The following is a 57671-nucleotide window of genomic DNA, read 5'->3' on the forward strand; positions in this document are numbered from 1 at the left end:
TCCGCGAAGTCGACGACCGCACCGTGGTCGCGATGGCGCTGATCGAGAACATCCAGCGCGAAGACCTCAACCCGCTGGAAGAAGCGCAGGCGCTCAGCCGCCTGATCGACGAATTCGACCTGACCCACGCCCAGGCCGCCGAAGCGGTCGGCCGGTCGCGCGCGGCGGTGTCCAACCTGCTGCGCCTGCTGGAACTGCCGGCCGAGATCCGGGTGCTGGTGGAAACCCGCGCGCTGGAAATGGGCCATGCGCGCGCCTTGCTGACCCTGGCGCCGCAGGCCGCGATCGCGGTCGCGCGCCAGGCCGCCGAAGCGGGCTGGTCGGTGCGCGAAGTCGAGCACCGGGTGCAGCAGCTGGCCGCCGGCAAGATCCCGGTCGCCGGCAAGCCCAAGCCGGTCAAGGCCAAGCCGCAGGCCGATATCGCCACGCTCGAGCGCGAACTGTCCGAATCGCTGAACACCAAGGTCAACGTGCTGCACGGCCGCGCCGGCAAGGGCCGGCTGGTGATTCATTACAGCGACCTGGATTCGCTGGAAGGCGTGCTGGAAAAGCTGCGCGGCAAAGCGGTCGATTGAGCTCGGCTTGAGGCTTCGGCGCGACGCAGACAAGAGCGTCGGGGCTGAAGCCCCTCCCACAAAAAACCTCGCGGCCACGTCATGGGTCCAGTGGGCCCATCGGCCGATCGCCGCGCGACGCCAGGATTATTGTGGGAGGGGCTTGAGCCCCGACGCTCTGCGATCCGACGCCCCGAGCCCCCAGTCCAGAGCACCGGCTCGACTGATCCGCACTAGCCTGTCCTCGCCCGCCCTGCGCGGGTCGCCCGGAGCCGTCCTGTGACGTCCCGCCCGGGTGCTTGGGGATAATCCACTAAACTGACGCATTCGATCTCGTTAATGACGCCTGCCGGGCTTGCTCCGGCCGGGCGCGAAACGTCGTCGCCGCAAACGATCCACACACCACCGATAAGGAGATTGCACATGAAATGGTTGGCCGCCGCCGCATTGATGCTGGCACCGGTTATGGCTTTGGCGCAGACCGGGTCCTGCCCGGAACTGAAGAATCCGGAGCTGAAGTGGAGCCAGCGCCAGGGCGCGAACTACACCATCTGCTACCTGGAGCTGCCGTCCAGCCTGGGCTCGGGCAGCGGGTTCGGGGTCTACCTGGGCAATCGCACCTTCAAGCCGAACAAGAAGGCGCGCGCCGAGAAGGGCACCGTCGGCAGCCAGCAGGTGCAGTGGTTCAAGAAGCAGACCGTCAACAACGCGCGTCCCTACTCGCGCGAAGCGCTGGTCAACCTGCCGGGCGACAAGCCCAAGAGCAAGGTCCGGATCTACACCTGGATCGACGCGGCCACCGCCGAGCAGTTGGACGAAGCCTTCGGCCTGGCGCGCCAGGTCGCGGTGCAGTAAGTCGGCATGCAATAAATCGGTCGAGCGGCGACGGGCGCACCATGCGGACCGTCGCCGCGGCCCGCCGAGTCGCACCGGCCCGACCGGCGGATAGGAAATCCCCGAATAATCAAAGCCATGCTGCTGAACGTCGTGCTGGACGCGGCGCCTTCGCCGCCGCTTGCGCCGATGTGGCCCGGCGAGTTGAGCTATCGCCCGCCATTGCTGGAACCGCCGTACCCGTCGGTTCCGGACACCCTGATCGGTGTCCCGCGGCAGCCCGGGCCGGAAGATCCGCTGTCGCGCCAGCCCGTCGCCGAGGGCGCCATTGACGGCCGACCGGTGCGATGGTTCCAGGCCCGCGACGGCGAAACCCTGTTCTCGCCGCGATCCGCGCGCTACGCGTGGATCGATGCAGCCAATGCAGACGAACTGAGCGACACTTTGCGCATCGTCAGCCAACTCCCCCTCGAATGACCCTGCTAGTCACCGGCGCGGCCGGCTTCATCGGCGCCAACGTCTGCCGCGCCCTGCGCGCGCAGGGTCGCGACGTCGTCGGTCTCGACAACTACAACGATTACTACGATCCGCAACTCAAGCGCGATCGCGTGCAGGCGCTGTGCGCGGACGTGGACATCCGCCCGCTCGACCTGGGCGACCGCGACGGCCTGGCCGCCTTGTTCGACGAATTCGCCTTCGAGCGGGTGGTCCACCTGGCCGCGCAGGCCGGCGTGCGCTATTCGCTGAGCAACCCGCACGCCTACGTCGACAGCAATCTGGTCGGCTTCGTGAACCTGCTCGAGCTATGCCGCCACCGCGGCGTGCAACATCTGGCCTACGCCAGCTCCTCGTCGGTGTACGGCGACTCGGCCACGCCGCCGTTCTCGGAAGACCAGCGCATCGACCAGCCGCGCTCGCTGTACGCGGCGACCAAGGCCGCCAACGAGCTGATGGCGCACACCTACGCTCACCTGTACGGCCTGCGTTCGACCGGCCTGCGCTTCTTCACCGTCTACGGCCCGTGGGGCCGGCCGGACATGGCGCCGCTGCTGTTCTCGCGCGCGGTGCTCGCCGGCCGCCCGATCGAGGTGTTCAACCACGGCAGGATGCGCCGCGACTTCACCTATATCGACGACATCGTCGCCGGGGTGATCGGCGCGTTGGACCATCCGCCCGAGCAGGACCCGCCGCACCGGGTGTTCAACCTGGGCAACCACACCCCGGTCGAGCTGGAACGCTTCATCCAGGTCATCGCCGACGCCGCCGGCCGCCCGGCCGAAAAGATCTACAAGCCGATGCAGCCCGGCGACATGATCGAAACCATGGCCGACACCTCGCGCGCCCAAGCCGCGTTCGGATTCGAGCCGGCGACCGCGATCGAACTGGGCCTGCCGCGGGTGGTCGCGTGGTGCCGCGACTATTTCGGCGACGATGCCTGACGTTTGGCGCCATTACGGCGAAGTATCCCGATCCCAATCCCGCCCGAACCCGCCCGTCGACGCCATTGCGTGCCGCCAGGCACCGCCAATCCACGATGTCGGCGAACATGCAGCGATCGCCGCCGGCGCCCGCGCCTTCATGATCGCCGGCCGAACGCCGGAGCCCCTGCCGTTCACGTCGGCGCGGCCGAGGCTTAAGCTGCCGGTGTTTTTCGCCGACGACGGCCCATCCTCGCCGGCGAACCTGACGTCCACTGCCCCGGGTCCGCCACGCCGGCGTCCATCACTCCACGCTGACCACGCCCCGGGCTGAAATACCCGCACTCTCGCGAATCCCATCGATGACCCAATCCCCACACCTCTCCGTCGTCGTGCCTGTGTTCAACGAACAGGACAACGTCGCGCCGCTGATCCAGGAAATCGTCACCGCGCTGCGCGGCGTGACCGATTTCGAGATCGTCTATGTGGACGACCATTCGCGCGACGGCACCCTGGCGGCACTCGAAGCGCTCAAGGCCGGCGTGCCCGAACTGCGCGTACTGCACCACGTGACCCAGAGCGGCCAGAGCACCGCGGTGCGCAACGGGGTCAAGGCCGCGCGTGGCGCCTGGATCGCGACCCTCGACGGCGACGGCCAGAACGACCCGGCCGACATCCCCAAGCTGCTGGCCAAACGCGCCGAATCCGCCAGCGACGTGCGCCTGTTCGCCGGCTGGCGGGTCAACCGCCAGGACTCGGGCAGCAAGCGCTGGGCGTCGAAGTGGGCCAACGCGATCCGCCGCCGCATGCTGCGCGACGACACCCCCGACACCGGCTGCGGCATCAAGCTGTTCGAACGCGCCGCGTTCCTGGAACTGCCCTACTTCAACCACATGCACCGCTACCTGCCGGCGCTGATGCAGCGCGCCGGCTGGAAGACCCTGAGCGTGCCGGTCAATCACCGCCAGCGCAGCACCGGCGTGTCCAAGTACAACAACCTCAACCGGGCCCTGGTCGGCATCAGCGATCTGCGCGGGGTGGCCTGGCTGATCCGCCGCGGCAAGCTGACCCAGATCGTCGAACGCTGAGGTCGCCGCCATGGACTTCATGAATTCGCCGATCGAGTGGCTGACCTGGACCGGTCTGCACATGTCGCCGTGGAAGCTGATCGGGCTGGTCGGCGCGCTGATGTTCGGCGGCCGCTGGCTGGTCCAGTTCATCGCCAGCAAGCGCCACGGCAAGCCGGTGATCCCGCGCGCGTTCTGGTACATGAGCCTGGTCGGCAGCGTCATGACCCTGAGCTACTTCGTGTTCTCGCAGAAGCAGGACTCGGTCGGGGTGATCCAGAACCTGTTCCCGGCCTTCACCGCCGCCTACAGCCTGTACCTGGACATCAAGCACCGCGGCTGGCACCGCGACCGCGCCAGCCACTGAGGCGCGGGCCGGCCGGGTCAGTCGATGATCTCGCAGCCCCGCGGCATCTGGATCCAGCCCGAGCGCCTGCCGTCGTAGATCGACACCCCCGGCGGTGGAAAATCCGGATCGGCGAAGGCGCCGGCCGCGACGGTGACGAACGCTTCCAGCCCCTCGGCCCGCCAGTAGACGGTCGACGCGCAGGACGGGCAGAAGCCGAACCGGGCCGAACCGCCGCTGTCGCCTCGTCGCACGTATTCGCGCGACTCGCCCGCGATCGTCACCGCTTCGCGTGGAAACCGCGCCTGCCAGCCGAACGCGCTGCCGGTGCGGCGTCGGCAGGCCAGGCAATGACAGACCGAGACGCGCACCGGCTCGCCTTCGCAGGTCAGGCTTAACTGGCCACAGTCGCAGGATGCGGCGCGACGGCTCATGCGGATCTCCTTACTGGTGCGGGGTGGACACCGGGACATGGGGCTTGCGGCCCGTCCGGGAGAATATCGTGCCTTGGCCGCCGACCGCTCCGGATCGCGATCGCCAAGTGCTTGTTCCGGCTTGGATTTACCGGCATAATTCGCGGCTCGCTGCGTCCGGCTGCCCTTAGGGGCATCACCGGGCGGCCCCGGAAGCGCGATTCCGGACCGCCACGTGCGGCGTGAATTCCTTACCTGTATCGCGCGGTGCCTGCCTTCGAAAGAGCGCGGTGCCGGGGCCGCCGCCTCCCTGGCCAAGGGAAGCAAGACTCCTTTCGAGGTGCGTAATGTCCCGCGTATGCCAAGTAACGGGCAAGCGAACGACGACCGGCAACAACGTCTCGCATGCCATGAACAAGACCCGCCGCCGTTTCATGCCCAACCTGCACGAGCGCCGCTTCTGGGTCGCCAGTGAGAACCGTTGGGTGAAGCTGCGTGTTTCCGCCAATGCCCTGCGCACCATCGACAAGAACGGTATCGATTCCGTCCTCGCCGAACTCCGCGCACGCGGCGAAAAGATCTGAGGAGGATCGAACCATGGCTTCCAAGCGCGACAAGATCCGCCTGATCTCGACGGCGAACACCGGTCACTTCTACACGACCGACAAGAACAAGAAGAACACCCCGGCGAAGATGGAGGTCAAGAAGTACGACCCCGTCGTCCGCAAGCACGTGATCTACAAGGAAGGCAAGATCAAGTGATGCAATGGCGCGTTTGCGCATAGCGCAAACGCCTTTGCCATTGCTTCATCCCCGCGAAAGCGGGGATCCAGAGCCTTCAGAAGCGAACCCGCCTACATGGCGGGTTTTCTTTTGCGCGAGGTTTTTTGACGAGGATCGATGCGCCGGAGTCGATGCGCCGAGGACCGATGCGCCGAGGGCTCGATGCGAAGACACCCGCATGGCGCAGCGCACATGCGCGTCAACCCTGCCCACTTTGAAAAAGGGGGCGAGCGCCCGCCGTAAGTTCGAGGTCGAATCGAAGCGACCGCGCGGGGGATTTGCTTTTCGGCGGATGCGTGAAGAACAAAGCAAACGCCCCACTCTTCCGTGGGGCGGCGATGAAAGTCACTGGATTCCCGCGTTCGCGGGAATGACGAGCATGGCGAGGCCAAGATGCTCGCGCCTCGCGTCGCACCTCGTGCCGCTCCTCGTGCCACTCCTCACTCCTCACTCCTCACTCCTCACTCCTCACTTCTCACTTCTCACTTCTCACTTCTCACTTCTCACTTCTCGTTCTTCACGCTTCGTGCTTCGTGCTTCGTGCTTCGTGCTTCGTGCTTCGTGCTTCGTCATTTTCCTAAGCAACACCACCACAAATCCAAGCACTCCCTCAAGACCGTCATCCCCGCGCACGCGGGGATCCAGCGACTTTGCCTTTGGGCCCCCAAACAACAAGCCCGCCGACCGGCGGGCCTGTCGTCGCAACAAAACTGCCCTCAACGTCTCAGGGAATCACACCCCCGAAATACGTCGACACCTGCGGCCAGATCAGCGAAATCTTCGCGCCCGAATTGAAACAGCCGCCGAAGTGATGCAGCGCCAGCACCTTGCCGCTGGAACGCGCGAGCACCGGCGAACCCGAGCTGCCGCCCTCGGTGTCGCAGTAATAGCCGACGTCGCTGTTGGCCGCGTTGCCGGTCACGCTCGGCGCGTCGACGCGGCACTTGCCGCCGCTGTTCTGGGTGTCGGCGACGCTGAGTTCCTTCATCCGCCCGCCGGGATGGCCGGCGATGAAGATGCCTTCGTTGGCCACCGCCGCGCGCGGATCCAGGCCGAGAAAACCGAAGCTGGAAATGTTGGCGAAGTTCTTCACCGTGAACAGGGTGTAGTCCAGCGTGGTGTTGGTCTTGAGCATCTGATCGCCCGCGACCTTGGTCACCGTCGCCTGCGCGCCGGTGCAGGTGCTGCGCTGGTAGTTGAACCAGAACTCCGCGCCGGCCACGCCCGCGGCGGTGCTGATGCAGTGGTTGTTGGTGAACATGCGGTTGCTCGAACTCACCCGCCACGCGGTGCACAGGCTGCCGCCGCTCATGACCGCGCGCGCGACCGGCTTGGAGCCGTTGAACGCCTGGGTGTCGCTGGTCGCATAACAGGCCGCGGCCCGCTTGTTGTCGGTGCCGCAGATTGACTTGCCGCCGACCTGGGTGCCGAGCAGCCCTTCGTTCTGCAACTGCGGCAGCATGTCCTCCGGATAGCCTTCCAGATAACGCGACACCTTCACGCCATGGCCCGCGCGCCACGGCTCGCGCGCGGTGCCGACCAGGCGCAGCACCGCGACCGGGCCGGAGATCGACATCGCCGAGAAACTGGTCTTGCCGTCCTGGCCGAGATCGGCGGCGACAGTGTGCGGATCGAGCTGCTGCGCGCTGTAGCGATACACCTCGCGGCCATCGGGACTGGCGACTTCCAAGGTCACCCCCGCGGGCAGCGAGAAATGATCGAAATGCACCTTGATGAAAGACGCATCCGGGGTGCGGATCTCGACCTGCTTGCGGCCGGCGTCGACGCCGGCGCGACCGACCCGGCCGGGCTGCTCGCCCAGTTGCAGATCGATGCTGCGCTGATCGGCGATCTTCAACGGCACGGGCGCGCCCGGTTCGGTCTGGGCGACGGCGGTGGCCGGCAGCGCCAGACACAACGCGCTGGCCAGCAGCGCGGGCAGCAACAACTTCGACGGTCCATGGTTCATTCGCTGTTCCCTCCTGGGATCGAGACGGCGACCGGCCATCGAACAAACGCGCGCGCGTCCGCGCGCCGCATCTGCGGCGACGACGGGCGTGGCGATGGCTGCGCCGAGGTTTGGGTTTGAGTTGATGCGCGAGAACCGAGGGGCTCCACGCGCGGCCGACACTGGCAAATGCCCGCCGGGCAAACCGTGACCGCAGTGGGTTCCGCGCCGCGGCCGTGCGGAAGCTTGATCGCCCGCTCAGCGCGATTGTGCGGGGCGTGGGCGATGTTCAGGCGTGACGGTTGCGGATGGCGCGGGGCAGCAAGCGGCTGCGCGACGCGGGCTCGTCTGCCCTCATCCGCCCTGCGGGCACCTTCTCCCGCCAGCGGGAGAAGGGACAAGCGAAGCGCCTCTCCCGTGCACGGGAGAGGGATTGGGGTGAGGGCCGCCCTCCATCCAAAGTCGAACCCCCACCCAAACCCGAGCCAATCGCCGAGGCCGTACACTTCACGCCACTCGTCCTCGCGAATCCGCGCCCTTGATCCCAGGCTGGATCCTGCTGCTGGTATCGGCCGGTTACGTCGGCCTGCTGTTCGCGGTCGCCTACTACGGCGACCAGCGCGAACGCACGCCGCGCGCGCGCTGGCTGCGCACCGCGGTCTATTCGTTGGCGCTGGCGGTGTATTGCTCCTCGTGGACCTTCTACGGCGCGGTCGGCACCGCCGCGCGCACCGGGCTGGGGTTCCTGCCGATCTACCTCGGCCCGCTGCTGATGCTGGCGTTCGGCTGGCGCATTCTCGAACGCCTGGTGCTGATCTCCGGCGAACAGCGCATCGTCTCGATCGCCGACTTCCTGTCCTCGCGCTACGGCCGCGCGCCGGGCCTGGCCGCCTTGGTCGCCACCGTCGCGCTGACCGCCGCGGTGCCCTACGTCGCGCTGCAGTTCAAGGCCGTGGCGATGAGCGTGGAAGTGCTGGCCGGGGTGCCGTCCGACAGCGGCCTGCTCGCCGATCCGGCGTTCTACGTGGCGATGATGCTGGCGGTGTTCGCGATCCTGTTCGGCACCCGCCAGGTCGATGCAACCGAACACCACCACGGCATGGTCCTCGCGGTCGCGCTGGAGTCGCTGGTCAAACTGGTCGCGTTCGTCGCCATCGGCGTGTTCGCGCTGATCCACCTGCCCGGCCTGGGCAGCTACCCCGAACGCGTCGAACAAGCTGCGCGCGTGGTGATGCAACCGGGCCTGCCGGCCGGCTTCATTACCCAGACCCTGCTCGCGTTCACCGCGATCGTGTGCCTGCCGCGTCAGTTCCACGTCGCCGTGGTCGAATGCCAGGACCCCAACGACCTGCGGTCGGCGCGCTGGTTGTTCGGCGGCTATCTGATTCTGATCAGCCTGCTGGTGGTGCCGATCACGTTGACCGGCCAGGCCGTGCTCGGCGGCAGCGGCGTATCGCCCGACACCTACGTGCTGGCGCTGCCGTTGCAGTTCGATCAGCGCGCGCTGGCGCTGATGGTCTATATCGGCGGATTCTCGGCCGCGACCGGCATGGTCATCGTGTCGTCGGTGGCGTTGTCGACCATGGTCAGCAACGATCTGGTCATGCCGCTGCTGCTGCGCACCGGCGCGCTGCACGAAGGCGCGCCGCATCAAAGCCCCGGCATCGATCGGCAAGTGCTGTGGGTGCGCCGCGTCACCATCGTGCTGCTCGCGTTGATGGCCTACACCTATCACCGCGGTTCGCTCGGCGCGAACGGGCTGGCCCAGCACGGCCTGCTCGCCTTCGCCGCGGTCGCGCAGTTCGCGCCGGCGCTGATCGGCGGCCTGTACTGGCGTGGCGCGAGCCGCGCGGGCGCGTTCACCGGCCTGTTCGCCGGCACCGTGGTGTGGGCCTACACCCTGCTGCTGCCGGCGCTCGCGCGCGGCGGCTGGATCGGCGACGACTGGGTCGCGACCGGTCCGCTCGCGATCGCGTGGCTACGGCCCGAGCAGTTGTTCGGGCTGGTCGGCTGGGATGCGCTGACCCACGGCACGTTCTGGTCGCTGTTGGTGAACATCGGCGCGTTCCTGTTCGTCTCGGTGCGGCAACGCCCGCGCCTGCAGGACCAGTTGCTGGCCGCGCCGTTCCTCGATCCCTACGTGCGCCGTCCCGCGCTCGGCCCGGGCGGCTGGGCCGGCAGCGTGCGCGGCGGCGAACTGCTGGCGCTGGCCGAACGCATCGTCGGCGAGCGTCACGCGCGCCGCGCGTTCGAGGATTACGCGCACCAGCAAGGCCGCGAATGGCAGCCCGAACAGCCGGCCGACCGCGCCCTGGCGCAATTCACCGAACGCCTGCTCGCCGCGGCGATCGGCGCGGCGTCCGCGCGCCTGACCCTGACCAGCGCGCTGCGCGGTTCGGGCATGGAACTGGGCGAAGTGGTCGCGCTGCTCGACGAAGCCAACCAGGAGCTGCGCTTCAATCGCCAGGTGTTGTCGACCACGCTGGAAAACATCAGCCAGGGCGTCAGCGTGGTCGATCCGGCGATGCGGCTGGTCGCGTGGAATCGCCGTTATCAGGAATTGTTCGATTATCCCGACGGCATGCTCTACGTCGGCCGCCCAGTCAGCGATCTGATCCGCTGGAACGCCGAGCGCGGCGAGATGGGCCCCGGCCCGCACGACGATTACAGCCTCGACGAAACCCGCATCGACGAAATCGTGCGCCGCCGCCTCGCCCATCTGCGCGCGGGCGCGCCGCACGTGTTCGAGCGCGTGCGCGCCAACGGCCAGGTGATCGAGATGGTCGGCCGGCCGCTGATCGGCGGCGGCTACGTGACCAGTTACAGCGACGTCACCGATTACAAACGCGCCGAACAGGCGCTGCGCGAAGCCAACGAAAACCTGGAACAACGGGTCGAACAGCGCACCCAGGAAGCCGAATCGGCGCAGCAGTCCAAGACCCGCTTTCTCGCCGCGGTCAGCCACGACGTGCTGCAACCGCTCAACGCCGCGCGCCTGTTCACCACCGCGCTGCGCGAAAGCGACGATGTGCACGAACAACGTCGTCTGGCCGAACGCGTCGACGCCTCGTTGCGCGCGGCCGAGGACTTGCTCGACGGCCTGCTCGACATCTCGCGCCTGGACGCCGGCGCGCTGCGGCCGGAACTCGACGACCTCGACGCGGGCGAATTGCTGCGCGAACTCGCCGCGCAGTACGCGCCCAGCGCCGCCGGCCGCGGCCTGTACCTGCGCGTGCGGGTGCCGTCGATGCCGCTGTCGATCCGCAGCGACCGTCGTCTGCTGCGCCGCGCCTTGCAGAACTTCCTCGCCAACGCGCTGCGCTACACCCGCGAGGGCGGCGTGCTGATGGCGGCGCGCGCGCGTCCGCATTCGCGCCAGATCGAATTGCAGGTGTGGGACACCGGCCCGGGCATTCCCGAGCATCATCTGGAGCAGATCTTCGACGAGTTCCGCCGCTTCGATCAACCCGGCAGCGGCGGCGAACGCGGCCTCGGCCTGGGCCTGTCGATCTGCCAGCGCATCTCGCGCACGCTCGATCATCCGCTGCGGGTGCGTTCGCAGATCGGCCGCGGCAGCGTGTTCTCGATCGCGGTGCCGCTCGGCGAAGCGCTGCGCGAGCTGCCGCCGCCGGACACCGCATCGCCGACGCTCGGCGATTCGTTGGCCGGGCTGCGCGTGCTGTGCATCGACAACGATCGCGAAATCCTCGACGGCATGCGCGCCCTGCTCGACCGCTGGGGCGCGACCGCGCTGCTGGCGGCGACCGTCGACGATGCGCTGGCGTTGCTCGATCAACGCCCCGACGTCGCCCTGGTCGACTACCACCTGCACGACCGTCTCGACGGCCTGGCGACCATCGACGTGCTGCGCGAACGCATCGGCAGCGCATTGCCGGCCGCGCTGTTGACCGGCGACGGCAGCGACGCGCTCAAGCATGCCGCGCGCGAACACGGTTGCCGGGTGCTGACCAAGCCGATCAAACCGGCCTCGCTGCGGGCGTTTCTGGCGGCGCAGCGATCGAGCCCGCGCGCCTGAAACCGGCGCTCATGCGAGTGCATCGTCGGCCGACGGCGATCGGCCATGGCGCGAAGTGCTCGGCATGCCCGCGAATGCGAGCCGCGAAATTATGGATGCCGCGCGCCAGGGCGGGCGCGTCGAACACTTGCCCGAACGCATCGCCCACTTGAGCGCGCAAGCGCGCAGGCGCGGTAACCGCATGCAGATTGACCGCGCGCAGGCGCAGGCGATGCGGCCGTTCGACTAGCAGGATTGCGTGGCGCTCTTGCGCGGCATCGCGTGCGGTCCGCGGCGCGAGGCGGCGACGGTCCGACCGAACGGCTTCGCAGGTCGCGTTCTTCGATCGCTTGGGTCAGTCGCCTTGACCGATTGGCTTGGTCAGTCGGCTTCTTCCGGCGGCGGCACGATCGCGCCCGGATCGAGCGCGAGCCGGCCGGCGATCAACACCGCCTGGGTGCGGTTATTGGCGCCGAGCTTGCGCAGGATCGCGGTGACGTGAGCCTTGACCGTCGCCTCAGACACACCCAGTTCGTAGCCGATCTGCTTGTTCAACAGGCCCGAGCCGAGCATCTGCAGCACCCGGAACTGCTGCGGGGTGAGGTCGCGCAAGCGCTGCGCGGCGTCGTGTTCCTCGGCATTGGCGGCTGGCGCGGCGAACGCGGCGGCGGGCGCCCAGCGATCGCCGTCGAGCACCGTGGTCAGGGCCTCGCCCAGGGTCACCGCATCGGCGGATTTGGGGATGAAACCGACCGCGCCGTGATCGAGAGCGCGGCGCATCGTCGCCGGCTCCTCGCGCGCCGACACCACCACGATCGGCAGCTGCGGATGCAGCGCGCGCAGGTGCACCAGCGCGCTGAAGCCTTGCGCGCCGGGCATGTTGAGATCGAGCAGCAGCAGGTCGGCGTCGGATTCGGCCTCGACCAGGGCGTACAGCGCATCGACGCTGTCGGCTTCGCGCAGGGCCGCGTCCGGCAGCACCCGCGCGACCGCGCCGCGCAGGGCTTCGCGGAACAGCGGGTGGTCGTCGGCGATCAGCAGGGTCGGCATGGGGGACCTCGGGTACTGCGTTGCGGCGGGTGTTGCGGCGGCGGACGCCATGCGTGGGCCGGACTTGCTGTCAGGGGAATCTTACGACCAGCAGGGGTGTGGCCCGCTATTGGACGATGGGTGAAGGTGGGTGAAATGTGCGCATGCTGCCGTATGAACGCCGTCTCAGAAATCCTTCGCGCAGGTTGCGCTGTGGAACCAGTCAGGCCGAACAGCGGCTTTGGTATCGGTTGCGTGGCCGCCAGGTGTACGGGTTGCGGTTCTATCGGCAGAAGCCCTTGCTGGGGTATATCGCCGATTTTTATGCGCCGGCCGCGCGGCTGGTGGTCGAGGTGGACGGTTCGCAGCATCTCAGCGAAGAAGGGCTTGCTGCGGATGTGGCGCGGACCTTTGCGTTGAATTCGCTCGGGTTGTTGGTGCTGCGCTTTGACAATCTGCAGGTGCTGAATGAGACGGCCGCGGTGATGGAGGAAATTTTTCGGGTGGTTTCGCTGCGAGTGCGAAGCTGAAAGCGAATCCCCCCTCCCCCCCTTTTCCAAAGGGGGGAAAAGCAACGGCAACAGCAACAGCAATGGCAGCAGGGATGCAGTCGATGGCCTGTGTTGCGGATCAGGCTGCTGCGGGCCTTAGGCTAAGTGTCAGCTCACACGGCACCACCTACCGGGTTCCCCCCTTTGGAAAAGGGGGGCCAGGGGGGATTCGCTTTTCCTACCCGCTCCGATGCAGCATCACTTGCTGATTCGCTTTTCCTACCAGCCTCGACGCGGCCTCACTTCCCAAGCCGCTCATTAACCAGACTATCCACCACCGACGGATCCGCCAACGTACTCGTATCGCCCAGCTGATCCGGCGCGTTCTCGGCGATCTTGCGCAGGATGCGGCGCATGATCTTGCCCGAGCGGGTCTTCGGCAGGCCCGGCGCCCATTGCAGGTGGTCGGGCGTGGCGATCGGGCCGATTTCCTTGCGCACCCAGGCCACCAGTTCCTTGCGCAGCTCCTCGCCCGGCGCTTCGCCGGCGATCAGGGTCACGTAGGCGTAGATGCCCTGGCCCTTGAGGTCGTGCGGGAACCCGACCACCGCCGCTTCGGCCACCTTCGGATGCGAGACCAGCGCGCTCTCGACCTCGGCGGTGCCGATGCGATGGCCGCTGACGTTGATCACGTCGTCGACGCGGCCGGTGATCCAGTAATACCCATCCGCGTCGCGGCGGCAGCCGTCGCCGGTGAAGTAGGTGCCCGGGTAGGTGCGGAAATACGTTTCGATGAAACGCGGATGATCGCCATAGACCGTGCGCATCTGCCCCGGCCAGGAATCCTTGAGCACCAGATTGCCTTCGGCCTCACCTTCCAGTTCCCCGCCGTTGGCGTCGACCAAGGCCGGCTGCACGCCGAAGAACGGCTGGGTCGCCGAACCGGGCTTGAGGTCGATCGCGCCCGCGAGCGGGCTGATCAGGATGCCGCCGGTCTCGGTCTGCCACCAGGTGTCGACGATCGGGCAACGCGAATCGCCGACCACCTCGTAATACCAGCGCCAGGCTTCGGGATTGATCGGCTCGCCGACCGTGCCGAGCAGGCGCAGCGAGGAACGCGAGGTCTTCTTGACCGGTTCGTCGCCGTCGCGCATCAGCGCGCGGATCGCGGTCGGCGCGGTGTAGAAGATCGTGACCTGATGCTTGTCGATCACGTTCCAGAACCGCGATACGTCCGGATAGTTCGGCACGCCTTCGAACACCAGCGCGGTCGCGCCGTTGGCCAGCGGGCCGTAGACGATGTAGCTGTGGCCGGTGACCCAGCCGACGTCGGCGGTGCACCAGTAAACATCGTCCTCGCGCAGGTCGAACACCGCTTCGTGGGTGAACGCGGCATAGGTCAGATAACCGCCGGTGGTGTGCAGCACGCCCTTGGGCTTGCCGGTGCTGCCGGAGGTGTAGAGGATGAACAACGGGTCTTCCGCGTTCATGCGCTCGGGTTCGCAGGTGTCGGGCTGGCCTTCGATCACCGCGTCGTACCAGCGGTCGCGCGGCATCTGCATGTCGACCGCGGCGCCGGTGTGGCGCACCACCAACACGGTTTCGACCGAGTTGGTGCCCGGCAGTTTCAACGCCGCATCGACGTTGGCCTTGAGCGGAATCTTCTTGCCGCCGCGCAGACCTTCATCGGCGGTGATGACGAGTTTGCTGGTGCAGTCGGCGATGCGGTCGGCGATCGAATTCGGCGCGAACCCGCCGAACACCACCGAGTGGATCGCGCCGACCCGCGCGCAGGCCAGCATCGCCACCACCGCTTCGGGAATCATCGGCAGGTAGATGGTGATGCGATCGCCCTTCTTGACCCCGAGGTTGCGCAGCGCATTCGCCAGACGGCACACGCGCGCATGCAGCTCGCGGTAGGTGATGGGCTCGGCCGGCAGGTTCGGATCGTCGTGCTCGAACAACAGCGCGGTCTTGTCGCCGCGCGTGGCCAGGTGCCGGTCCAGGCAATTGACGCTGGCGTTGAGCTCGCCGTCCTCGTACCACTTGATGCGGAAATCACGCAGATCGTAGCTGACGTTCTTGATCTTGGTCGGCGCCTTGAACCACTCCAGCCGCTGCGCGACGCGGCCCCAGAACGCTTCGGGATCGCTGATCGACTCGGCGTACAGGCGTTGGTAATCCTCGCGCCGATAACGCGACTGGGCGGCGAAGTCCTCGTCGACGGGATAGACGCTGGCGGGGTGACTCATTGCGGGCTCCTGCGGAAGGCCGGGAATCGGGAATCGGGAATCGGGAATCGGGAATCGGGAATCGGGAATCGAAAAAGCTTAGACCACGATGATGCCGTGCCGATGCTCGATCTGCGAACTGTAGGTGTTGGCCATCCAGTGTGCCGCAATGCACAACGCATCGCAGAAGCATCGCTTTAGACCTTGGTCTAAAAGGCCGGGAATGGGGAATCGGGAATCGGAGCAGGCAGAACCGCTTTACCGATTCCCGACTCCCGATTCCCCATTCCCGCCCCCTAGACCTTGGTCGTAAACCACGCATACAGGTGCGCTTTTTACGACCAATGGCGAATGGTGACCCACTCGGGGCGCGCGCAGGCTGGCCGCGGCCGCACCGTTCGGGCGGCATTCTTCGGGAGGGGAATCATGACTGTCACTCGCGTGATGACACGCAACGCCGCGCCGCGCGCAACGATCCGACGGCGGCCGCTGGCCGCGGCCTTGCTGGTCGCACTGGCCCTGCCCGGGCTGGCCTTCGCCCAGACCGCGAAGGAAAAAGAACTCGAAGCGCGCGTCGCCGATCTGGAACGCATGGTCCAGCAACTGGTGTCGCAACAGCAGCAGGTCCAGACCCAGGTCACCGAGGTCAAGGCCGCGCAGGCCAGCGCGCCGGTCGCCGCGGTCGCCACGCCGGGCAAGCCGGGCCTGCAGACCGCGCCGATCAACCCGGGCGCGAATCCCGGCACGCGTTTCAGCTACGGCGGCTTCATCAAGCTCGACGCCTCGGTCACCTCGACCAACGACGGCGACATCGCCGACGGTTCGGTCGGTCGCTTGTTCTACGTGCCCAAGGCGATTCCGGTCGGCGGCGGCGGCAATCGCGAGGGCAGCGCCGACACCGACATGGGCGCGAACTTCTCGCGCTTCTGGTTCGCCACCGACACCGATCTGGACAGCGGCGACAAGCTCAAGGGCTATCTCGAATTCGATCTGTTCGGCGGCGGCACCACCGCGTTCACCGGCAACGAGATCGCCACCAACACCTATGCACTGACCTTGCGCCAAGCGTACGTGAGCTGGAACAAGTGGCTGGCCGGCCAGACCTGGTCGAACTTCCAGGACACCGCGGCGCTGCCGGACACGGTCGACTTCCTCGGCCCCACCGAGGGCACGGTGTTCGTGCGTCAGGCGCAGTTGCGCTACACCAGCGGCCCGTGGTCGTTCTCGATCGAAAACCCGGAGACGGTGTACACGCCGTTCCGCGGCAACATGGCCCAGGTCGCCGGCGACGATGGCGCGGTCCCCGACGTCACCGCGCGCTACACAGCCAAGGGCGACTGGGGTCATTTCAGCGTCGGCGCCCTGGCGCGTCAGCTCAAGTACCAGACCGGCCGGATCAACGACAGCAACACCGGTTACGGCGTCAGCGTTTCGGGCAAGTGGAATCTCGGCGCCAAGGACGACCTGCGGTACATGGTCACCGCCGGCAGCGGCATCGGCCGTTACATCGGCCTGGCGCTCAACAACGACGCGGTGCTCGACGCGAACGGCGATCTGGAAAACATCGACGTGATCTCCGGCTTCGTCGGCTGGCGCCACGTGTTCACCCCGAAGCTGCGCGGCAACCTGTTCTATTCGCGCGCGCAGTACGATCAGGACACGGCGTTGACCGGAACCGGCATCACCCACTCGGCGCAGTCGGCGCACATCAACCTGATTTACACCCCGATTCCGAAGCTCGACGTGGGCGCGGAGTACATCTGGGGCCAACGCGAGATCGAAACCGGCGACAAGGGCGAGATCAATCGTTTGCAGACGCATGTGAAGTACAGCTTCTGATGATGCGTTCCGATCGCGGCGCTCTCTCCTGCCGTCATTCCCGCGAACGCGGGAATCCAGCGACTTTCGTGCCGCTGCGATTAAAGACACTGGATTCCCGCGTTCGCGGGAATGACGTTGGGAGAGATTCGCGCGCTGCGATCAAACACCGTTTCTGACACAGAAAACCCCGGCGGGCCCCCAAGCCCGCTCCTTCCCACTGTTCGGGGGAACAGACATGTCCAGCACCGCCGCAAACGCGCCGCCGTCCACCGCGCCGCTGACCAAAGGTCATAAGAAAGTCATTTTCGCTTCAAGCCTCGGCACCGTATTCGAGTGGTACGACTTCTATCTGTACGGTTCGCTCGCGGTCATCATCGGCAAGCAGTTCTTCGGCGGCCTCAACGAGACCAGCCAGTTCATCTTCGCCCTGCTCGCGTTCGCCGCCGGCTTCGCGGTGCGTCCGTTCGGCGCGCTGGTGTTCGGCCGGCTCGGCGACATGATCGGACGCAAATACACCTTCCTGGTCACCATCGTCTTGATGGGCATTTCGACCTTCCTGGTCGGCATCCTGCCCAGTTACGCCACCATGGGCATCGCCGCGCCGGTGATCCTGATCGTGTTGCGATTGCTGCAGGGCCTCGCGCTCGGCGGCGAGTACGGCGGCGCGGCGACCTACGTCGCCGAGCACGCGCCCAACGGCAAGCGCGGTCTGTATACGAGCTTCATCCAGACCACCGCGACCATCGGCCTGTTCCTGTCGCTGCTGGTGATCTGGGCCTGCCGCAACTGGCTGGGCAAGGACGACTTCGAAGCCTGGGGCTGGCGCATCCCGTTCTGGTTCTCGGTGATCCTGCTCGGCGTGTCGGTGTGGATCCGCATGCAGTTGGCCGAATCGCCGCTGTTCCAGCAGATGAAGGCCGAGGGCAAGACCTCCAAGGCGCCGATCACCGAGAGCTTCTTCTCCAGGAACGGCAAGATCGCGTTGCTCGCCCTGCTCGGCGCGACCGCGGGCCAGGCGGTGGTGTGGTACGGCGGCCAGTTCTACTCGCTGTTCTTCCTGACCAAGACCCTCGGCATGGACCCGAACCAGGCCGACATCCTGATCGCCATCGCGCTCGCGCTGGCCACCGGCGGCTTCATCCTGTTCGGCTGGCTGTCGGACAAGATCGGGCGCAAGAAGATCGTGCTGGCCGGCTGCCTGATCGCGGTGTTCACCTACTTCCCGGTGTTCAAGGCGCTCACCCACAACGTCAATCCGGCGCTGGAAGCCGCGGTCGCCGCTTCGCCGGTCACCGTCACCGCCGATCCGGAACGTTGCGCGTTCCAGTTCGATCCGGTCGGCAAGGCCGCGTTCAAGCAGTCGTGCGACGTGATCAAGTCGGCGTTGGCCAAGAAGGGCATTCCCTACATCAACGCGGCCGGCCCGGCCGGCAGTCTGGCGACGGTGAGCATCGGCGGCGCGAGCTTGAACAGCTTCGAGGGCGAAGCGCTCGACAGCGCGGCGTTCAAGGCGCAGTCCGAGGCGTTCGGCAAGGAACTCAGCGCGGCATTGACCACCGCCGGCTATCCGGCCAAGGCCGACCCGGCGCAGATCAACAAGCCGATGGTGATCGCGCTGCTGACCTTCCTGGTGCTGTTGGTGACCATGGTCTACGGCCCGATCGCGGCATGGCTGGTCGAACTGTTCCCGACCCGCATCCGCTACACCTCGATGTCGCTGCCGTACCACATCGGCAACGGCTGGTTCGGCGGCTTCCTGCCGTTCACCGCCTTCGCCATCGTCGCCGCCACCGGCGATATCTACAGCGGTCTGTGGTATCCGATCATCGTCGCGTCGATGACCGTGGTGATCGGCGCGCTGTTCCTGCCGGAAACCAAGGATCGCGATATCACTTTGTGATCGCCTGAAACTTGCGGTACACACGAAGCGACAACGCCGGCGAAAGCCGGCGTTGTTGTTTGCGTATCGCAACGATGACGGGCGTCGTGCCAGATGCCATCGCAACTGCGACGCCGGTCGCACACGAATTGCCTGCCGGCCGGCCAGGCGCGGGACCTGAACGCCGCGCATCGACGCCGGCCCTGGCAAGCCCTAGCATCGGGCCATGTCCTCCCTGCCGACCCTGCTGGACGAGGTGCGCGCCTGCACCCGTTGCGAAGCGCACCTGCCGCACGGGCCGCGGCCGGTGGTGCAGGTGGGCGCGAGTGCGCGGATCCTGATCGCCGGGCAGGCGCCGGGACGCAAGGTCCACGAGAGCGGCATCCCGTTCGACGATGCCAGCGGCGAGCGGCTGCGCGCGTGGCTGGGGCTGTCGCGCGAGCTGTTCTACGACGCCGAGCGGGTCGCGATCCTGCCGATGGGGTTCTGCTTTCCCGGCACCGGCCGCGCCGGCGATCTGCCGCCGCGACCGGAATGCGCGCCGACCTGGCGCGCGCGGCTGATGTCGCGCTTGAATCATCTGCAACTGACCCTGGTCGTGGGCCAGTACGCGCAGGCCTATCACCTGCCCGACGCCGGCGCGTCATTGACCCAGGCCGTGCTGGCATGGCGCGACACTTGGCCCACCGTGGTCGCGCTGCCGCATCCGAGCCCGCGTAACAATCTGTGGCTCAAGCGCAATGCCTGGTTCGAACGCGAACTGGTGCCGCTGCTGCGCGAGCGGGTCGCGCAGGTGCTTGCCGATTGATCAAGCCAATGACGCCGAATCGATTGGCGCGCAACTGAGTCAGACGAAGCCGGGGCTCGCGTGAGCGCCTGGATCGCTCCGATCGCCGTCGCATCATTCAAGCTCGTCGTTCGCGCTCGGGTCATGCCGTCGCGATCACTGATAAACGAACTTCGGCATTTCCCACTCGTAACGGATCGCCAGCAGGTGCAGCGCGAAACCGCCGCCGAGGCATAGCAACACACTTACGTTTTCGGCCACGCCGAGGCGCAACAGCAGCAGATAGACCACGCCGGTCAACAGCGAGATCACCGCGTACAACTCGCGCTGGAACACCAGTGGAATCTCGTTGCACAGCACGTCGCGCAACACGCCGCCGAACGCACCGGTCAGCATGCCGGCGATCACCACGATCGCGGGCTGATGGCCGGCTTCGCGCGCCACCGCGCAGCCGATCAGGGTGAATGCGATCAGGCCCAGCGCGTCCAGCCACAGGAAAGTGCGGCGCAGGTAATGCAGTTTCTTGGCCAGGAACGTAGCCGCGATCGCCGCGCCGATGGTGTAGCCCAGGTACTCGGGATGGCGCACCCAGCCCAGCGGGTAGTGGCCGAGCACGATGTCGCGCAGCGAGCCGCCGCCGAGCGCGGTGACGCAGGCGATGATGACCACGCCGAACAGGTCCATGCGCCGCCGCCCGGCGGACAGCGCGCCGGTCATGGCTTCGGCGCTGATGGCGATGAGGTAGATGATCTGCAGCAACATGGCGGTGCTCCGTAGGACGATGCGGGAGAACCGTAGCCATGCGACGCAAACACCACGCGTGATGCGATGCCCCGCATGCGACCACCGACCGTGGCGGCGCGCGCGAAGCGACGCTGCGCGGCGGCGGGCCGCGCAGCGCGCATGCACTCATGAGTTTGCGCGGCATCGTCGAACGACGAAGGCCACGGCGCCGCTCCCGCTGTCCTTTTACCTGAGAGTTTGGGCGGCCCGGCGCGTTCGCGTCGGCCCGCTTGCCCCTTCGGTGGGCCGCGTGGCGGCCTCTCTCCAGATCGGCGATGGTGTCCGCAGTGTTTCGGCCGAACGGCCGAGCCTGAGCGATTATGGGAGCCTGCGCCTTCGGCGGGCATCGGCCGCGGGGCCGGCGCCACTCTTCTGCGAACGGGGCGGATGGTAGCAGGTGCCGGTGCGAACGATGGTTGCGCGGACTGTGGCCTGATCGCCGCGGTGAACCTCCGGCCATGCCCCTATTGTAGTTGCGCTGCACAGTGGCTGAGTAACCGCAACTGCCCCAGTTCATGCTGTTGCTGTTCCCCCCTTTGCAAAAGGGGGGAGAGGGGATTCGCTTTGGCTTTGGCTTTGGCTTTGGACGTTGCCGCTGCCGTTGCTTTGATTGATAAAGCCAAAAAGCAAAAGCGAATCCCCCTGCCCCCTTTTGCAAAGGGGGGAACAGCAAAAGCGGAATCGCAATCCCGCCCCCCCTTGCAGGAGCGGCTTCGATCAACGCGGCGACGCGGGATCGGTCAGGGCCTCGACCATCGACTGCTCCAACGACCGCACCGGATCTGCGCGGATCGCGTCGAGCTCATCGCTCGGCCATTCGCGCTGCAATCGGCCGTCCACCAACAGCACCGCGCGATTGATGAAACGCTCGGCCACATCCAGCGAATGAGTCGCCAGCAACACCGCGGTGCCGCGTTCGGCCGCGAGCCGTTGCAGGTGATGCTTGAGCGCATACGCGCTCAGCGGATCGAGCCCATTGAGCGGTTCATCGCGGCACGTCGTGTTCGTCGTAGCGATGCTGCAAGTTGTCGAGTTCGAGAACGAAGCTCATCGCGGCGACGCCGGGCGATGGACGCGACGCAGGCCGGACAGCGCCGGCAGCGACAACACCAGCACGATCGCCAGCAACACCGGCGCGGCGCGCCAGCTCAGCGACAGCAGCGCGGCGCCGAGCAGCATCAGCGCGGCCGCGCAGACGAAGGCGAACGCGGGATAGCGCCAGACCGCGCGAGCGAAGGCACGCGGCGCACGCAGCGTGCTGGCGAGCAAGCGGTCGGCGGCGACCGCGGTCGAACTCGGCAACGCCGCCAGAACCGCGCCGACCATCCACGCGTGCCCGCCGCGGCGCCAGCGCAGCAGCGCGTCGCGTCGTTGCCAGTCGCTCAGATGCGGCAGGCGCGCGTCGTCGAGCCAGCGCAAGCCGAACAACGGCTGGCGCGCGCCTTCGCGCAGGCGATGACGCGGATGACGGCGATGGCGCAAGGCCGAGATCAAGCCGAACGACGCGCCGATGCCGATCCCGTCGGCGGCGACCCAGCATGCGCTGCGCACCTGCGCGGCCTCGCCGCCGAACGCGATCAGCACCGCGGCGGCGATCAGCATCGCCAGCAAGGTCGAGGCGAACGCGAGCGCGATCAGGGTGCGGGTCGTGGCGGCCGGAGCGATCGGCGCGGCCGCCCACCAACCGTGGCGCAGCCGCGCGTCCAGCGCGATCGAGCGGCCGCGCGCGATCGCATAGGCCACGGCGAGCGCGAGCAGCGCGAACGGCAACGGCAGCTGCGCGACCAGGCGCGGCACCGCGGCCGGCAGCATCGCCACTTCGCTGGAGGACAAACGCAAGCTGCGCGGCAGCAGGATCGACAACGCCCACAACGCGATCGCGCCGCGGTTGCGCCGCCAGCCGCCACCCGCGCGCGCCAGCGATGCGGGCCTCGCTGAGCCATGGGTGCAGCAGAGCTGGCATGCGCGCTCCGTGAGGCGACGGAATCGGTTATCTGCCGAGGGCGCCAGTATCGTCGTTTTGCCGGGCTCGCCGCGCGGCCGGCGATGGGCGTGCGCGCGGATGCGGGAAGTTGGCCGAGCGGGCGGATGTTCGCCCTCACCCCAACCCCTCTCCCGTAAACGGGAGAGGGGCTTGTTCGCCGAAGGTGCCGCAAGGCCGTGTCGCGCACGCCGGATCAATCAAGAGCGCGGCGACATACCCTTCTCCCGCAAGCGGGAGAAGGTGGCCCGAAGGGTCGGATGAGGGCTGCCGGAAGAAGGCATTCGCGCGAGTGTTCGAGGGCCCTCACCCCAACCCCTCTCCCGTAAACGGGAGAGGGGCTTTTTCGCCGAAGGTGCCGCCAGGCCGTGTCGCGCGCGCAGGATCAATCAAGAGCGCGGCGACATGCCCTTCTCCCGCAAGCGGGAGAAGGTGGCCCGAAGGGCCGGATGAGGGCAGAGGCGAACGATCGCTCCGCGCGGCCGATCGCTCAGCGCGTCCCCGCCATGCAGCGTTGCAGCAGACTGTCGTTCAACGACACCTCGCCGGCCCAGGCTTCGATCCCGGCCCAGGCCCGTTCGATCGCCGCGCTCACCGCGATGTCGTCGCTCAGGTCGCCCCGATCGATCCGCTTGAACAAGGCCGCCGCGCCGTCCGGGCCGGGCAGGTCGGCGGCTTCGTCGAACATCGTCCCGGCCGACACGAACACATGCCGCTCGGCCAGGCCGATCAGGCACGCCAAGTGCTGGGCGAATTCGGCGGCCAGCAGGGTCAGCGGCTTGCGCGCGAAACGATTGCGCAGCTTGCCGATCAATTCGTACAGCTCGCCGACCACGAGTTCGGACAGCGCGCGATTGACCGCCTCGTCCTCGGGATGCGCGGCGAGCGCGCGCAGGGTTTCGACCAGGGTGCCGTGATCGGGCGCGATCCACAGCGCGCGCGCATGCACGAACTGGCCGTGGCTGAGCGCCCAGTCTTCTTCGACGCTGCGTGCGCAGTCCTCGACCGCGGTGCGCGAATACAGATTGACCTCGGCCTTGCCGCGGCCGTGCACCCATTCCAGCGACTGGTCGAAATCGATGCCGAATGCACCGTCGTCGAGCACCGCCCACAGTTCTACGTCCGAGTACGGGCCGTCGTCGTCGCGGGCGGTCGATCCGTACAGCGCGACCGCGAGCAGGCGCTCGCCGTGCTGCTCGCGCAGTTGCTCGACGATCGCATCGACCAGTTCGCGGCGTTGTTCGCAGGTGACCGATTGGGGGCCGGCGAACAAGGTGTCGAGTTCGCCGCGGGGCAAGGCGTATTCCATCAAGACTAGGTACCACGCGATGCACGAACGCGGCAATTGCGCGGTCCGTGCATTGCGACCGGGTGCGGAGAAACAGGCCGATACGCTCGATTCGCGCGCATCGCCGTCGCCACGCGCGGCGGATGCGAGGCGAGTGCGGCTACTGCGGCGGGGAAGCGAGTTCGCGCGCGTCGAGCCAGCCGTCGCGATTGCGATCCTGCTTGCCGAACCGTTCGGCCAGGGTCATGCGATGTTGCTCGCGGGTCAGCGCGAGGTGACCGCGCCTGCCGGGTGGTTGCTCCTGCACGTCGAGCACGCCGTCGTGATTGGCGTCCATCGCATCGAAGGCGTAGCTCAGCCAGTCCTGGTATTCGATCAGCGAAATCTTGCCGTCGCCGTCGGCGTCCATGCGCGAGAGGTAGTCGCCGGTGGACGTAACCGGGCCCGCAGCTTGGGCCGCGACCGTGGCGGGCAACAGGCACACAACGAAGGCGAGCGAGCGATACGGCATGAACGCGGGACCGTGGAAGACCTGCGGCGAAGGGTGAGGCCGTAGCGCAATGCAGGCAAGTGGGTGCGACGAGGCGCCAGGCACAACGTGGCGGACGACCAGTCGCATCCACGGCGTCGATGATCGCGTTCGAAACGCAGTCGTCGCTGCGCGCCGCGGCGACAACCCACATGCACCCAGCCCGCATGCCCGAGGCCGGTGGCCTCGGACATGCGGGGATTGCAACGAGGCGCGGCCTTACTCGGGATCGCAGCAGCCGAACTCGTAGCCGCCGAAGTCGCAGCCGGCCTTCGGCAAGCATCCTTCGGCATACGGACGGTCGGCGTGAGCGACGCCGAACCCGAGTCCCGCGGCGAACAGCGTGGCCAACAGCAACAGCTTGGTGCGCTTGGTACGAACGTTCATGGCTCTCTCCATTGAGCAGATCGATCGCGGCTGCCGTCCCTGGCCGGCCGCGTCAGGGGTGGCGAAGGATCGTCCTTGAATTATCGGCGGGCTCGCGCGCGAGCGAGGCGCGACGGACCCAGCGTGGCGATGGCGGCGTGATCGAATACGTTTCGCAGGCCGGTTGGGCGGGTCGGACATCGATGTCCTTGTGCATGCGGCACCTTCCGTGTAGCCGCGGCGGAGTGGGCGCGGCAATGGCCGATATCGACGCTACACCCGCGTCTGCCACGCCGCAATCGGCGCCGTCGCAAGTGCAAGCCGATCGTGGCGCTGGACGCGATCCGGACACGGCATTGACCGCTGCACGGCGACCAATGCCCGCGCAATAAAAAACCCGCGCATCGCTGCGCGGGTTTGCGTTTGCCGCTTGTCGCCGCGCTCAGTGACGCGCGGGCGCCAGCGCATAACCCTTGAGCCGCGCCGAGAACTGCTGCAACGCCTGAATGCCGCTGGCCTCGGCTTCCACGCACCACGCGTGCAAGCGCGCCAGGGTGGCCTGGGCGTCGTGCGAACGGTCGTCGAGCACCTGCGCCAGGCGCTGGCGGAAATCGGCCACGGTGGCCATGCGCGGACGCTCGTCGATCCAGTGCTGCAGACGCGCGCGCGCATCGCCGTCGAGCCAGCGGCCACCGTCGGCCAGGCCCTTGCGCAGGCGGCGCGGCAGCGAACGCATGCGGTCGCCGGCATGGCCGGCTTCCTCGCGCAGCGCCGGCAGGGTGACGTTGCGGTAATAGTCGGTCATGGCCTGGAAGCGGATCGCCAGCAGCGCCTTCAAGGTTTCGCCGTCGGGCATGGCGATGTTCGGACGCACGTCCAGCGATGGCGCCACGCGCAGCACCTTGGCCAGGCGCAGCACGCTCAGGCCGCGGATCACGGTCCAGCCGATGTCGAACTCCCACTTGCGCAACGCGAACTTGGCCGAGCTCGGGAAGGCGTGGTGATTGTTGTGCAGTTCTTCGCCGCCGATCCAGAAGCCCCACGGGGTCAGGTTGGTCGCGGTGTCGGTGGTCTCGAAATTGCGATAGCCCCACCAATGGCCCAGGCCGTTGACCACGCCGGCGGCCCAGAACGGAATCCACAGCATCTGCAGCGCCCAGATCGCCACGCCGGCGAAACCGAACAGGGCGAAGCTCAGCAGCAGCAACAGCACCGGACCCTTGGTCGCGTGCGGGGTGTAGAGCTTGCGTTCGATCCAGTCGTCCGGGCAGCCCTTGCCGTACTTCTCGATGTCGTCGCGCTCGGCGCGCGCTTCGCGGTACAGCTCCACGCCGCGCCACATCACCGTGTCGATGCCCTTGAACTGCGGGCTGTGCGGGTCTTCCTCGGTTTCGCACTTGGCGTGGTGCTTGCGATGGATCGCCGCCCACTCCTTGGTGATCATCGAGGTGGTCAGCCAGGTCCAGAACCGGAACACGTGCGCCAGCGCCGGATGGAAGTCGACCGAGCGGTGCGCCATCGAGCGGTGCAGGTACAAGGTCACCGACATGATCGTCAGCTGGGTCACCACCAGGAAATACACGGCCAGTTCCCAGAAGCTGGCCTGGATCAGGCCACCGGCGAGGAAATCGATCAGAAACGCGGGCATTGCGGACTCCGGGAGCGGCGAGGGTCCGGTGGCCGACGGTGCAACCGACGGGGCCGGCAACGGACAGTTTGAACCAATTAAAAGACAGTTGTGCAGGCGATCATGCCACCTCTCGCCCACCGTTCGCGCCGGTACGGCTGCAGGTCCTGCACAGGCGTTTGTGATGGGGTCGTGGATTCCAACGGGCAAGCCGGCGCGCAGCGGGCACGGCTGAGCGGTTCAGGGTGATCGGGGTGGTATGCGGCGGCTCCTAGCCATGCCCGCGGCGACGTCTCGGCGGGCCGAAATCCTTCCGCCGACGCGCTCCCTGCGTCAGTCCGTGCCGCCGCCCCCGCCGCCGGCGATCAGCACCCGCGATTTCGCGAGTTCGGCCTGGGCGAACCGCCGCAGCGCCGTCCGGTCCTGCTTGCCGAACAGCGAGCGCTTGCCGCAGTGGTCCAGCAGCAGGTTGAGGTCCTGCGCCTCGCCGAGGCGTTCGATCTGGTGCTTGTCGAACTTCGGCGCGTCGCGGCCGAGCTTGGCCGTCTTCAAGGCGCGCTGCTGCTGCGACAGGCGCCGCGCGCGCCGGCGCCAGCCGTGCCAGTCCTCGTCGTCGCCGCTGCGACGCGCGTTTTCGGCCGCGCGCGCGACCCGTGCCAGGCTGACCACCACCGCTTCGCGCCAATGCTCGGGCTGCAATCCGGCCCAGGGCAAGGCGCGCAGGCCGGCGCGCAACACCCGCAACAGCGAGCGGCGCGCGCCCAGATCCGGATCGTCGATGCGCGCCTCGCGCGCGGCCTGCGCACGCGCGGTCGCGGCGCGCCGCCGTGTGCGCGAGAGCAATGCGCGAACCTCGGCGTCGCTGTGCTGGCGCAGCAGGCGATCGAAGGTTTCGACCAGCGCATGCGCATCGCGCAGGGCCGACAGACCGTCGTTGAGCTTGCGCAGTTCGCGGTCGATCAAGGCCGCGCCCGGGCCGAGCGCCGGCCCGCCCAGGGCCAGGGTCGCGCGGGCGCGGCGCAGGTTCTTGCGCGCCAGATGAACCCCGGCGTGAATGCGGCTGCCGCGCCAGCCCAACGCATCCAGGGCCTGATCGACTTCGTGAGTGGCGTAGGCCCGCAGGCGCAGGCCGGGCGGGCGTGGCGGTGTGTCGCTGGCCGATGCCGGATCGCCGCCGGCGTCGCGGGCGGCCGCTGCGGCGCGCTGCGATCCGCGGCCTGGGTCTGGCCCGAAGTCCAGGCCCGAACGCGGCCCGGATCGCGCCCCGTTGGCAGCCTCCTCGGATTCGCTCGCCTGCGGCATCGCACGGACTCCCTCAATGGCGGCCCGCCCGCGATGGCGCGGGGCCTTGACCGGGATAGTACGCTGGGCACATGCCTGAATTACCTGAAGTCGAAACCACCCGACGCGGGCTCGCCCCCCACCTGGAAGGCCGCCGCGTGGTCACCGCGATCCTGCGCCGGCCCGACCTGCGCTGGCCGATCCCGTTGGCGATCGAGGACACCCTGCCCGGCCAGCGCATCGACGCGGTGCGCCGCCGCGCCAAGTACCTGTTGCTCGACACCGCCGCCGGCAGCGCGCTGCTGCACCTGGGCATGTCCGGCAGCCTGCGGGTGTTGCCGGCCGACACGCCGGTGCGCGCGCACGACCACGTCGACCTGCTGCTCGATTCCGATCACGTGCTGCGCTTCAACGACCCGCGCCGCTTCGGCTGCCTGCTGTGGCAAGCGCCCGGCGAGACCCACGAGTTGCTGCGCGATCTCGGCCCGGAGCCGCTGTCGGACGAGTTCGACGGCGACTATCTGTTCGAACTCAGCCGCGGGCGCAAGGCGCCGGTGAAAACTTTTTTGATGGATCAGAAAGTCGTGGTCGGCGTCGGCAATATTTATGCCGCCGAAGCGTTGTTCGCCGCTGGCGTGTCGCCGTTGCGCGCCGCCGGCAAGGTCGCGCGCGAGCGTTACCTGCAACTGGCCGAATCGATCAAGACCATCCTGGGCTACGCGATCCAGCGCGGCGGCACGACCTTGCGCGACTTCATCAGCCCCGACGGCGCGCCGGGCTATTTCGAACAGGAACTGGCCGCCTACGGACGCGGCGGCGAACCCTGCCCGCGCTGCGGACGGCCGCTCAAGCAGGCCAGCATCGGCCAGCGCACGACGGTGTGGTGCGGGCATTGCCAGCGTTGATCGCGTGGCGGCGCGGGCGCTGAATTCGCGGCGATTGGAAACCACGGGCGCGCGCGGCGGACGTTGATGCGCCCGCGTTTCGCGGGCGCGGCCATCGCCTTCGCAAACCGATGTGGCCGACGCGAGCCTCGCCCGCGTCGGCGCGTCCGCGCGCGGTTAGGCGATCTCGCCGCGCCGATCCGGCGACACCCGCCGCGTCCGCCGATGCCGCTCAACCGGCCTGTCATCCGAATGCGACCACGCGCGTTAGCGTGGCGGGGTATTTTCTGCGCCTGGGATTTTCAGGCGACACCGCTAAAATCCAGCCGGCGCAGGTGCGATTGGTGCCAAGCTTGTCGCTACCAAGGGAAGATGAACGCGCTATAGTCGCAAGGAGTCGAGGGGCATATGGCCGATAGCGCTGACATCACCATCCTGTTGGATGCCGCCCGCGAGGGCGATCGCGGCGCGCTCGATCGCGTGCTGGCGACGCTGTATCAGGAACTGCACACGATGGCGCGGCGCCAGTTGGCCGGCCAGCACGGGCAGACCTTGGACGCGACCGCGCTGGTGCACGAGGCCTACCTCAAACTGGTCGGCCGCCGCGAGGCGCAGTTCGACGATCGCGCGCATTTCTTCGCTTACGCCGCGTCGGCCATGCGCAGCGTGGTAGTCGACTACGCCCGCCAGCGGCTCGCGCAAAAGCGCGGCGGCGATCTGCACCGGGTCACCGAATTGCCCGAAGACGTCGAAGGCGGTCTGCGTCTGGACGAAGACACGCTCGGCCTCGACACCGCATTGACCAAACTCGCGCAGGTCGATCAGCGTCTGGCCCAGGTGGTCGAACTGCGTTATTTCGCCGGCCTGTCGGAACTGGAAATCGCCGCGCTGCTGCAACGCTCCGAACGCAGCATCCGCCGCGACTGGCAGAAGGCCCGCTTGTTCCTGCTGGCCTCGCTGCAGGACGAGCCCAACCGCTGACGGCCGCGGTCGCGCCGATGATTCGCGCCGCGCGCCCCGCCGTCATGCGCATCGCCATGCACGCCGCCGCCCAGTTCATCGCCGGCTTCGCCGCCACGCAAGTTTTCGCCGCGCCGCGCGCCGCGGCCTGATCGCGCATGGACGCCGAGCGCTGGCAACGTCTGTCTCCGCTGCTCGACGCCCTGCTCGAGCTGGAACCGGGCGCGCGCGCCGAACGCCTGCGCGAGCTGCGCGCCGACGATCCCGCGCTGGCCGACGAACTGAGCGAACTGATCGGCCTGGAAGAAGGCCACGAAGATTTTCTCGCCGAACCGCTGGTGCCGCCGCAGAACGTCGGCATGCGCCCCGGCGTCGAGGTCGGCACGTATCGGCTGGAAAGCCTGCTCGGCGAAGGCGGCATGGGCCAGGTCTGGCTGGCCTCGCGCGCCGACGGTCTGTACCAGCGCCGGGTCGCGTTGAAACTGCTGCGGCCGGGCCTGGCCGACACCAACTTGCGCACCCGCTTCACCCGCGAACGCCAGATTCTCGCCCGCCTCGCCCATCCGCACATCGCCCGTCTGCTCGACGCCGGCGTGACCCGCGAGGGCCTGCCGTATCTCGCCCTGGAGTACGTCGAAGGCGAGCCGATCACCGATTACTGCCGCAATCAGCGCACGCCGCTGGACAAGCGCCTGCGCATGTTCCAGCAGATCTGCGACGCGGTCAGCCACGCCCACGCCAACCTGATCGTCCACCGCGACCTCAAGCCGTCCAACATCATGGTCACCCCGGCTGGCGACGTGCGCCTGCTCGACTTCGGCATCGCCAAGCTGCTCGACAGCAGCGACGTGCCCCTGCCCGAGCAGACCCGCACCGGCGCGCGCGCGTTCACCCTGCACTACGCCGCGCCCGAACAGGTGCGCGGCGAACCGGTCACGACCATGACCGACGTGTATTCGCTCGGCGTGGTGCTGTACGAACTGCTGACCGATTCCAAACCCTATCGGCTCAAGCGCCAGACCGACGCCGAATGGGAAGAGGCGATCCTCGCCGCCGACCCACTGCGGCCTTCGCAGGCGGTGCTGCGTTACGCCGACAACGACGATGCCGATATCGATCCGGTGTCGCTGCGCCGGCTCGGCCGCCAGCTCGCCGGCGATCTCGACAACATCGTGCTCAAGACTCTGGCCAAGCGGCCCGAGCAACGTTATCCGTCGGTCGAAGCGCTGTCGCTGGATCTGCAACGGTTCGAATCCGGCCGCCCGGTGCTCGCGCGCGCGCAGAGCCTGCGCTATCGCTTCAACAAATACGTCGCGCGGCATCGCTGGGCGTTGGCGACCGCGGCGTTGGTCGCGGTGGTGCTCAGCGCCGCGCTCGGCATCGTCGCCTGGCAGGCGCGCGAAGCGGTCGGCGAAGCGGCGCGCGCGCAGGCGATGCAGGATTTCATGGTCGGCCTGTTCGAAAGCGCGCGCGGCACGCCCGAGGGCGAAGCGCTGGACCTGCGCGGCCTGCTCGATGCCTCGGTCGCGCGCGGCAATCGCGAACTCGCGCGTCAGCCGCGCGCGCGCGCCGAACTGTTCGGGGTGATCGCGCGCATGCGCACCGGCCTGGGCGACTACGGCGAAGCGCGCGCCTTGCTCGAACGCCAGGCCACGATCATGGCCTCCACCGACGACATTCCCCCCAGCCTGCGCCTGCAGTCGCTGACTCAGCGCGGCAAGGTGCTGCGCCTGCTCAACCAGCCGCGCGACTGCGCCGCGCTGATGCAGCCCGAACTGATGCTGGCGCGGCGCGAACAGGCGCAGTTGCCGCTGCAATCGAGCGAGTTCTATTCCGAACTGGGCCGCTGCCGGCGCGCCAACGGCGAACGCCAGGGCGCGCGCCAGTTGTTCGAGCGCTCGCTGGCGGTGCGCCGCGAAATGCAGGAGAACACCGACGTCGGCGAAGTCGAGAACCTGATGGACCTGGCCAGCCTGCAGGCCGACGCCGGGCAGAGCCGCGAAGCCTTGCATGGCTTCGAACAGGCGCGTCGTCGCCTGCAGCAGAGTGTCGGCGACCGCCATCCGCTGCAGGTCGAGATCGGCCGCAGTCTGGCCGCGTTGCGGCGCGAGCTGGGTCAGGTCAACGATGCCGAACGCGATGCCCGCGATGCCTTGGCCATCGCCCTGGAAGTCAACGGCGCGCAGCATCCGGCCACGCTCGCAGTGCGCCGCCAACTGGCCGGCCTGCATGTCGATCAAGGCCAATTCGCGCAGGCGCAAAGCGAGTTCGAACTGATCCGCGGCCTGCTCACGCAACGGCTCGGCGCCGGCAGCCCGCAATTGGCCGGCACCTACAGCGCGCTGGGCATCATCGCCTGGGAACGCGGCGACCTGGAGCGGGCCGTGAGCGAACTCGATCGCGCGGTCGCGGTCGCGCGCAAGCAACCGGCGGCGGATGCGCTGGCCGACTTGTTGTTCAACCAGGCGCTGGTGCTGCACGCCGCCGGCCGCGACGCGCAGGCCAAGCCCTTGCTCGAGGAAAGCCGCCGCCTGCGCGCGCAGCACTTCGGCGCCGACAGCGGCGTCGTCGGCGACACCGATCGCCTGCTCGGCGATATCGATATCGCCCTGGGCGAACGCAAGCGCGGCCTGAGTCGCTTGAGCAACGCGCTGACCCTGACCCGCAAGCATTACGGCGAACGCCATCCGCACACCCGCCACGTCGAACTCGACCTGGCCCGCGTCCAGGCCCAGGCCGGCGACGCCGCCGCGCTGGCGCAACTGGATTCGCTGTCGGGCCTGCCGACCACCGACGAGGAACTGCGCAAACTCGGCTGGCGCGCGCAGGCCTATGCCGCGCAGGCGCGCTGCGCCGGCGACGAACGCGGTCAGGCGCGGGCCAAGCTCGACGGACTGCTGCGCGCGATCAACGATGCGCGGCCCGACGGCAGCGAAGTGGGACGCGAAGTGCAGGCGATCCGCGAGGCGTGCATCGCGCAGTAATCGCCGACGCGATCGGTCGCGACGCTCGATCAGTCGCTATCCAGGCTGGGAATCAACATCAGCAGGTCGGTTACTCCGACATCGACCCCGGCCTGGGTCAACAAGGTGCTGACCTGGCCGCGGTGATGGGTCTGGTGATTGAAGAAGTGCATCACCAGGCTGCCGAAGCGCCGCCGTGATGCGATGCCCTTAGTGTTGGCGTAAGCGAGCGTGTGATCCAGATCGGCCTCGCTGAGCTCGTCGACCCAGGTGTCGATGACGCCGTCGAGTCGTTCGCGCGCGGCGCGCAGCGACGGCAGATCCGCATGCGGCGTCGCGCGCAGGTCGCGTGGCGGCGCCGTCGTCCGGATCGGTTCCAGCGTGGCGAAACCCGCGGGATGCGCGGCGAAACGGTGCAGCCAGATCGTGTCGGCGATCAGCAGATGGTTGAGCGTGCCGAGAATGGAGCCGAAGAACGCGCCGCGGTCCTCGGCGATCGCCGCCGCCGGCAAACGCGCGGCGGCGGCGTAGACCTGCTCGTTCATCCAGCGGTTGTAGGCGGCCATCAACACCGCGTGTTCGCGCAGATTCATCCGCCAGGTTCCTATCGTTCGGCGCGGTCAGTCTAACCGCCCGCGCCGCCGACTCTCAGTGTCGTCGGCTGCACCGTGCGCTGAATGCATGGCCGATGGCCGCGCCCTGCCCGCGATCGCGAACAGGGCACGGCCGGACAACCACGCGCGATCAGTGCCCGAACATCTTGCCGAGCAGATAGCGCAGGCCGAGTTGCGCGGTGACCGACTGCTCCGCGGCCGCCTGCCCCACCGGCAACTGGACCGGACGCGGCGTGGAGGCGCAGCGCGGTTCCGGCGCGGCCGTGCGCGGCACCGCCACCGTCGCCAATTCAACGCAGGCGGCATCCATCGCGCCGGCTTCGGCTGCGCGCGCGCCCACCGTCGGCACGTCGCGCGACAGCAGCACGGTCGGCCTGGCCGGCAAGCCATTCCACACCATGGGCGTATCCAGCAACTCGATCCGCGTGACCGCCTTGTCGGCGGGCACGTTGATTACCCAGGTCACGAAGCTGTCGCCGTTGTTCGGATCGCTGGCGCTGGCCGGCGGCGCCGCGGTGGCGCCGAACCACGGACGGAACCCGTTCTGCAGCACCACGTGACGCTGGCTGCCGTCGGCGTAGGTCACCCGCACGGTGTAGTCGCAGCCGCCGTTCTGGCAGTACCACGCGTAGGTGCCGGTGTTCGGCACGATGCTGGCGCGCTGCACCGCATCGGACGGATCGACGTAGCGCTGCAGGTTGCCGCGATACGCGATCGGCGGATAGATCTGCGACACCCCGGCGGTGCCGGCGTTGCTGTAAGCGATCGCGATGCCCTGGACCGGCACGTCGCGCCGTTCCGGCAACCCTTGATTGAAACCGTACAGGCCGTTGCTCTCGGTGCTCGGCGTGAAGTTGATCCAGCGCCGATCGATCGTGTCCCAGCGCTTGTAACCTCCGGGAAAGGCGGCGTCGGCGACGATGCTGCCGCCGGAATAGACGCGCGCGCCCTTGCTGTCGATGCTGGTGGTGCCCTCCAGATGACGCTGCATCATCGCGGTGCTGTAGTCGGAGAAGGTCGCGAAGCGATAGTCGCGGGCCTGATCGCCGGAGCCGCTCTGCATCGGGTCCTGCTTGATGCAGCGGCCTTGCGCATCGATCTGGCGCGGCGTGCCGTTGAAGGTGTCGCCGGCGCAGGTGCGATAACGCGAGGCGGTGGCCGGCACGAACGGCGCGAGGAATTCCTTGCGCGTGCTGTCGTAGCCCCACACCGATCCGTTCAAGCTGCCCGCCGGATACGGGTACTTGCCGTCGTTGTAGGCCTCGCCCTGATGCGGCAGGCCCATCGCGTGGCCCTGCTCGTGGATGAAGATGCCGCTGTAGGCGTAATCGCCGGTGCCGGTGTCGCCGCCTATCGAGCCCAGGCCGCCGCCCGCGCCGGTGATCTTGCCGCTGGCGTTGAACAGGATCAGCGGCGCGTAGTACTGGACCGGACCGGACGATTCGCCATTGGCCGCCAACAGGCCGCCGAGCACGTCCAAGGCCGCGCCCAGGATCTGGAAGCCGGCCTGCTCCTCGTTGGTGTTATGAGCCAGATAAGCCGGCTTGCCGCCGCTCGGCGCGATCGACAGCGTCGGCCACACCACCCGCTGCGCCGGATGGTTTTGCGCGACCACGCTGGCCACCGGCCACTTGGCGAAGATCTCGCCGACGGTGCCGGCATCCGGCGCGCCGGTGGTCGCCAGCGGCACCGAATTGGTTTCGTTGGCGCCGAACAGATAGAACGGCAATACCCGCAAGGTCACCGGGCTGTCGGCGCCGACGATCGGCGCGCGGAAGGCGCCGACGCGGTAATTGTCGGCGCGCACGCGCAGCTGCAGCCCCGGCACCAGCCACGCGGCCGGCAAGGTCGCGCTGTAGCGCGCGCCCGGATACGCCGCGCCGCCGGCCTCGGTGGCCGGAATCGACTGGGCCAGCGCCAGCGTACCGAGCTGGACGCCGTTGGCCCAACCCTCCAACTGCGGATTGCCGGCATTGTCGGCCGACAGACGCAGCAGCGCGAGCGTTTCGCGTCCGCCCGTCGCGTGCAGGCTTTCCTTGGCCGCGCGCAGCGTCCAGCTCAGCCCGGCTTCGGGCAGAACGTGGGTCTGGGCCAGTTCGAGTGCGGCGATCTCCAGCGCCGACGCGCCCGGCGGTGGATTGGTCGGTGGATTCGGCGGCGGCGTGGTGGGAGGCGTGGTCGGCGGCGCGGTCGGCCCCGGCGAATTTCCGCCGCCCTTGCCGCCACCGCCTCCACCGCCGCCGCACGCGCTCAGCGTCAGCGCGATGGACAGGCACAACACGGTCTTGGCGTAACGAATGGTCTGCATGATGACTCCCCAAGGCGCGGATCTCGGCACGCGCCTGCGAACAACGAATGAGCATCCTGCGTAGTGGCCGTCGCCGCGAAGCGCGATCGTCTCCCCACGATCCGGCGGACGGCATCATACCCATGCAATTACGATGCGTCGCCGCATTGCGCGCGGCATCCGCGCAGGATTGCGGAACTCGCGATACGCGCGACTCGCGCGCACCGGTGAACATGCCGGGATTCGCTAGCACGCTGGGTCACGCATGCATGCGCGATGCACGCGACGATGTGCGTTCAAGCTGTGATTACCTGCACAGTCCCGACGAAATACGTCGCTGTATGGCGATGCTCAGCGAGCGACACAGCGAATCATGGCGCGCGCGATCCGAAGACTGCGAGCCATCGCGCGCGAACTCGCCCGAGCCGGATTAAATCGTGAGGGCCGCGCATATTTGCGCGAAATTCAACCTGCCCGCGAAACCACGAAGCCTTACGCGTAGCGAAAGATTACGACTGAAAAAACTTTCGTTTCACCCGGCCAATGCGCGGGCCTGTCGCCGGTGCCGCATCGCCAACCTCCACGGCCCGGCCACGTTCGTGCTCAAGACCGACATCGCCGATCCATGAGCACGCGCGCTTATTTTTCCTTGCGCCAGTTGATCGACGCGCGATTCTCCAGCGTGCTCGACTCGATCTCGATATCGAAGCCCTTGCGCAGCAGGTACTTCAAGGTCAGCACCTGGCCGGTGCCGAGCAAGGACACGCCGTAGCCGACGTACAGGCGCGGCGACAAATACTTGCCGACGCCGAGCACCGAACCGCCGAGCGCGCGGCTTTCCATCACGCCGGCATCGTCCAGGCCGATCTTGGCGCCGAGCTGCGAAGCGATCAGGCCGCCACCGGCCGACAAGGCCGCGCTCGCCGCGTTGAGCTGCTTGTTCTCGTCGCCGCTGACCGACGACAGCGGCCGGCCGAGCGCCAGATAGGCCAAAGCCTCGGACTGCGAACTGGCCGGATCGGACCAGACGTTGACCTGCGGCGAGCTGACCCGTCCGCTGATATCGACGCCGGCCTTGACCGCGCCGACTTCGCGCTCGGCGCGCACGTCGAGGATCGGATCGGACACCGGCCCGTTGTTCCAGTTGAGATTGCCGCGGCTGATCTGCAGCTTCTGTCCGTACGCGGTGTAGCGGCCTTCGATGTTGAGCGCGCCGTTCGCGGTCATCTCGCGGCCCGGACGCGAACGCACGCGCATCTGTCCGCCGAGCTTGCCTTCCAGCCCGAAGCCGTTGAGCTTGACGTCGTCGCCGATCGCCAAGGTCAGATCGAGTTCCAGCGGCGAGCTGCCGGTGTTTTCCGGATCGACCGGATCGAGCACCACCACGTCCTCGGACACCGACACGCCCTGATCCAGACGTTCCAGGTCGATGCGCGCCGACGGGATCGTAACCTTGCCGGTCACGTTCAAGGGCTGCTTGGCGGCGTAGCGCACGGTCAATTCGGGATTGGCGACCGCGCGCAGATCGCGGGTATCGGAGGCGAGCACGTTGGTGCCGCGCAGGTTCAGCACCAGCGGCGTGTCGTCGCCCTGCCAACCGAGGCTGCCGTCGATGTTCAACGTACCTTCGCCCGAACGCAGGCTCCCGGCGATGCGCGCGCTGCCGTCAGGCTGCGCGTCCAGGCGCACATCGCCGTCCTGCAGCACGATGCCGAGCGAGGGCACTTCGGTGGTGAACTGCGACAAACGCGCCTGGCCGCCGAGCAGCGGTTTTGAACGCGTGCCGCTCAAGGTGATGCGGCCTTCGAGCTTGCCCTTGGGCTCGACGATGTCGGGCGAGAACAACTCGACCCAGGTCAGTTCGTCGGTGTCGACCGCGACCGTGCCCGACAACGGCGCGAACGCGTCCCAGCCGGTGGCGATGGTGGCGTCGATGCGGCCGTCGTCGTTGAAGCCGGCCTTGAGTTCGGCGTTGAGCTTGTTCGGATCGAAACTGGCCTTGAGCGACAGCGCGTTATAACGCAGCAATTCGCGCCGCGCGCGTTCGCTGAATTTCAGGCCGCCACCGGCCGAGCTGACATTGAACTGGCCGCGCCAGCCATTGCCGACCGGACGCAGTTCGCCGTCGAGCGCGATCTCGCCGCGCAACACCCACGGCCGCTTGTCGGCGCGTTCGGGCAGATAGGCCTGGGCGAGCAACAACGGCAGGCCCTGGCCTTTCAGATCGACGCCGCGGCGCGGCCAATCCGCGCTCGCGCACAACGACCCGCCGCTGCTCGAGGCCAGACAGGCATTGCTCAGCGCGCCGTTGCGTCCGTCCCAACGGAACTGCGCCGGCTGCTGCAGACGCCACGTTGCGCCCTTGCTCGGCGCGAGCTGCAACGACGCCAGCGCGCCTTGCCAGGTCGCGCCGCGCTTGTCCAGGTTGCCGGACAGATCGAGATTGGCCACCTCGCTGCGCGCCTGCGCCTGCAGTTGCAGCGATTCCACCGCGCCGCGCGCATCCACATTCAACGACGACAACGCGAGACCGACATCGATCTCGCTGGCACGCACGGCCAGTTCGCCGCCGCGGCCCTGCCACGGCAGACGGCCCTTGGCGCTGAAACTGGCGGCCTTGTAATCGCCGCACTTCAACCCGCTGCCGCTCAGATCGGCGTCGATGTTCGGCGCGTTGCGCGAGCCGCTGAGCTTGAGCGTGCCGTTGACGCTGCCCGCCGCGCTCGGCAGCAGATCGTTGAGCTGCAGCGGCGCGAACTTGGCATCGAGATCGATGGCCTGCGCGTACTTGCCCTTGGCGTCGATGCGGCTGCCGCCGAGGCTCAGCGCCACGTCGCCTTCGAACGAGTCGTCGCTCTTGCCGGTGGCGGCGCCGTGCATGACGAAATTGCCGCGTCCGCCGAGCGGACGATCGCGCAGGCGTCCGCCGAGTTGATCGGCGCTGGCCTTGATCTCCAGGCCGCCGTCGGCGCGGGTGGCGCCGGTGCTGGCGAGCTTGCCGTCGATCGCGCCCTTGAATTCCGGCGCGAAGTAGCCCGGATCGAAACCCGACAAGGTCGCCTTGACATCCCAACCCAGCGACGGCGCCCACGCGACCTCACCGCTACCGTCGAGCGCGCCGGTCGGCATCTTCGCCTTGAGCGTGTTGAGGGTCATGCGCTGATCGTTGCCACGGCCGTCGAACTCGACCGTCGCCGCTTGCTTGTCGCGCAGCAGGCGCGCGGTGCCGATCGCGGCCCAGGCCTTGACCGTGCCGGCGAAACCGAGGTCGGCGCTTTCGAGCGTCACAGCCGGAGTATCTGGCGTCTGCGCGACCTGCGAGGGTTTGGCCACCGACTTCAGCGTGGTCGGCGCGGCTTTCCCGCCCCACGTAAGGCCGCGCGCGCTGATCGAGAACTTGAACTGACCGTTATCGGCATCGGTGAAATCGGCACGGCCGCGCAAGGTCGCGGTGCCGTCGAACAATTGCAGCGCCAGCGGCTGCACGTCGAGCACCTGATCTTTCAGCGACACCTTCGACGGCAGCACCTTGATGTCGAGATCGCCCTGACGGAACTCGCCATTGAGATCGGCATTGCCGCCGACGCCGGCCGCATCGAAACGCAAGGCCATCGGCGTTTCGCTGGGCGTGGCCTGCGGCGAGGTCAGCAGGCCGATATCGAGCGCGTCGCTGCGCGCATGCAGCTTCCAGTTCGGATCGTCCTTGCCGCGCAAGGTCAGGGTGACGCGCACCGGCCCCGGCGCGGCGCCGGCCACCGCCACGTCCATGCGCGACAGATCGCCACGCGCGACCAGTCCCAGCCGCGGCGGCGTGCGTCCGGGCGCGCTCGGCAGCACCGCGGTGGCGAGCAGGTCGGTCTTGAAATCGTTGCGCGGCTCGTAATCGCCATGCAGGGTGAAATGGCCGCGGTCGGTGTCGGCGTCGAGCTTTTCGACATGCAGCTTGCCCGATTGCGCATCCAGTCCCGCGCGCAGATGGCGCACGTCGATCAGATGCTCACCGCCCTGACTCAGCTTGAAGCCGTCGATGCGCACGTCGTCGGCCTGCAAGGCCAGCGGCGGTTCGATCTGCGGCAGCACTTCGGGCCAACGCGGCAGCTCGAAGGGTTCGTCGCTCTTGGCGATCGACAAGGTCGCGTTGTCGACCTGCAGCGCGTCCACGCGCAGCTTGCGTCCGAGCAGCGGACGCAGCGCCGGTTCCAGATAGATGCGCTGCGCGGTGAACACCGTGTCCTTGTAGGCGAAGCGCACGTCGCGCAGGGTCAGCGGACCGGACACCGGACCTTCGGCGGATTTCCAGGTGAAGGTGGAATCGGCCGGCAGCCGCGCGACGATCTGCGCGAGCAGCACGTCGCGGCCGGCGACGGTGGAGATCAGCCAATAGATCGCGAACGCGATCAGCAAGGTCAGCACGCCGGCCGCCAGGCTGCTGCGCCAGGCCCAGCGCTTGGCCGCGGCGCGACGACGGCGACGCCGTTCGATCAGCGCTTCAAGGCGCAGTTCCTCTGGGGTTTTCGGCGTATCGCTCATGTCGTTGCGTGGTCGTCCTGGCCGCGGGGTTTACAGATCGGCGCCGATGTTGATGTAGAGCTGGAAACCCGAATCCGGATCGTCCAGGCCGCGCGCGATGTCGACCCGCAACGGTCCGACCGGCGAGCGCCAGCGCACGCCGACGCCGACGCCGGTACGCATGTCCGGGCTGTCGTCGAAGGCGCTGCCGCTGTCGACGAATACCGCGCCGCCCCAGCTGTCGTTGAAGTACTGCTCGTATTCCACGCTGCCGGTGATCACGTTCTTCGCGCCGAGCGCGAACGCCTTGCGGCCCGGGATCGCGGGAATGCGCGGCCCCACTTCGCGCCACTCGTAACCGCGCACGCTGCGGTCGCCGCCGGCGTAGAAGCGCAACGACGGCGGCAGGTCGACCAGCGCATCGGTGAAGGTGTGGCCGAGTTCGCCGCGGGTGATCAAACGGCTGCGCGCGCCCAGGCCTTTGTACCAGCGCGCGGTCAGATGGGCCTGCAGGAAATTCGCGTCGGAACCGGCGCCCTCGAGGCCACCGCGCAGCATGCCGGTGGCGCTGATGCCGTTGCGCGGATACAGGCGGTCGTCGGCATCGATGTACTCCGCGCGCAGCGAGGGATACAGGAAGGTCGCGCTGCGGTAGTCGACCGGCGTGCCTGGATCGTTGTCGTCCTCGTCGGCATAGGCCCAGCGCTCGCGCAGGCCGTGCAACGAGGCGGTCGCGGTCCAGTGCCGGTTGATCTTGCCGCTGCGGCTGGCGACCAGTTCGACCCGGCGCGAATCGATGTAGTCGGTCTGCTCGTCGGTGCCCTGCAGGCTGAAGGTGTACCAGCCGTCGAGCCAGGCGAACGCGGGAATGCGGTATTGCAGGGTCGCGGTCTTGCGGCGCTGGGCGAAATCGACCTGCGCCAGCGCCTTGTGGCCGCGGTCGTTGAGGTAACGCCGCTCCACGCCCAGGCGCACGCCGGCGCCGCTGTCGGTGCCGTAGCTCAGGCCGGCGGTGTAGATGCTGCGCTTGGCCGGGGTCAGGGTGACCTTGACCGGCACCTGGCCGTCGACCGCCTGATCCGGCTGCGGTTCGATGTCGATGCTGGCGAAATAGTCCAGCCGCGCCAGCGACTCGCGAAACGTGTCGAGCTTGCGCTGGTGGTAGTAGCTGCCCTGTTCCCAGTACACCAGCCGCTCGAGCAGGCTGTCGCGGATGATCCGCTGGGGCGTCTGCTCGAAGGTGATCGGGCCCATGTCGTAGCGCTGGCCGCTGGTCCACACGAGATCGATGTCCGCCGCATGTTCCGCGCGCGTCACCTCCACCCGGCGCGAGGTGAAATCGGCATCGAAGTAACCGCGTTCGGCCAGACGCCGGCTGATCTTGGTCTTGCTCGCCTCGTAGGCCGCGTGCTCGAACACCTGATCCGGCCCGGGCTTGAACGCGGCCAGGTCCTGCTTGAGGTAACGGTCGTCGCTGCCGGCGCCGAGGATGGCGACATCGGAGCGGCGCACCTTGACCGGTTCGCCCTTGTCGATGGTGAGGGTCACGGTGATCGGCGTCGACGCGGCGCGCGCCGGCGCGGCTTGCGCGGATGCGTCGACGGGTGTGGTTGCGGTTCGATCCGCGGCGGTGTCGCTGGCGGCCGCGTTGCCGGCGCTGCGCGCGTCGCTTCCGGTGTCGGTCGCGGCGCCCACATCGGCGGCAGAACGATCGCCCTCGGCCGGCGCATTCGGGTCGGTGCCCTCGCTGACCGCGATCCGGCGGGTGCCGCGCGAATCCTCGACCTTGATCGTCGGCGAGTAATAGCCGAACGGCTCCAGCGCCTCGCGCGCCTCGTTCTCGGCCTCGCGCAGCAAATAGCCCAGGCGGCGCCCGGACACGTCCTTGCCGATCGTATCGACCAGCGACAAGGACACGCGGACGTTCTGGGTCATGGCCTCGTCGAGGCCATGGATCTCCACCTTGCTCACCTGAGCGGCTTGCGCCGCCCCAGCGATGGCAAAGCTGGAAACGGCGGCGAAGGCGAGACGAAAAATGACTGGCATGCGTGAAGGATAACCGGCAAGGACTTGTATTGCTTACGGATTTTCCCGGTGATAGTGAGGGTTCGGCCGACTTTCCGCGTTAACGCGGCGTGAGGCGTGGCACGGGTACGGGTGGTGTGTGCTTCCCGCCGCTGCCGCGGGTGCATGAAAGCCGGCGGCGTGGGCCGGGGAGCGGCTACGGATTCGCCGAATCAAGGCTCGTGGGCGGCGCATGGCGCCGGGATGGGCGCAGCCGCGCCGCTCATCCCGCGGCGCCTGGTCGGCGTTCGCGCACGCCTTCATCGTGGCGGCTTGCCTGGACGCAAACCGCGTCCGGATCGATCGGAACGCCTCAGATCGACAGATGCTCGATCGCCGCGACACTGCCCAGACGATCCGACAACCGCTTCAACAACGCCAGACGGTTGTTGCGCACCGCGCTGTCGTCGACATTGACCATCACCTTGTCGAAGAACGCATCGACCTGCGGACGCAAGCGCGCGAGACGGCCTAGCACGGCGACGTAATCGCGCTGCGCCAACAACGGATCGGTGTCGGCGACGGCCGCATCGACCGCTTCGGCCAGCTCGCGTTCGGCCGGTTCGTTGAACAGCGACGCGTCGATCGCGCTCGGCACCTCGCCTTCGACCTTCTTGAGGATGTTGCGGCTGCGCTTGTTGGCCGCGGCGAGGGCTTCGGCTTCGGGGAGTTTGGCGAATTCGGCGATGGCTTTGAGGCGGCGGTCGAAGTCGGGTAAAGAACTGTGTTTTACATTAATCACAGATTCCAGCTGAGCACCCACAACGCCGTGCTCAGCGTAATAGCTACGCAAACGATCGTAGATAAAATCTAGAACTTCACCAGCCAAGTCACCAGAGTTTATCGCGAGGCTTTTGACTTCAGCGGACCTAACGTCCATCCCCTGGGAATCCAGCATACGCATCTTATCGACCGTCGCCTGGGCCGCTTTCGCCTCAGACTGATGCCTTATCGACTCAAGAGAGCTGAATAGACTACTCAGCAAATCCAAATCGATTTCAGCTTCGATCAAAGTACGAGCCAAGCCCAAAGCATTGCGGCGCAGGCCGAAAGGATCCTTGTTGCCAGTCGGCTTCAGACCCGCGGCGAAACCGCCCGCCAGCGTATCCAAACGTTCGGCGATGGCAAGCACACGACCCAACGGCGACGGCGCAATCGCATCCCCGGCAAACCGCGGCATATACGCCTCATCGATCGCATCGGCGACCTCGGCCGCTTCGCCCGCGGCCTTCGCGTAATACCGCCCGGCGATGCCCTGCAATTCCGGAAACTCGTTGACCATGCGCGATTGCAGGTCGTTCTTCGACAGCTCCGCCGCGCGCCGCGCCTGCGCGGGATCGACGCCTGCCGCCGGCGCAATGGCTTCGGCCAGCGCCGCCACGCGCGCGACCTTGTCGGCCACCGTGCCCAGCTTGTCCTGGTACTTGACTGTCTTGAGCCCCTCGCCCATCGACGCGAGCCCCTGCTTGAGGTCTTCGTCGAAGAAGAACTTGGCGTCGGCGAAACGCGGGCGGATCACGCGTTCGTAGCCCTTGCGCACTTCCGACTCGTCGCGGCTGGCGATGTTGGCCACGCCGATGAAGCGCTCGCTCAGGGTGCCGGCGGCGTCGAGCACCGGGAAGAATTTCTGGTTGGCTTCCATGGTCGCGATCAGCGCTTCCTGCGGCACCGCCAGGAATTCGCGCTCGAAACCGCAGGCGATCGCCACCGGCCACTCGGTCAGGCCGTTGACCTCTTCGAGGATGCCGGCGTCGATGCGCGCGCTGCCGCCGGTCGCGCTCGCGGCGGCGGTGACTTCCTGCACGATGCGCTCGCGGCGTTCGTCCGGATCGACCAGCACGTTGGCGCCGCGCAGGGATTCGATGTAGTCGCCGGGCTGACTGAACCACACCGGCTTGTCGTGCATGAAGCGGTGGCCGCGGCTCATGCGGTCGCTGCTCACGCCGAGCACCTGCGCCGGCACCACGTCCTTGCCGAGCAGCAGCACCAGCCAATGCACCGGCCGGGCGAAGCCGTAGTCGTGACCGCCCCAGCGCATCGGCTTGGGAATCGGCATCGCGGCCAGGGCCTCGCGCACGATGTCTTCGAGCAGGCTGGCGGTGTCGGCGCCGGGCTTGGTGGCGCGGTGGACGAAGCGCTCGCCCTTGGCGTCGCTGGTGCGCTCCAGCGCAGTCCAGTCGATGCCGGCCTTGGCGGCGAAGCCCTGCAGCGCCTTGGTCGGTTGGCCTTGCGCATCGAGCGCGATGTTGAGATACGGACCGAGCACTTCGCTCTTCTGCTCGGGCTGTTGCACGTCGACGGCGCGCAGCAGCACGGCCAGACGGCGCGGCGTGTACAGCAGCTTGGCGCCGTCGCGGTCGAAACCGATGCCGCGCTTGTGCAGGCCGTCGAGCACGCCGTCGAAGAACGCCTGGGCCAGACCCGGCAGGGCCTTGACCGGCAGTTCTTCGGTGCCCAGTTCGATCAGGAGAGGTTGGGTCGTGCTCATGCGGTGGCCTTTGCGGTGGTGTCTTCTGGGAAGACGCCTCGCGCTTGCTGCGGCGAGGTTGGATGTGGGTCGGTCGGTGACGTCGCGAAGTTGTGGCGGCTTCGCGGGCCCTCACCCCAACCCCTCTCCCGCATGCGGGAGAGGGGCTATATGCGGGTCAGGCGGCTTCGGCCTTGGAAGGCTGCTTCAAGCCCGGGAAACCGAGCTTTTCGCGCTGGGCGAAATACGCCTCGGCCACGCCCTGGGCGATGCGGCGCACGCGCAGGATGTAGCGCTGGCGTTCGGTCACGCTGATCGCGCGGCGCGCGTCGAGCAGGTTGAACGAATGCGAGGCCTTGCACACCTGATCGTAGGCCGGCAGCGGCAGGCCGATCTCGATCAGCTTGAGCGCTTCCTTTTCGCAGGCGTCGAAGCGGTGGAACAGTTCTTCGACATCGGCGTGTTCGAAGTTGTACGCGCTCTGCTCGACTTCGTTCTGGTGGTAGACGTCGCCGTAGGTCACCGGGACACCGTCGGGACCGTAAGTCCAGACCAGGTCGTAGACGTTGTCGACGTTCTGCAGGTACATGCACAGGCGCTCGAGACCGTAGGTGATCTCGCCGAGCACCGGCCGGCATTCCAGGCCGCCGGCCTGCTGGAAATAGGTGAACTGGGTGACTTCCATGCCGTTGAGCCAGACTTCCCAGCCCAGGCCCCAGGCGCCGAGCGTCGGCGATTCCCAGTTGTCCTCGACCAGGCGCAGGTCGTGCACCAGCGGGTCGACGCCGAGCGCCTTGAGCGAGTCGAAGTACAGCTCGACGATGTTGTCGGGGCTGGGCTTCATCGCCACTTGGTACTGGTAGTAGCGCTGCAGGCGGTTGGGGTTTTCGCCGTAGCGGCCGTCGGTGGGACGGCGGCAGGGCTGCACGTAAGCGGCGTTCCACGGCTCCGGGCCCAGCGCGCGCAGGAAGGTCGCCGGGTGGAAGGTGCCGGCGCCGACTTCCAGGTCCAACGGCTGGATCAGCACGCAGCCGCGCTGCGCCCAAAACGCGTTCAAGCGCTGGATCATGCTCTGGAAGGTGATCACTGGGGTCGGTGCGTCGCTCTCGGCCATGGTCTCATCGCAGTGCAGCAAAGCGGGTTAGTATAGCCACGAGCCTTGCCTGCCGGGCTTTTGCCCCGGTTCGCAGCGCACACTTCCGCAGTGACTTCCCCCGTCGACGCCGCCCCGTGAACCCGCCCTTCCTGATCGTCGAAACCGGCCAGCCGGTCGCCTCCATGCGCCGCCATCGCGGCTTTCCGCACTGGATCCGGGTCGCCGCCGGGTTGGGACGCGACGAGGCGGTGGTGGTCGATGTCGAACGCGGCCAGAGCCTGCCGAGCCGCGAAGGCTTCGCCGGGGCGATCGTGACCGGCTCGGGCGCGATGGTCACCGACCGCGCCGACTGGAGCGAACGCAGCGCCGAATGGCTGCGCGAAGCCGCGCACGCGGGCCTGCCGCTGTTCGGCATCTGCTACGGCCATCAGCTGCTGGCGCATGCGCTCGGCGGCGAGGTCGGCAATCATCCGGCCGGCCGCGAGATGGGCACGATCGGCCTGGAGCTGCATGCCAGCGCCGGCACCGATCCCTTGTTCGCCGGCCTGCCGACGCAGTTCGCGGCCCAGGCCACCCATCTGCAGACGGTGCTGCGTGCGCCCGACGGCGCGACCGTGCTGGCGCGCTCGCAGCATGACGCCTGCCATGCGTTCCGCTGGGGCGACCGGGCCTGGGGCGTGCAGTTCCATCCCGAATTCAGCGCCGGCCACATGCGCGGTTACGTGCGCGCGCGACAGGACGCGCTGCGCAGCGAGGGCCTGTGCCCGAAGACCGTCGCCGGCGGCATCAGCGCGGCGCCGCATGCGCGGCGGGTGCTGCGGCGTTTCGTCGGCCATGCGCGCAGCCTGCACGGGCGCTGAGCCCGCCGGCATGACACCGTCTCGCCGCGCCGTCGCGGCGAAGGCCGCCATCGGATGGCGCAACACGCCGCGGCGGAGGCTCGGCGCGATGCGCGCGCCGTCGTCACGCGCGCCTTCGCACCATGGCGCGTCCGCTTCGCATGCTTTCGTCCAGTCCGTCTTAATCCAGTCAGGGGCCTTCGGCCCGGGATCGATCCGATGACCCAACCCATCCGCAAGGTTCCGCTGACCCACGGCGCGCAATGGCTGATCCGCGCGTTCAACCTGGGCACGCGCAACCCGCGCGCGATCTTCGGCGCCGGCCTGCTGGTGATGGCGGTGCTGTACTTGGTGCTGTACCTGTTCACGATGCCGCTGCGCATCGGCGAAGACGAACCCGACATGGAGCGCTTCGTCACCGTGATCGGCATCGCCGCGCTCGCCGCGGTGCTGGTGCTGCCGGTGCTGCTCGGCGGATTGATGCATGTGATCCGCGAGGCCGAGGCCGGCCGGCCGGTGCGCGCGCGCGATCTGTTCGCGCCGCTGCGCCAGCACAAGGCGGTGCAACTGGCCCTGCTCGGGGTGATCCAGATCGCGCTGGCGCTGATCTGCGGCACCTTGCTGCTGTGGGCGACCGGCCCGGACTTCTGGGCGCATTACCAGGACATGGCGCGCGGCGCGATCGGCGGCCAGGTCAACGTGCCGGCGGCGCAATCGCCAGCGCTGGTGATCCTGGTGCAGTTGGTCTACTACTACTTCAGCACCGCGGTGGTGCTGGTCTCGATCCCGCTGATCATGTTCTCCGGGCTGGACATCTCCGCCGCGGTCCGGCGCAGCCTCGGCGCGTCGGTGTGGAACCTGGGCTCGTACCTGTTCGCGGCGATGCTGTTCATGCTCGGGGTGATGATTTCCGGCGCATTGATCAGCCTGGTGTCGATGGCGGCGATGCAACTGGGGTCGCTGATCCACCCGGCGGTCGGCCAATTGCTGGTGGTGGCCGTGGTCGTGGCCTACGGCTCGGCGTTCCTGGTGGTGATGTGCGGCACCTGCTATTACGCCTGGCGCGACGTGTTCACCGACAACGACGATGCGCCCGCGGCCAACGCGCCCCGCACGCCGCGTCCGGGCGAACTGGAAGCCTGAGCCGCGCGGATTGGTTGGTTTACAGCGCGCCGGTCTGCGCCAACGCGGCGTCCATCGACGCCTGCATCGCGCGCATCAGCCAGAACGTCGCGCTGAACCCGACGATCACCTGCACCGCCACCCAGGCCCAGGCCCATAGCGGCATGCGCGCGTGCGCATCGCGCAGCACCCGCGCGCCGGCGAGGCGGTCGTGCAGGGCGCGGTATTCGGGCTTGGCCATCGCGATCACGTGGCCGAGGTTCAACAGCAGCCACGACAACCCGCCGCCGAGGTAGCGCAACACCGCGCGACCCGGACTCAACCGACCCCCTGCGATGTCGGTGACCCGCAAGCCGAGCACGCGCTTGCCCGGCGTGGCCTGCCACGGCGAGAACGCGACGAAGCCGACTTCGTAGAGCAGCCCGAACAAGGCGAACAGGAAGATCCAGCCGAAGATCAGCGAGGTCAGCGCGGCAGTCGACGCCAGCCCGGCCGCGTGCATCGCCGGATCGGTCATCAGTTGCCGGGCGAAGCCGCCGAAGTCGAGGTCGTTGAGCACGCTGTCGGCCATCAGCTCGGCCGCGCGCGCATTCATCGCCGCATACGCCTGCTTCGCCGCGAGGGCCTGATAACGCCAGTGGCTGGCGCCGATCGCGCTGGTCGCCATCGCGATCAAGGCCGCGTCCAGCGACCAGGCCACATAGCGCGGCCAGAAGCGCGCGGGCAGCAACGATGCCATCGACGCAGGCGCGGCGACGGCCGCAGCGGAGTTCACGGGACCCGGCGGCAATGGCGGCGGCGCGCCCGCGCCACTCGGGGCCGGCACGCTCATGGACCGCGCGCGTCCCCGGTCGGGTGATCGTCGTGGCCGCCGGCGTCGCGCGGCTCGGTCGCGACCCACTTGGCCGCGATGATGCCCAGCTCATACAGCAGGCACATCGGAATCGCGAGCATCAGCTGCGAAACCACGTCCGGCGGGGTGATCACCGCGGCGATGATGAATATGCCGACCACCGCGTAACCGCGGCCTTCCTTGAGCTGAGCCGGCGTGACCCAGCCCAGCAGCGCCAGGATCACCAGCGCCACCGGCACCTCGAAACTGATGCCGAAGGCCAGGAACAGAATCAGCACGAAATCCAGGTAGGCGTTGATGTCGGTCATCATCGACACGCCGGTCGGGGTGATCTTGACCAGGAAACCGAACACCGACGGCAGCACCAGGAAGAACGCGAACGCGCAGCCGGCGTAGAACAGCACCAGCGCCGACGCCAGCAGCGGCAGCGCCAGCCGCTTCTCGCGCTTGTACAGTCCCGGCGCGACGAAGGCCCAGGCCTGGAACAGCAGCCACGGCATCGAGATCATCAACGCGGCGAAAAACGCCAGCTTGAGCGGCGCGGAGAACGGCGAGGCCACTTCGACCGCGATCAGCTGGCTGCCGGCCGGCAGCTTGGCCAGCAGCGGCGTGGCCAGGTAGTGGTAGAGCTTGTTGGCGAACGGCAACAGGCACAGGAACACGATCACCAGCCCGGTCACCCCGCGCAGCAGGCGCGCGCGCAGTTCGATCAGGTGATCGAGCAGACGCGGCTCGGCCGAGGCCTCTTCGCCCGGCACGCCGTGGTCAGCGTCGCTCATCGGCATCGCTCGCGGTGGGCGTGGTCGCGGGGGCCTTGGGCGCGGCCGGGCGGTAGTCGGGCTGGGCCGCGCCGGCGTAGTCGTGTTGGTAATCGTGCTGGTAGTCGTGAGTAGGCGGCGCGTCGATCGACGACGCTCGCGCCTCCGGCGCATCGAGCGCGGGCGCCGGGTGCGCGGTATTGACCGGGTCGGCCGAGCCGTACACCGGTTGCGGCGTCGCCGCCGGATCGGGATCGGCGGCCGCCGTGGCGGTCGCGACCGGCGCGGCGATGCGGCGGTTCATGTCGTCGACTTCGTTGCGGATCGCCTGGCCGCTGTCGCGCAGCTGGCTCTGCGCGTCACGCAGGTCGGCCTGAGCCTGACGCAGGCTGCGCTTGAGTTCCTCGTCGGCCAGCTCGTTCTCGAGTTCGGACTTGACCGAATACCACTGCGCGCGCGCGCGCCGCACCCACAGCCCGGCGAACCGGGCCGCCTTGGGCAGGCGCTCGGGACCGAGCACGATCAAGGCCACGATCGCGATCACGAAGACTTCCGAGAAGCCTATGTCGAACATGCGCGTCTGCCAGGCGAGGGATGCGGATGGCGCAACAGCCCGGGCTCAGCGCGGGTTCTGCTCGTTGTCGCGCGACTGCGACGGCGTGCTGTTGGTGGAGTCGGTGCGGTTGGCATCGTTGGGCAACTGCGCGGACGGCTTGTCGTCGTCCTGCATGCCTTTCTTGAAACCCTTGACCGCGTCGCCGAGGTCCTTGCCCACGCTGCCCAGGCGCTTGGTGCCGAAGACCAGCAGAACAATCACGAGCACGACGATCCAATGACCAATGCCCCAGGCGCCCATGACGTTGCTCGCTGCTGAATGATGAAGGCCGCAAGGATACCGCAACCGTTCTTAAGCCAATGTGGCGAAGGTCCTGTATGACCGAACGCCCGATTCGGCATGGTGGTCGGCATGGTCGGCGCGATCAGGGCTGGGAAAACGCCTGAATGGGCGCGCGGCCGGATCGGCGGCGCGCCCGGGACGACGGCGCGGACTCAGGGCAGCGGTTCGACCTTGGCCGGATTGGGCTGCGCCGGCACGGTCTCGAACGCCTGCGGCTGCGGTTGGGTCTGAGCCGGCTGCGCCTGCACCGGCGCGGTATGCGCGGGCGCGGCGGTGGTGGCCGGCGCGACCCCGGGCTCGGGATAGACCGTCGCGCCCAGCGCCGGGCGCTGCTGTTCGGCGGTGCGATTCGCACGCGCGGCGGCGCTGGCTTCCTCCAGGCGGTCGCGGAAATCGACCACCGCATTGGACGGCTGACCGGTGGCACGTCCCTCGAAGATCATCCGCGGCGTATTGCCTTCGCCGTACACCGCCTGGTTGGCGTCGTCGTCGATCGACAGCGCGGCGCCGTCGAGGGCGATGCCGGCGAACAGGCCGCGCGCGCGAGACCACGACCAGATTTCCGCCTTGAGCTGACCGTCGGTGGCGGCCGCGGCGGTGCGCCCGACCGGGCCGGCGGCGACGCTGGCGTCGGCGCCGAGGGTGACCTTGCCGTTGACGATCGAGTCCAGGCCGCGATCGCCGCGGAACACCAGCACGATGTCGGAGGACTGCACGCCGGCCTGAAAGCCGACGCTGCCGCCGGTGATCTTGACGAAACTCGGGTTGGACCAGGTGCCGTCGGGGTTCTTGACCGACACCAGACCGTGGCCGCGGCGACCGCCGAACACCAGCCCGATCTTGAGCGTGTCGGGCACGACCACTATCGCGCGCGCCTCGTCGAACAGCTTGTCGGGAATCGAGGATTCGGGAATCTGCTGGATATCGGCCAGCACCCGCACCGCATCGCGGGCGCGCTGGTCTTCGGTCTGACCGGCGACGGCGGAGGTGGTGGCGGCAAGGCCCAGGCTCAGGGCGAGACTCAGACTCAGGACGCGGGGCAGCGAACGGGACATGGCGGACTCCGGCGGTGATGCGCAACTGGGCAATGGATGGACGGCAGCCATCACGGTAACCGCAACGACGACGGTTGGTTCAGGCTAGTAAGCACGCGATGAATCGCCACGGAATCGGCGAACGCATGCACGACGGCCGCATTGTAGCGATGCGCGGCGAGGACTATCGCGCGGCGCGCGATCGTCGCCGCCGGCGGGCGCCGATCGCGGCGGACTATCGCAGCCATCGGAACATTCGATTCGGCAAACATTTCGCCGTCACCACCGCAAATGTCATTCTATGCGCATGCCCGCTCCCGCCAGCATCGCTGCTCACGACGTTTCTTCCGCCGCCGATACGGCCGTGGTCCTGGTCAATCTCGGCACGCCCGACGCGCCTGACACCGCCTCGGTGCGGCGCTATCTGGCCGAATTCCTGCACGACCACCGGGTCGTCGACATGAGCCGCTGGCTGTGGTGCCCGCTGCTGCATTTCGCGATCCTGCCGCTGCGCAGCGGCAAGGTCGCGCACAAGTACGCCAGCGTGTGGCTGCCCGAAGGCTCGCCGCTGGCGGTCCACACCCGGCGCCTGGCCGAGGCGGTGCAGCGCGAATTGCCGCGGGTGCGCGTGCTGCACGCGATGCGCTACGGCAAGCCGTCGTGGAAGCAGTTGCTGCTCGATCTCGAACGCCAGGGCGTGCGCCGCGTGCTCGCGTTGCCGCTGTATCCACAGTATTCGACCTCGACCACCGCGTCGGTCGGCGATGTGCTCGAGGCTGTGCCGGGCCTGTCGTCGCGGATGGTGCGCGAGTATCACCTCGACCCGGACTGGGTCGCGGCGGTCGCCGACTCGGTGCGCCGTCATCGCGCCGTGCACGGCATGGGCGAGCATCTGCTGATGTCGTTCCACGGCTTGCCGCAGCGCTTCGCCGCGGCCGGCGACCCCTACCCGCTTCACTGCGAAGCCAGCGCGCAGGCGATCGCGCAGGCGCTGGGCCTGCCCGACGATAGCTGGACCTTGAGTTACCAATCGCGCTTCGGCCGCGAACGCTGGCTGGAGCCGTCGACCACCGACACCCTGACCGCGCTGGCCGAGCGCGGAGTGCGCCGGGTCGATGTGATCGCGCCGGGCTTCGCGGTGGACTGCCTGGAAACCCTGGAAGAAGTCGCGATCATGCTGGCCGAGGAGTTCGCCGCGCGCGGCGGCGAGTTGCGCTACATCCCCTGCCTCAACGATTCGCCCGGCCACGCCGCGGCGCTGGCCGGGGTGATCGAACGCGAACTCGCGCACTGGGACGACCTCGCGGCTTAGCGCGAGCGCGTCGGCTTCGTCCGCGCCGCCACGAATTCGGCGCATGGATTTGGCAAAATCGGCGCAGGTCCATGGGCGCGATTGTCCGCGCCTGGTTTGATCAAGCGCCGCGGTCAGGCTTGGGATTCGTGCAATGCCGATCGGACTTCGCCGACGAGACTTCGCTGACAGGACTTGATGGATGGCCGTAATGCAGGAATTCGTCGTCGACACCGCGTTCGGACGCATCAGCGGGCTGCGCAACGGCAACGTCGGCGCGCCCAAGCTGCTGGCGCTGCACGGCTGGCTCGACAATGCGGCCAGTTTCGTGCCGCTGTCGCCGTGGTTCGACCGCTACGACCTGGTCGCGCCCGACCTGCCCGGCCACGGCGCCAGCGCGCATCTGCCGGTGTCGAGCGAATACACCTTGGTCACCGCCGCGCGCACCGCGCTGGCGATCGCCGATGCGCTGGGCTGGGATCGCTTCCATCTGCTCGGCCATTCGCTGGGTGGCGCGACCTCGAGCTTCGTCGCCGCGGCGGTACCGCAGCGGGTCGAGAAACTGCTGCTGATCGAAGCGCTGGGTTCGCTGGCCGAATCCGAGGAACGCGTCGGCACCCGCCTGCGCGAAGCCTTCGCCGGCCTGGCCGCGGCCAGCAGCAAGCAGTTGCGCGTGTTTCCCGATATCGCCAGCGCGGTGAAGGTGCGCATGGCCACGAACGATCTGAGCGAACCGGTCGCGCGCTTGTTGGTCGAACGCGGGATCGCGCCGGTGCGCAGCGAGCATCAGCAAGGCGGTTACGCCTGGCGCAGCGATCCGCGCCTGACCCTGACCTCGGCGTTGCGCATGAGCGAGGGCCAGATGCGTTCGCTGATCCGCGCGATCGAATGCCCCACCTGCATGATCTGGGCCGACCCGGCGCAAAGCTACATGCCCGACGCCTTGCGCCGCGAACGCGCCGCGCTGCTGCGGCAGGGCGAGTTGCATACCTTGCCGGGGACGCACCATCTGCATATGGAGAAGCCGGCGGCGGTGGGCGAGGTGTTTCGGAATTTCTTGACGGGTGGGTGAGATGTTGCGTTGTGCACGCATGGACCGATGCGTTGGCGGTCTGTGCGAACGGTGCGTTCGAGCGGAAAGCGGGCCGCGCCAGAGCGCTGAAATTCGCCCGCGTTGAAAAAGAGCTGCGTGTCGCGAATGCACGAAGCGAGACTGCACTTGCTCGCGCGGGGGATTTGCTTTTGCTTGTTGCGCGGCGACTTGGAACGAAAAGCAAATCCCCCCTGCCCCCCTTTTACAAAGGGGGGAACAGCAAAGGCCGCGATCTTATGTGACTTTCTATGCCCAACTACGATTCGTGATGACTGTTAGTCAGGCGGCGGTGAGCTATGCGCCGATGCTCATCGGCATCCGCGGCTCAGCACTCGTCACTTATCGTCCGCGATCAACCGCCGCAGACTCGCCTTCAACCCACGCCCCGACGCGCGGAAATACTCGCGCTGATCGCGCCAGTCCGGGCAGCGCGCTTCGACCTCGCGCCAGAACGCCCGTGAATGGTCTGCGTGGATCAGGTGGCACAGCTCGTGCACCAGCACGTATTCGAATGCCGCCGGCGTCGCCAGCACCAGCGATAGATCCAGCGATAAGGCACCGTCGGGCGCGAGCGAACCCCACTGGGACGACATCACCCGGTAGCGCAGGCGCGACGGCGCGCGCGGCAGGCCGGGCAGGTATTTCGGCAGCCAGCGGCCGACATCGGCGCGTGCCTGACCTTCGTAGAAATCGCGCAAGGCGCGCTGCAAGTTGGCCGGGCTGACCGTTTCGGGCGCGGCGATTTCGAGCGCGTCGTCGTTCAATTGCAGGCGCAGATAGCGCGCGAGCTGCCAATGCAGCGGCAAGTCGCGGCCGCGCAGCGGAATGCGGGTGCTGACATGTGCCTGCAGGCTGGTCGCGTCGCTGCTGGCGCTGGCAATCTGCGCCAGCAGCCAGTCGCTGTGTTCGATCACGAAGCGCTGGCCGGCGATCTCGCTGGCGCGCATGGGCAGGGTCAGGCGCGGGCCGCGCTCGTCGACGCTGAGCTTGATCCGCCGCGCGCGCGGGTCGCGCACGCGCAGGACTTCGACCACTTGGCCGTTGCCCAGCGTGATCGCGATGGTTTCGCGCGAGACCGCGCGCGGCGCGGGCTGCGGCTTACCGGTCAGCAGGCGCAGAAGGCTCGTCATGGGTGGGGGACCGCCATGGGCGAAGCATAGCGCCTGGATGCGGGGTTTAGCGCGTTCGGGCGCGGTGGAAATCGCGATGCCGGCGCGGTGGTAAAGGCGCGGCGGCATGGGAGTGACGGCCAGGCGAGTGACGGCGTCGATGCAGGTTCGCGGTCGCGGCTTGCGCCGCTCCTACAGGAGGCACCGCCCCTGTAGGAGCGGCGCAAGCCGCGACCGCGCCATCACGACTACCGCGCAACGACCGGCCGCCACCGTTCACACGGCACCACTGCGCAATCGATTAATCGACCTTGGACAACTTCAACGCCGATTCCATCACCCGGAACAGCCGCTTCACCTCGGCGCTCATCAACGCGAAGCGCGCGTCGAGCTCGGCGCGCACGCCGTCGCTGTCGCTGTTTTCGAGCTGATCCACGGCGCCGTCGAGCAGCTTGAACTTGCGCACCACCAGGTCTTCGCCGATCACGAACGACACGTGGTCGTCCAGGGTCAGAGCAAGGCGCGTGACCTGCTTGCCGGTTTCCAGGTGCTTGGCGATTTCATCGCTTTCCAGTTCCTGGCGCTGGCACTTGACCACCGCGCCCTGGTCGACCGGATCGCGCAGTTCGCATTCATCGCCCAGGCTGATGCCGTCGGGCAATTCCTCGCCGGCGACCCAGCCGGTCAGGATCGAACGCGGCGCGATTTCGGCGTTCAACGGCAACGCCGGAAAACTGCCGACCGCGCGGCGGATTTCGCTGATCACGTTCTCGCCGGTCTTGCGGCTGGAGGTGTCGACGATGACCAGGCCGTGCTCGAGATCGATGATCGCGTCGGTGCGGCCGGGCTTGATGAAGGCGCGCGGCATCAGGTCGACGATCAATTCGTCCTTGAGCCGCTTGCGGGTGCGACCGCCGGGCTTGCGGCCTTCCTTCTGCTCGATCTCGGCCAGCTTCTTGGCCAGCATGTCGTTGACGACCGCGCCCGGCAGCAGCCGGTCTTCGCTGCCGACGGTGATCCAGATCGCGTTGCCGATGCGGTTGAGCATCTGCGCGTCCTCGGTGGCGCGACTGAACGGCGAGATGAAGCCGCGCGAGGACAGCTCCAGCGGGCCGACCGGCTTGAGCGCGCACTCTTCGAGGCCTTTTTCGAGATCGTCGAGTTTGTGGGTGGTGGGGAAGCGGAAGAAGGTCAGGTTGCGAAAGAACATTTGAGGGCCGGGAATGGGGAATGGGGAGTCGGGAATCGGCGGCTCGCGGGCCGCTCTTGTTCGTCATTCCCGCGAAGGCGGGCTGGGGGAATCGGGGTCAGCCAACTTGCGCTGTGTTCGTGTCAACGGATGCTTCGTCAAGCCACACCGGCGCATCGACGACCGGCGCGGCACCCGCCTTGCCCAGTCCCAGAAAATCGAACAACTTCGCATCGCTCAACTGCGACGGCCGGATATCGCCCAGCGCGCGCGAAATGGTCTCGATGCGGCCCGGCGTTTCGCGTTCCCAGGCATCCATCATGCGCTTGACCTGCTTGCGCTGCAGATTTTCCTGCGAGCCGCACAGGTTGCACGGGATGATCGGGAAGTCCTTGATCGCCGCGTAATCGACGATGTCGTCCTCGCGCACATAGGCCAGCGGCCGGATCACCACGTGCTTGCCGTCGTCGGACAGCAGCTTGGGCGGCATGCCGCTGAGCTTGGCGTGGAAGAACAGATTCAGGAAGAACGTGGCGACCAAGTCGTCGCGATGATGCCCGAGCGCGATCTTGGTGAACCCTTGCTCCGCCGCGTAGGTGTAGAGCGCCCCGCGCCGCAGCCGCGAACACAGCGAGCACATGGTCTTGCCCTCGGGCACGACGCGCGTGACCACCGAGTAAGTGTCCTGCTCGAGGATCTTGTACGCCACCCCGATCGATTCGAGGTACGCCGGCAGCACGTGCTCGGGGAAATCGGGCTGCTTCTGGTCCAGGTTGACCGCGACCAGTTCGAACTTCACCGGCGCCTTCTTCTGCAGCTGCAGGAGAATGTCGAGCAAGGTGTAACTGTCCTTGCCGCCGGACAGGCAGACCATGACCTTGTCGCCTTCTTCGATCATGCCGAAGTCGGCGATGGCGCGGCCGACCTGATGGCGCAGGCGGGTGGCCAGGCGCTCGCCGTCGGCGGCGCGGGCGGTGTCCGGGCGCGGGCGGCGGACGGGTTCGGCGAGGGGCAGGACAGTGCTCATGAGGCCGTCGATTCTACGCTACGGGTCGGTGAACGCGGCCGGCGCGGACCGCCGCGGCGGACCGTCGCCACCGATGACGGCCGCAAGGGCGGCGCGTTAAGCTCAGCGGCATGACCGTCAGCACCGACTCCACCGAGATCGTCCGCCAGCTCGCCGAACTGCGGCTGGAGCATCGCGATCTCGACGCGGCCATCGACCGGCTGGCCCTGGACCCGCAGGCCGACGAGCTCACGGTCAAGCGGCTCAAGAAGCGCAAGCTGTGGCTGAAGGACTGCATCGCCCGGCTGGAAAGCGCGCTGATCCCCGACGAACCGGCCTGACCGCCGCCGCGCCCGCCAGCCCGCCGATGTCATGCCTGAGTGTCATGTCCAGCTAGTGCGAAACCCAGCTGCAGCCGGCCCCGTCGCTCGTGCTAGGGTGCCGCCACTCGAAATCGGGCGGTTGCATGGCGAATAAGGACGAACTGGTCAAGGCGGCGCGCAACCCGTGGTGGCAAGGTGCCGCGGCGGTCGCGCTGGTCGCGCTCGTGGTCACCTTCGCGCTGGGCGGCTTCAAGCAGGCCAAGAGCACCAGCAAGCCGCTGCCCCAGTATTCGGCCGGCCACCGCTACCAGGGCGAGGCGATGGCGGTGACGCCGCTGCGCGCCTGGGTCGCGCGCTACAAACCCGGCGGTCAGGTCGACCGCTTCGATCCAAGCAAGCTCTACCTGGTGTTGCAGGTCGAGATCGAGAACCGCACGCCGCGCAGCTTCAACGGCTTCGGTTACCCGCGTGAGGACGTGATCCTGGTGTCGTCCACGCGCGAACCGATCCAGCCCGATCTGCTGCTGATGTCCGACGACCACAGCGTCGCCGCCGACCTGCATCCGCGCCTGAAACAACGGGTCGATCTGGTCTGGAATCTGCCGAAGAACTACGTCCACGCGCCGCAGCAGACCTGGGGCGTGTTCGCGCGCGCCTACAAGGCCAAGGCCTACATCAACGACGAGGGCGCCTGGCTGCAGGGCAAACCCGCGGCCAAGTTCCTGATTCCGGTGCAGGACCTGCGCGACCGGGCGGTGGCGCCATGAGCACGACGACACAGTCCGGCCCCGGCCTGCGAGTGCGCTGGCGTTGGCGCGATGCGCTGTGGATCGTGCTGGCG

Annotated in this window: 49 protein-coding genes and 1 riboswitch (2 of these 50 cut by a window edge); of the genes, 23 read left to right on the plus strand and 26 right to left on the minus strand. The window is 67.8% G+C overall.

The window, feature by feature from the left end; translation table 11 throughout:
* The 6 genes from AC3A4T_RS18205 to AC3A4T_RS18230 form a co-directional block, all read left to right on the plus strand.
* Positions 1-575 carry the 3' portion of a ParB/RepB/Spo0J family partition protein gene (locus AC3A4T_RS18205; RefSeq protein WP_056110446.1) on the plus strand. The gene continues 343 nt to the left of window position 1, outside the view, so the window shows 575 of its 918 coding nt (coding positions 344-918); its start codon lies beyond the left edge, outside the window; the stop codon is at positions 573-575.
* A gap of 402 nt (positions 576-977) precedes the next feature.
* Positions 978-1409: a hypothetical protein gene (locus tag AC3A4T_RS18210; RefSeq protein ID WP_487676657.1), complete on the plus strand. Its 432-nt coding sequence runs from the start codon at positions 978-980 to the stop codon at positions 1407-1409.
* A gap of 117 nt (positions 1410-1526) precedes the next feature.
* On the plus strand, positions 1527-1865 hold the full coding sequence (locus AC3A4T_RS18215) for a hypothetical protein (RefSeq protein WP_487676658.1): 339 nt from the start codon (positions 1527-1529) through the stop codon (positions 1863-1865).
* A complete protein-coding gene (locus tag AC3A4T_RS18220) occupies positions 1862-2827 on the plus strand; it encodes an NAD-dependent epimerase/dehydratase family protein (protein ID WP_487676659.1) in 966 nt (321 codons plus the stop codon). The genes AC3A4T_RS18215 and AC3A4T_RS18220 overlap by 4 nt, the downstream gene beginning before the upstream one ends.
* Positions 2828-3168: 341 nt before the next feature.
* Positions 3169-3894 carry a glycosyltransferase family 2 protein gene (locus AC3A4T_RS18225; protein WP_056110441.1) on the plus strand — a complete coding sequence of 242 codons (726 nt, stop codon included), beginning with the start codon at positions 3169-3171 and terminating at the stop codon, positions 3892-3894.
* Positions 3895-3904: 10 nt separating this feature from the next.
* On the plus strand, positions 3905-4240 hold the full coding sequence (locus AC3A4T_RS18230; RefSeq protein ID WP_487676660.1) for a lipid-A-disaccharide synthase N-terminal domain-containing protein: 336 nt from the start codon (positions 3905-3907) through the stop codon (positions 4238-4240).
* Positions 4241-4257: 17 nt separating this feature from the next.
* On the opposite strand, the gene AC3A4T_RS18235 is transcribed toward AC3A4T_RS18230, so the two are convergent.
* Positions 4258-4653 carry a GFA family protein gene (locus tag AC3A4T_RS18235; RefSeq protein ID WP_487676661.1) on the minus strand — a complete coding sequence of 132 codons (396 nt, stop codon included), beginning with the start codon at positions 4651-4653 and terminating at the stop codon, positions 4258-4260.
* Between the two features lie 326 nt (positions 4654-4979).
* On the opposite strand from AC3A4T_RS18235, the gene rpmB reads away from it, so the two are divergent.
* Together rpmB and rpmG are read left to right on the plus strand one after the other, a co-directional pair.
* On the plus strand, positions 4980-5216 hold the full coding sequence (rpmB, locus tag AC3A4T_RS18240) for a 50S ribosomal protein L28 (protein WP_036107951.1): 237 nt from the start codon (positions 4980-4982) through the stop codon (positions 5214-5216).
* A gap of 13 nt (positions 5217-5229) precedes the next feature.
* The gene (rpmG, locus tag AC3A4T_RS18245; protein WP_031370656.1) at positions 5230-5394 is read left to right on the plus strand and encodes a 50S ribosomal protein L33; all 165 of its coding nucleotides are present in this window, start codon (positions 5230-5232) and stop codon (positions 5392-5394) included.
* A gap of 745 nt (positions 5395-6139) precedes the next feature.
* Here rpmG and AC3A4T_RS18250 read toward each other — a convergent pair.
* The gene (locus AC3A4T_RS18250) at positions 6140-7384 is read right to left on the minus strand and encodes a trypsin-like serine peptidase (protein WP_487676662.1); all 1245 of its coding nucleotides are present in this window, start codon (positions 7382-7384) and stop codon (positions 6140-6142) included.
* A 517-nt stretch (positions 7385-7901) separates the two neighbouring features.
* Here AC3A4T_RS18250 and AC3A4T_RS18255 point away from each other — a divergent pair.
* Positions 7902-11399, plus strand: a complete 3498-nt coding sequence (locus tag AC3A4T_RS18255; protein ID WP_487676663.1) for a NahK/ErcS family hybrid sensor histidine kinase/response regulator — start codon at positions 7902-7904, stop codon at positions 11397-11399.
* A gap of 360 nt (positions 11400-11759) precedes the next feature.
* On the opposite strand, the gene AC3A4T_RS18260 is transcribed toward AC3A4T_RS18255, so the two are convergent.
* Positions 11760-12428, minus strand: coding sequence for a response regulator transcription factor (locus tag AC3A4T_RS18260; RefSeq protein ID WP_036107931.1), 669 nt, complete (start codon positions 12426-12428; stop codon positions 11760-11762).
* A 143-nt stretch (positions 12429-12571) separates the two neighbouring features.
* Between AC3A4T_RS18260 and AC3A4T_RS18265 the strand changes: the two genes are divergently transcribed.
* A complete protein-coding gene (locus tag AC3A4T_RS18265; RefSeq protein WP_487676664.1) occupies positions 12572-12937 on the plus strand; it encodes an endonuclease domain-containing protein in 366 nt (121 codons plus the stop codon).
* Between the two features lie 260 nt (positions 12938-13197).
* Here AC3A4T_RS18265 and acs read toward each other — a convergent pair whose 3' ends face one another.
* A complete protein-coding gene (acs, locus tag AC3A4T_RS18270) occupies positions 13198-15150 on the minus strand; it encodes an acetate--CoA ligase (protein ID WP_487676665.1) in 1953 nt (650 codons plus the stop codon).
* 423 nt (positions 15151-15573) lie between these two features.
* Here acs and AC3A4T_RS18275 point away from each other — a divergent pair, with 423 nt between their 5' ends.
* From AC3A4T_RS18275 to AC3A4T_RS18285, 3 genes are all read left to right on the plus strand, one after another.
* Entirely contained in the window at positions 15574-16968 is a 1395-nt protein-coding gene (locus AC3A4T_RS18275) for a DcaP family trimeric outer membrane transporter (RefSeq protein ID WP_487676870.1), read from the plus strand.
* A gap of 217 nt (positions 16969-17185) precedes the next feature.
* On the plus strand, positions 17186-18850 hold the full coding sequence (locus AC3A4T_RS18280; protein WP_487676666.1) for an MFS transporter: 1665 nt from the start codon (positions 17186-17188) through the stop codon (positions 18848-18850).
* Between the two features lie 205 nt (positions 18851-19055).
* Entirely contained in the window at positions 19056-19637 is a 582-nt protein-coding gene (locus AC3A4T_RS18285; RefSeq protein ID WP_056110416.1) for a uracil-DNA glycosylase family protein, read from the plus strand.
* Positions 19638-19772: 135 nt separating this feature from the next.
* Here AC3A4T_RS18285 and AC3A4T_RS18290 read toward each other — a convergent pair whose 3' ends face one another.
* From AC3A4T_RS18290 to AC3A4T_RS18325, 8 genes are all read right to left on the minus strand, one after another.
* A complete protein-coding gene (locus AC3A4T_RS18290) occupies positions 19773-20378 on the minus strand; it encodes a trimeric intracellular cation channel family protein (RefSeq protein ID WP_487676667.1) in 606 nt (201 codons plus the stop codon).
* 191 nt (positions 20379-20569) lie between these two features.
* Positions 20570-20677, minus strand: a riboswitch (glycine riboswitch).
* Positions 20678-21116: 439 nt separating this feature from the next.
* Positions 21117-21302 carry a hypothetical protein gene (locus tag AC3A4T_RS18295; protein ID WP_487676668.1) on the minus strand — a complete coding sequence of 62 codons (186 nt, stop codon included), beginning with the start codon at positions 21300-21302 and terminating at the stop codon, positions 21117-21119.
* A 144-nt stretch (positions 21303-21446) separates the two neighbouring features.
* On the minus strand, positions 21447-22262 hold the full coding sequence (locus AC3A4T_RS18300) for a hypothetical protein (protein ID WP_487676669.1): 816 nt from the start codon (positions 22260-22262) through the stop codon (positions 21447-21449).
* Positions 22263-22870: 608 nt separating this feature from the next.
* Positions 22871-23677: a kanamycin nucleotidyltransferase C-terminal domain-containing protein gene (locus tag AC3A4T_RS18305; protein ID WP_487676670.1), complete on the minus strand. Its 807-nt coding sequence runs from the start codon at positions 23675-23677 to the stop codon at positions 22871-22873.
* A 151-nt stretch (positions 23678-23828) separates the two neighbouring features.
* On the minus strand, positions 23829-24179 hold the full coding sequence (locus tag AC3A4T_RS18310; RefSeq protein ID WP_487676671.1) for an EF-hand domain-containing protein: 351 nt from the start codon (positions 24177-24179) through the stop codon (positions 23829-23831).
* A 237-nt stretch (positions 24180-24416) separates the two neighbouring features.
* Entirely contained in the window at positions 24417-24584 is a 168-nt protein-coding gene (locus tag AC3A4T_RS18315; protein WP_487676672.1) for a hypothetical protein, read from the minus strand.
* Between the two features lie 421 nt (positions 24585-25005).
* Positions 25006-26211: a DesA family fatty acid desaturase gene (locus tag AC3A4T_RS18320; protein WP_487676673.1), complete on the minus strand. Its 1206-nt coding sequence runs from the start codon at positions 26209-26211 to the stop codon at positions 25006-25008.
* A 312-nt stretch (positions 26212-26523) separates the two neighbouring features.
* Complete coding sequence (locus tag AC3A4T_RS18325) at positions 26524-27492, minus strand: CHAD domain-containing protein (protein WP_487676674.1); 969 nt, start codon at positions 27490-27492, stop codon at positions 26524-26526.
* A 71-nt stretch (positions 27493-27563) separates the two neighbouring features.
* On the opposite strand from AC3A4T_RS18325, the gene mutM reads away from it, so the two are divergent.
* The 3 genes from mutM to AC3A4T_RS18340 all read left to right on the plus strand — a co-directional run bounded on the left by mutM (position 27564) and on the right by AC3A4T_RS18340 (position 32299).
* Positions 27564-28376: a bifunctional DNA-formamidopyrimidine glycosylase/DNA-(apurinic or apyrimidinic site) lyase gene (gene mutM, locus AC3A4T_RS18330; RefSeq protein WP_487676675.1), complete on the plus strand. Its 813-nt coding sequence runs from the start codon at positions 27564-27566 to the stop codon at positions 28374-28376.
* 387 nt (positions 28377-28763) lie between these two features.
* The gene (locus AC3A4T_RS18335; RefSeq protein ID WP_036107887.1) at positions 28764-29336 is read left to right on the plus strand and encodes an ECF-type sigma factor; all 573 of its coding nucleotides are present in this window, start codon (positions 28764-28766) and stop codon (positions 29334-29336) included.
* A gap of 137 nt (positions 29337-29473) precedes the next feature.
* Positions 29474-32299 carry a serine/threonine-protein kinase gene (locus tag AC3A4T_RS18340; protein ID WP_487676676.1) on the plus strand — a complete coding sequence of 942 codons (2826 nt, stop codon included), beginning with the start codon at positions 29474-29476 and terminating at the stop codon, positions 32297-32299.
* 29 nt (positions 32300-32328) lie between these two features.
* On the opposite strand, the gene AC3A4T_RS18345 is transcribed toward AC3A4T_RS18340, so the two are convergent.
* From AC3A4T_RS18345 to glyQ, 6 genes are all read right to left on the minus strand, one after another.
* On the minus strand, positions 32329-32871 hold the full coding sequence (locus AC3A4T_RS18345) for a DinB family protein (RefSeq protein ID WP_487676677.1): 543 nt from the start codon (positions 32869-32871) through the stop codon (positions 32329-32331).
* Between the two features lie 151 nt (positions 32872-33022).
* Entirely contained in the window at positions 33023-35200 is a 2178-nt protein-coding gene (locus tag AC3A4T_RS18350; RefSeq protein WP_487676678.1) for a M66 family metalloprotease, read from the minus strand.
* 618 nt (positions 35201-35818) lie between these two features.
* Positions 35819-39709: a translocation/assembly module TamB domain-containing protein gene (locus AC3A4T_RS18355; RefSeq protein ID WP_487676679.1), complete on the minus strand. Its 3891-nt coding sequence runs from the start codon at positions 39707-39709 to the stop codon at positions 35819-35821.
* A gap of 30 nt (positions 39710-39739) precedes the next feature.
* Positions 39740-41734, minus strand: coding sequence for an autotransporter assembly complex protein TamA (locus tag AC3A4T_RS18360; RefSeq protein ID WP_487676680.1), 1995 nt, complete (start codon positions 41732-41734; stop codon positions 39740-39742).
* Positions 41735-42065: 331 nt separating this feature from the next.
* Positions 42066-44240 (minus strand): glycine--tRNA ligase subunit beta, encoded by a 2175-nt coding sequence (gene glyS / locus AC3A4T_RS18365; RefSeq protein WP_487676681.1) that lies wholly within the window; start codon positions 44238-44240, stop codon positions 42066-42068.
* A gap of 157 nt (positions 44241-44397) precedes the next feature.
* A complete protein-coding gene (gene glyQ, locus AC3A4T_RS18370) occupies positions 44398-45333 on the minus strand; it encodes a glycine--tRNA ligase subunit alpha (protein WP_487676682.1) in 936 nt (311 codons plus the stop codon).
* A 116-nt stretch (positions 45334-45449) separates the two neighbouring features.
* Here glyQ and AC3A4T_RS18375 point away from each other — a divergent pair, with 116 nt between their 5' ends.
* Both AC3A4T_RS18375 and AC3A4T_RS18380 read left to right on the plus strand, forming a co-directional pair.
* Positions 45450-46175, plus strand: a complete 726-nt coding sequence (locus tag AC3A4T_RS18375; RefSeq protein ID WP_487676683.1) for a glutamine amidotransferase — start codon at positions 45450-45452, stop codon at positions 46173-46175.
* A 198-nt stretch (positions 46176-46373) separates the two neighbouring features.
* Positions 46374-47297, plus strand: coding sequence for a hypothetical protein (locus AC3A4T_RS18380; protein WP_487676684.1), 924 nt, complete (start codon positions 46374-46376; stop codon positions 47295-47297).
* A gap of 19 nt (positions 47298-47316) precedes the next feature.
* Here AC3A4T_RS18380 and AC3A4T_RS18385 read toward each other — a convergent pair whose 3' ends face one another.
* From AC3A4T_RS18385 to AC3A4T_RS18405, 5 genes are all read right to left on the minus strand, one after another.
* Positions 47317-48015: an RDD family protein gene (locus tag AC3A4T_RS18385; RefSeq protein WP_487676685.1), complete on the minus strand. Its 699-nt coding sequence runs from the start codon at positions 48013-48015 to the stop codon at positions 47317-47319.
* Between the two features lie 89 nt (positions 48016-48104).
* Positions 48105-48908 carry a twin-arginine translocase subunit TatC gene (gene tatC / locus AC3A4T_RS18390; RefSeq protein WP_487676686.1) on the minus strand — a complete coding sequence of 268 codons (804 nt, stop codon included), beginning with the start codon at positions 48906-48908 and terminating at the stop codon, positions 48105-48107.
* Positions 48895-49461, minus strand: a complete 567-nt coding sequence (gene tatB / locus AC3A4T_RS18395; RefSeq protein WP_487676687.1) for a Sec-independent protein translocase protein TatB — start codon at positions 49459-49461, stop codon at positions 48895-48897. The genes tatC and tatB overlap by 14 nt, the downstream gene beginning before the upstream one ends.
* 45 nt (positions 49462-49506) lie before the next feature.
* Entirely contained in the window at positions 49507-49743 is a 237-nt protein-coding gene (tatA, locus tag AC3A4T_RS18400; RefSeq protein WP_487676688.1) for a Sec-independent protein translocase subunit TatA, read from the minus strand.
* Between the two features lie 194 nt (positions 49744-49937).
* The gene (locus AC3A4T_RS18405) at positions 49938-50828 is read right to left on the minus strand and encodes a lipid-binding SYLF domain-containing protein (protein ID WP_487676871.1); all 891 of its coding nucleotides are present in this window, start codon (positions 50826-50828) and stop codon (positions 49938-49940) included.
* Between the two features lie 298 nt (positions 50829-51126).
* On the opposite strand from AC3A4T_RS18405, the gene hemH reads away from it, so the two are divergent.
* Positions 51127-52131: a ferrochelatase gene (hemH, locus tag AC3A4T_RS18410; RefSeq protein ID WP_487676689.1), complete on the plus strand. Its 1005-nt coding sequence runs from the start codon at positions 51127-51129 to the stop codon at positions 52129-52131.
* Between the two features lie 190 nt (positions 52132-52321).
* Positions 52322-53182 (plus strand): alpha/beta fold hydrolase, encoded by an 861-nt coding sequence (locus AC3A4T_RS18415; protein WP_487676872.1) that lies wholly within the window; start codon positions 52322-52324, stop codon positions 53180-53182.
* Positions 53183-53538: 356 nt separating this feature from the next.
* Here the strand turns inward: AC3A4T_RS18415 and AC3A4T_RS18420 are convergent, their stop codons facing one another.
* The 3 genes from AC3A4T_RS18420 to ttcA all read right to left on the minus strand — a co-directional run bounded on the left by AC3A4T_RS18420 (position 53539) and on the right by ttcA (position 56528).
* Entirely contained in the window at positions 53539-54333 is a 795-nt protein-coding gene (locus AC3A4T_RS18420; protein WP_487676690.1) for a M48 family metallopeptidase, read from the minus strand.
* 280 nt (positions 54334-54613) lie between these two features.
* Positions 54614-55522 carry a recombination-associated protein RdgC gene (locus AC3A4T_RS18425; RefSeq protein WP_487676691.1) on the minus strand — a complete coding sequence of 303 codons (909 nt, stop codon included), beginning with the start codon at positions 55520-55522 and terminating at the stop codon, positions 54614-54616.
* A gap of 97 nt (positions 55523-55619) precedes the next feature.
* Positions 55620-56528, minus strand: a complete 909-nt coding sequence (gene ttcA / locus AC3A4T_RS18430; protein ID WP_487676692.1) for a tRNA 2-thiocytidine(32) synthetase TtcA — start codon at positions 56526-56528, stop codon at positions 55620-55622.
* 110 nt (positions 56529-56638) lie between these two features.
* Here ttcA and AC3A4T_RS18435 point away from each other — a divergent pair, with 110 nt between their 5' ends.
* The 3 genes from AC3A4T_RS18435 to AC3A4T_RS18445 form a co-directional block, all read left to right on the plus strand.
* Entirely contained in the window at positions 56639-56848 is a 210-nt protein-coding gene (locus tag AC3A4T_RS18435) for a YdcH family protein (RefSeq protein WP_036105101.1), read from the plus strand.
* 125 nt (positions 56849-56973) lie between these two features.
* Positions 56974-57597: a hypothetical protein gene (locus tag AC3A4T_RS18440; protein ID WP_487676693.1), complete on the plus strand. Its 624-nt coding sequence runs from the start codon at positions 56974-56976 to the stop codon at positions 57595-57597.
* A protein-coding gene (locus AC3A4T_RS18445) for a hypothetical protein (RefSeq protein WP_487676694.1) crosses the window boundary here: on the plus strand, positions 57594-57671 show its start. It continues 549 nt past the right edge of the window; only the first 78 of its 627 coding nucleotides appear in the window; the start codon lies at positions 57594-57596; its stop codon lies off the right edge, out of view. The genes AC3A4T_RS18440 and AC3A4T_RS18445 overlap by 4 nt, the downstream gene beginning before the upstream one ends.

Source organism: Lysobacter sp. Soil_N_51 (assembly GCF_057655755.1).

Excerpts from the sequence above, each read along its gene's own strand:
- AC3A4T_RS18210 (WP_487676657.1), top strand. The coding sequence starts at position 978 with ATGAAATGGTTGGCCGCCGCCGCATTGATGCTGGCACCGGTTATGGCT.
- AC3A4T_RS18215 (WP_487676658.1), top strand. The coding sequence starts at position 1,527 with ATGCTGCTGAACGTCGTGCTGGACGCGGCGCCTTCGCCGCCGCTTGCG.
- AC3A4T_RS18220 (WP_487676659.1), top strand. The coding sequence starts at position 1,862 with ATGACCCTGCTAGTCACCGGCGCGGCCGGCTTCATCGGCGCCAACGTC.
- AC3A4T_RS18225 (WP_056110441.1), top strand. The coding sequence starts at position 3,169 with ATGACCCAATCCCCACACCTCTCCGTCGTCGTGCCTGTGTTCAACGAA.
- AC3A4T_RS18230 (WP_487676660.1), top strand. The coding sequence starts at position 3,905 with ATGGACTTCATGAATTCGCCGATCGAGTGGCTGACCTGGACCGGTCTG.
- AC3A4T_RS18235 (WP_487676661.1), bottom strand. The coding sequence starts at position 4,653 with ATGAGCCGTCGCGCCGCATCCTGCGACTGTGGCCAGTTAAGCCTGACC.
- rpmB (WP_036107951.1), top strand. The coding sequence starts at position 4,980 with ATGTCCCGCGTATGCCAAGTAACGGGCAAGCGAACGACGACCGGCAAC.
- rpmG (WP_031370656.1), top strand. The coding sequence starts at position 5,230 with ATGGCTTCCAAGCGCGACAAGATCCGCCTGATCTCGACGGCGAACACC.
- AC3A4T_RS18250 (WP_487676662.1), bottom strand. The coding sequence starts at position 7,384 with ATGAACCATGGACCGTCGAAGTTGTTGCTGCCCGCGCTGCTGGCCAGC.
- AC3A4T_RS18260 (WP_036107931.1), bottom strand. The coding sequence starts at position 12,428 with ATGCCGACCCTGCTGATCGCCGACGACCACCCGCTGTTCCGCGAAGCC.
- AC3A4T_RS18265 (WP_487676664.1), top strand. The coding sequence starts at position 12,572 with ATGCTGCCGTATGAACGCCGTCTCAGAAATCCTTCGCGCAGGTTGCGC.
- acs (WP_487676665.1), bottom strand. The coding sequence starts at position 15,150 with ATGAGTCACCCCGCCAGCGTCTATCCCGTCGACGAGGACTTCGCCGCC.
- AC3A4T_RS18275 (WP_487676870.1), top strand. The coding sequence starts at position 15,574 with ATGACACGCAACGCCGCGCCGCGCGCAACGATCCGACGGCGGCCGCTG.
- AC3A4T_RS18280 (WP_487676666.1), top strand. The coding sequence starts at position 17,186 with ATGTCCAGCACCGCCGCAAACGCGCCGCCGTCCACCGCGCCGCTGACC.
- AC3A4T_RS18285 (WP_056110416.1), top strand. The coding sequence starts at position 19,056 with ATGTCCTCCCTGCCGACCCTGCTGGACGAGGTGCGCGCCTGCACCCGT.
- AC3A4T_RS18290 (WP_487676667.1), bottom strand. The coding sequence starts at position 20,378 with ATGTTGCTGCAGATCATCTACCTCATCGCCATCAGCGCCGAAGCCATG.
- AC3A4T_RS18310 (WP_487676671.1), bottom strand. The coding sequence starts at position 24,179 with ATGCCGTATCGCTCGCTCGCCTTCGTTGTGTGCCTGTTGCCCGCCACG.
- AC3A4T_RS18315 (WP_487676672.1), bottom strand. The coding sequence starts at position 24,584 with ATGAACGTTCGTACCAAGCGCACCAAGCTGTTGCTGTTGGCCACGCTG.
- AC3A4T_RS18320 (WP_487676673.1), bottom strand. The coding sequence starts at position 26,211 with ATGCCCGCGTTTCTGATCGATTTCCTCGCCGGTGGCCTGATCCAGGCC.
- AC3A4T_RS18325 (WP_487676674.1), bottom strand. The coding sequence starts at position 27,492 with ATGCCGCAGGCGAGCGAATCCGAGGAGGCTGCCAACGGGGCGCGATCC.
- mutM (WP_487676675.1), top strand. The coding sequence starts at position 27,564 with ATGCCTGAATTACCTGAAGTCGAAACCACCCGACGCGGGCTCGCCCCC.
- AC3A4T_RS18335 (WP_036107887.1), top strand. The coding sequence starts at position 28,764 with ATGGCCGATAGCGCTGACATCACCATCCTGTTGGATGCCGCCCGCGAG.
- AC3A4T_RS18340 (WP_487676676.1), top strand. The coding sequence starts at position 29,474 with ATGGACGCCGAGCGCTGGCAACGTCTGTCTCCGCTGCTCGACGCCCTG.
- AC3A4T_RS18345 (WP_487676677.1), bottom strand. The coding sequence starts at position 32,871 with ATGAATCTGCGCGAACACGCGGTGTTGATGGCCGCCTACAACCGCTGG.
- AC3A4T_RS18350 (WP_487676678.1), bottom strand. The coding sequence starts at position 35,200 with ATGCAGACCATTCGTTACGCCAAGACCGTGTTGTGCCTGTCCATCGCG.
- AC3A4T_RS18355 (WP_487676679.1), bottom strand. The coding sequence starts at position 39,709 with ATGAGCGATACGCCGAAAACCCCAGAGGAACTGCGCCTTGAAGCGCTG.
- AC3A4T_RS18360 (WP_487676680.1), bottom strand. The coding sequence starts at position 41,734 with ATGCCAGTCATTTTTCGTCTCGCCTTCGCCGCCGTTTCCAGCTTTGCC.
- glyS (WP_487676681.1), bottom strand. The coding sequence starts at position 44,240 with ATGAGCACGACCCAACCTCTCCTGATCGAACTGGGCACCGAAGAACTG.
- glyQ (WP_487676682.1), bottom strand. The coding sequence starts at position 45,333 with ATGGCCGAGAGCGACGCACCGACCCCAGTGATCACCTTCCAGAGCATG.
- AC3A4T_RS18380 (WP_487676684.1), top strand. The coding sequence starts at position 46,374 with ATGACCCAACCCATCCGCAAGGTTCCGCTGACCCACGGCGCGCAATGG.
- AC3A4T_RS18385 (WP_487676685.1), bottom strand. The coding sequence starts at position 48,015 with ATGGCATCGTTGCTGCCCGCGCGCTTCTGGCCGCGCTATGTGGCCTGG.
- tatC (WP_487676686.1), bottom strand. The coding sequence starts at position 48,908 with ATGAGCGACGCTGACCACGGCGTGCCGGGCGAAGAGGCCTCGGCCGAG.
- tatB (WP_487676687.1), bottom strand. The coding sequence starts at position 49,461 with ATGTTCGACATAGGCTTCTCGGAAGTCTTCGTGATCGCGATCGTGGCC.
- tatA (WP_487676688.1), bottom strand. The coding sequence starts at position 49,743 with ATGGGCGCCTGGGGCATTGGTCATTGGATCGTCGTGCTCGTGATTGTT.
- hemH (WP_487676689.1), top strand. The coding sequence starts at position 51,127 with ATGCCCGCTCCCGCCAGCATCGCTGCTCACGACGTTTCTTCCGCCGCC.
- AC3A4T_RS18415 (WP_487676872.1), top strand. The coding sequence starts at position 52,322 with ATGCAGGAATTCGTCGTCGACACCGCGTTCGGACGCATCAGCGGGCTG.
- AC3A4T_RS18420 (WP_487676690.1), bottom strand. The coding sequence starts at position 54,333 with ATGACGAGCCTTCTGCGCCTGCTGACCGGTAAGCCGCAGCCCGCGCCG.
- AC3A4T_RS18425 (WP_487676691.1), bottom strand. The coding sequence starts at position 55,522 with ATGTTCTTTCGCAACCTGACCTTCTTCCGCTTCCCCACCACCCACAAA.
- ttcA (WP_487676692.1), bottom strand. The coding sequence starts at position 56,528 with ATGAGCACTGTCCTGCCCCTCGCCGAACCCGTCCGCCGCCCGCGCCCG.
- AC3A4T_RS18435 (WP_036105101.1), top strand. The coding sequence starts at position 56,639 with ATGACCGTCAGCACCGACTCCACCGAGATCGTCCGCCAGCTCGCCGAA.
- AC3A4T_RS18440 (WP_487676693.1), top strand. The coding sequence starts at position 56,974 with ATGGCGAATAAGGACGAACTGGTCAAGGCGGCGCGCAACCCGTGGTGG.